We start from the raw sequence: 57,671 nt of genomic DNA, 5'->3' as shown, positions 1-57,671 counted from the left end.
CGCTGCCCTTCCTGGGCGACAGCTTCGAGGCGGTGCTGGAAAAGGGTGAAACTGCCATCAAGGCGGACCCCGCCAGCGGCAAACCGGCGTTCGCCTATTACGAAAGCTTTTATCCGCTCTCCCCGGCGAGCTGGCAGGGCCGCGAAGCGGAGGTGCTGGCGCTGACCGATAAGGCGCAGATCGCGGCGCTGCACGATCGCCAGCCCTACCGGCTAATGTCGTGGCGCGATGCGCCGCGCGACCTCTCCTACCGGCGCTTTTTCGAAATCACCGGCCTGGCGGGCGTGCGCGTGGAAGATCCGCAGGTCTTCGACGACAGCCACCGGCTGATTCTGGAGCTGGTGCATTCGGGCGCGGTCAGCGGGCTGCGCGTCGATCACGTCGACGGGCTGGCCGATCCCAGGGGCTATCTGGAGCAGCTGCGCCAGCATGCCGGCCCGGCGTGCTATATCACGGTGGAGAAAATCCTCGGCGAAGGCGAGCAGCTTCCGGCGGACTGGCCGGTTTCCGGCACCACCGGCTATGAATTTATCGCCGCGCTCTCCGACGCGCTGGTGGATGGGCGCCAGATCGCCGCGCTGCGCCAGGCCTACGATCAGACGGTGGGCGAGCCGGTCGATATGCGCGCCCAGCTGCGCGCCGCCAAGCTGCTGATGGCGGATAAGAATTTTGAAGGAGAATTTACCACCCTGCTGAAGCTGGCAGGCGCGATCGCCAGCGCCGCCGGGACGCCGCTGGCGGAGAAGGATCTGCGCGCCGCGCTGCGCGAGCTGCTGGTGGCGTTTCCGGTCTATCGCAGCTACGGCACCCCGGCCGGCATGCCGCCGGAGGGCGCGGCCCTGCTGCGACGCGTGGCTGACGCGGTGCGCCGCGACGCGCCCGGCCTTTCGCCTGCGGCGCTCGACCTGCTGCTGCACATTATGACCGGCGAACTCGACGACGCCGTCGCGCACGACGCCGCCACCTTCCGCACCCGCTTCCAGCAGCTGACCGGCCCGCTGATGGCGAAATCGGTCGAGGATACGCTCTTTTTCCGCCAGCACACGGCGCTGGCGCTTAATGAAGTGGGCGCGGAACCGCTGCCGCGCCCCTTCTCGCTGGCGCGCTTTCACGACGAAATGCAGCTGCGCCGCGAACGTCAGCCCGACGGCCTTACCGGCACCTCGACGCACGACACCAAGCGCGGCGAAGATGCGCGCGCGCGCCTCTATACCCTGACGGAGTCGCCGCAGCGCTGGGCGCAGCATGTGGCGCGCTGGCGCCAGATGAACCGCAGCGCGGTGGTTGCACTCGACGGCGGCCCCGCGCCGGAACCGGCGGTAGAGTGGATGCTCTATCAGGCGCTGGCGGGCGTCTGGCCCGCCTCTGGCGCGGCGGACGCCGCCCAGCTGGCGGCTATCGAACCGCGCTTTATCGCCTTCGTTGAAAAAGCGCTGCGCGAGGCCAAGCTGCGTACCAACTGGGCGGACGGCGACGAGGCCTACGAAAAGGCGGTGCTCGACTATGCGCGCCGTCTGCTCTCGCCGGATAACGCCGAGTTCCTCGCTGACTTCAGCCAGGGAGTGCTGCCCTTTATCGCCGCTGGCCTGATCAACTCCCTCAGCCAGACGGTGATTAAGCTTACCGCGCCCGGCGTGCCCGATATCTATCAGGGCAGCGAAGCGCTGAACTTCAGCCTGGTGGATCCCGATAACCGGCTGGAGCCTGACTTCGACGCGCTGCAGCGCATGCTGGGCGAGCGCGGCGATTTCTCCACGCCCGAAGGATGGCAAAGCGGCCAGCTCAAGCAGCAGACCATCGCCACCCTGCTGCCGCTGCGCCAGCAGTATCACGCCCTGTTCCGCCACGGCGACTATCTGCCGCTGGTGGTCAACGGTACGGAAGCCTCGCATGCGGTCGCCTTCGCCCGCGCCGATGCGCAGCAGGCGTTGATTGTGGTGGTGCCGCGCCTCGCGTTCGCCCGCCAGCGCTTCAGCGACGCGACGTCGATGACCCTGAAGGAGCCGCTGGCGCAGCGCCGTTACCGCAACGTTTTCACAGATGAAACCTGTGACCTGACCGACCGGCTCAGCCTTGAGGCACTCAACAGCGGCGCGCCGCTGGTGCTGATTAGCGTCTGACAGAATGAAAAACGATGTCATTCATCGCGTTTTTTGTGGATAGCATGTTACTGAATGGAGAGGGATAAATGTCTGAGGCTACAGAGTTTACTATTACATCAGGTTCGGGACAGCAGCTGGGGGCCAACTACGACGGCGAAGGCGTGAATTTTGCCATCTTTTCCGCCCACGCCGAGCGCATTGAGCTCTGTCTGTTCGATGAGAGCGGCAAGAATGAGATCGCGCGCCTCGAGCTGCCGGAGTTTACCCATGAGGTGTGGCACGGCTACGTGCCGGGCCTGAAGCCCGGCGCGCTTTATGGCTATCGCGTTTACGGCCCTTACGACCCGGAGAACGGCCATCGCTTTAACCCCAACAAGCTGCTCATCGATCCCTACGCGCGCGAGCTGGCGGGCGATATCGAGTGGAACGAGGCGCACTTCGCCTATGAGCTGCTGCATGAGGATAAAGATCTGACGTTCGACACGCGCGACAGCGCGCCTTTTATGCCCAAGTGTCGGGTCATCGATCCCAACGAGTTTGACTGGCAGGACGATAACCGTCCGAGCATTCCCTGGTCGAACACGGTGATCTACGAGACGCACGTAAAGGGGTTCACCCAGCTTAATCCAGCGCTGCCGGAGACGCTGCGCGGCACCTACGAAGGCATGGGGCATCAGGCCACGGTCGACTACATTAAAAGCCTGGGTATCACCTCGGTTGAGCTGCTGCCGGTACACTGGTTCCCGGACGATCAGCACCTGCTGGACCGGGGGCTGAAAAATTTCTGGGGCTACAACTCCATCGGCTTTTTCGCCCCCGCGCCGCGCTACTACGGCCCGCGCGGCATTCAGGGCTTCCGCGATATGGTGCGCGCCTTCCACGACGCCGGCGTCGAAGTGATCCTCGACGTGGTCTACAACCACACGGCGGAAGGCAACGAGCTTGGCCCGACGCTCTCCTTTAAGGGCATCGACAACTTCTCCTACTACCGCACCCTGCCCGATCAGCACCGCTACTACATCAACGATACCGGCACCGGCAACACGGTGAATACCTCTCATCCGCGCGTGCTGCAGATGGTGCTGGACTCCCTGCGCTACTGGGCGGAATCGATGCATATCGACGGGTTTCGTTTCGATCTCGGCACCATCCTCGGCCGCGAGCCGGAAGGCTTCGACCAGCGCGGCGGGTTCTTCGACGCCATTATGCAGGACCCGGTGCTGTCGAAGCTGAAGCTGATCGGCGAACCCTGGGATATCGGCCCCGGCGGCTATCAGGTCGGTGGCTTCCCGCCGGGCTGGGCGGAGTGGAACGATAAATACCGCGACACGGTGCGCGAATACTGGAAAGGCGACAACGTCTCCACCGACTTCGCCGCGCGCCTGCTCGGCTCCGGCGATCTCTACGATCAGCGCGGCCGTCGTCCCTGGGCAAGCGTCAACTTTATCACCGCCCATGACGGCTTTACGCTGAACGATCTGGTCTCCTACAACGAGAAGCACAACGACGACAACGGCGAGGATAACAACGACGGGCACAACGATAACCGCTCTTATAACTACGGCGCGGAGGGGGCGACCGAGGATGAAGGGATTAACGCGGTGCGCGAGCGCCAGAAGCGTAACTTCCTCGCCACCCTCTTCTTCTCCCACGGCACGCCGATGCTGCTGGCGGGCGATGAGTTCGGACGCAGCCAGCTGGGCAACAACAACGGCTACTGTCAGGACAGCGAGATCTCCTGGGTACACTGGGAGAACCTCCCTGCCAGCGCAGAGGCGCTGCGCGAGTTTACGCGCCACGTTATCCGCCTGCGCGCCGAGCAGCCGCTGCTGCGCCGCGAGAGCTGGCGTGACGGCATGGAGATCAAGTGGTTTAACGCCGGCGGCGGCTTCCAGCAGGAGGAGCAGTGGGAGGAAGGCTCGACGCTGGGCGTCTATATCGGCCGTCCTGATCTGCAAACCGAAGAGGGTATCTGGCACGACGTGCTGATGCTGATCAACCCGTTTGAGGGCACGGTGCCGTTCCGCATTCCGCAGTTTGGCGAAGGCGGCTGGGTGCTGGAGCTTACCACCTCCGACAACGACAACAAGGGGCTGGTGATTACCAAAGAGAAGGACTTTGAGCTGGAGGGGCGCAGTCTTGCGCTGTTCCGTCGGCCGTAACCCCGTGGTAGCCACCTGACCCCGCGTCCTGTGTAAACAGCGCCCCGATCCCCGGGCGCTGTTTTTTTAAGCTGGAGATAAAAAACCGCCTTTTTTAATGTGATCAACATCACATTTCCGCACAATGGGACAAATTGTACAAGTCATTTCACAGTTGTACAAAATGCGAAAAAATCTCTTTCTGAGATAGATGATTAGAAACCTCACTATTAGGAAACGATTACTCACCCCCTCCTCCACGCCTTAAGTTTCATCCATTATGCTACATTGCTAAATTGCTCTTCACCTTACATAGTTAAAACGCATTGAAACTCTTTTTTAATTATTATTTTATACAGAGAGGAATTGATATGACTCAGCGACGTGGTGGAGCAGGTAACTTTGCTGAAAATCCCGACAGAGCGCGTGAAGCGGAAAAAAAAGGCGGGCAGATGAGCAGCGGTAATTTTAAATATAACCGCGAGCGCGCGGTCGAGGCGGGACGCGTCGGCGGCAAACTCAGCCGCCGTACTGCGGTGGATAAAAGCGCCAGTTAAAAATAAAAGGCCGGGCGTTATCCTCCCGGCCTTTTATTTCCGGCTGACCGCACTCAGCCGCTATTTATTTTTTCTTACTCTCTTCTTTTATTCAGGTCGTCCATTTAATAAATAATTAGCCGCGCTCTGTCTGGCAGGCATGATTATTTTTCCGCACGCGCTCCGCAACCCGGTCCCGACCCTTATTACCCCCCAGCTGAGATGCCAGCACCCGGCGCAGCACCTGAACATAATCCATGACCAGACCCGGCGTCCACGTCATCCCCTCCGCCCGGCTGCGGATCAGGCTCAGCAGCCAGAAGTCAGGATCGAGCAGCGCCGCGTAGCCGCGCACGCCGCGCAGCCCCAGCAGGCCTTCGGTGGCGACGTCCAGCGCCTGCATTACGCTGGTGGAGCAGTTGCGCGACGTCAGGTTGTAGCGACAATCCTGGCCCTGGCTCGCCCAGTAGTTGATCAGCGCCTGCTGGTTATAGTGCGGCAGCGAGAGGCGCTTATCGGGCAGGCACCACTCTTTGATCTCCCGCTCAAGCGAGCGCTGGTGAAAGCCGGCAACGTCATTCTCTTCACGCGCGTGCAGCATCTGTAGCACGCCGCCCAGCGTGCCGGTTATATCCTCCACCGGATAGAGGCTGACGTAGAGCCTGTCGCCCATCGCCAGCGAGGTATGGCCGGTAGAAACCTGGCCGCGGTGATCGATAGCGGCGACCCAGCGATCAAACCAGGGACGACGACCGGCGACGCTGCCCGATCCCAGCGGCGTCCAGATATAGATGGTCAGCGGCTCGCTGGCGGGCGCGCCGTCGCAGGGAACGTGGCGGTAATCGAGCCCGTGCGGATTACGCACCCCTTTACGGGTAAACAGCGGCAGCGCCGCTACGCTGGTCTCCGGCGGCAAGGCGCGGATTTGCCAGGCGATCTGCAGCAGCGAGAGCGCCCAGCCCAGCAGCACCACGGCGAATCCAGCCGGGATCAGCACGCGATGGGGCAGCGGCCAGTCCGTAACGATCATCAGGCTGAGCAGCCATTCGCCGCCGCCGATCGCCAGCTTGCAGTGCCAGCGGCGACAGCGCATCAGCGCGCAGGCGATAATGCGAAAACCGCCGTCCAGCAAAAAGGCGAGCGCAAACAGCCAGGCGCCGCAGCTCCCTTTCTCGTGCGGCGCAGCCAGCAGCGCCGCGCCCAGCAGCAGCAGCGTCAGCGCTTTGCTCTGCGCCGCCCAGCCGCGCTCAAACCTGGCGCACGCACGCCAGGCCTGGATAAGTCCTTCGGCGAGGAGAAAAAGGCTCAGCAGGCAGAGCGGTACGGAGAGGGTGGCGTGATAAAAACTCTCCAGCACAATGGCCGCGCTGGCACCGAGGCACAGCGTGCCGGCCGCCAGCAGAGCTGGCCAGCTGGCGCGCAGCACTGGCGCGCCGATTAACAAAAAAAGCAGTCGCAGCAAAAAGGTAGGCTCCGGTCAAAACAATCAGCATCTGGTTTGACTGACAAAGTGCGCTACGGCACCAGGCGTTCCCTCTCTCCTGAGCAGGCGCCTGACCTGCCGTTATCAGCTGCTGCAGCCTACGTAATAAAGATTAGTTTTCGCTTAATTTCGCCGCGTTGCGCGCCGGTCCGCGATTGATCTGTTACCCGGCCCGGTAAAAAAAAGGCCTGAGCGGTATCCCGCGTCAGGCCGTTTTTTATCTGATGCCGCTTAGTTGCCGCGACAGGTCTTAGTTGCCGCGATAGGTAGAGTAGCCGTAAGGGCTGAGCAGCAGCGGGATATGGTAGTGCTGGCTGGTGTTCTCCAGGGTAAAGATCACCGGGATTTCCGGGAAGAAAGTCTTCTGCTTCACGCCAGCGTAGTAGTCGCCGGTTTTGAACACCACCTTATAGGTGCCCTGTTCCGCCTGCTTGCCCGCAGGATAGAGCGCGCTGATGCGGCCGTTGGCGTCGGTGACCCCCTCGGCGAGCTTAACCCAGCTGCCGTTGCGGTTTTGATCCAGCTCCACCGCCACGCCAGCGGTAGGAATACCGGTTTGCAAATTCAGCACGTGAACGCTGATCGGGTTTTTCATCGTGGCAGGTTCAGCCGCCGTGGCAGAGAAAGTGAATGCCACAAGCGCTGCGGCACCAAACGTTGAGAGAGATTTCATAAGTCATCCTTTTTTATGTTGACGTCCACAGGTTAGGCCAGCGCGCCGGCAGCGTAAAAATTATCGCTGCATATCTGAAATTTCTGAGCGCGCGCGTCCGCCATAGCGCTGCCCGTTCTGGTTAATAAAAGTAATTATTTAGCCTGCTTATTTCTCTCGCTGTCGCCTGTGACGCATTTGTTTTAACCCACGCACCGCACCGCCAGACTTTTATTTTTTTCCTGAGGCTTGCGATTGTGGTAATTTGGCAGCAAATACCTTTTCAAACTGAGCAATGACGACATCCCGGACATCCGCCGCGCCGGTCAGAGAGCGCGGCAGGCCCAGAGCCTTCGATACCGATACCGCCCTCGATAACGCAATGATTGTCTTCCGGCAAAAAGGCTTCCACGCCTCGTCGGTGGCCGATCTCAGCGAAGCGATGAACCTGACGGCAGGCAGTATCTATAAGGCTTTTAAAGACAAGCGTACCCTGTTCCTGCGCGTATTTGAGCGCTATATCAGCGTGCGCGGTGCCGACCTGCGCGCGCGTCTTCAGCCGCATACCACCGGCAGAGCGCGCATTGCCGAGCTGCTGCAGTTTTACCTCGACTCCGCGCGTGAAATCGAAGGTCGCCGCGGCTGCCTGGTGGTCGGCAGCACCGTCGAGCTGCAGAGCCTGGATACTGAACTCTCCGACCTGGTGCGTCAGGCGGTGCTGCGCAACCGCAACTTTTTAATCTCCCTGATTCGCGAAGGGCAAGAGGATGGATCGGTCTCTGCTGCGCTGGATGCGGAGACGGCAGCGGGCCTGCTGCTGTGCGTGGCGTTCGGCATGCGCGTGGTTGGCAAAGTTCAGGATGTGACTAATGGAGCAGAAACGATTAATATGCTGCTTGGCATTCTGGATTAATTCATTTGGCCTATTAGGAAATAATTATTTCCTAAATATATTGCGCGCCGCATCTTTTTTTCACACGGCCGATTTTCGATAAAGCAGTAAAAAAGTTAATGTACCAGAGATTACCTATTTGCTATCGCCTTCCAGGAGACAGAGTGAACCACAATGAAACTGCTGACAACCAGGAAGTTTATGCTCTGCTAGGCCGCGTGGTGGCGCAACTTCTGCAACCTGGCGAAGCGCTTCCGCTACAGGAAATTATTGGCGCGCTTTACCGCGCAGGCGCGCGGGCGCAGGATGAAGAGACCAGAGCCGCCTGCGAGCGCGCCATTCGCCTGCTGGCCAGTAAATTAAACTGACGCCAGGCCGTGCCCGCTCTCAGCTAACCCGTTGTTAATATTGCTATAGCGATAAAGCACAAAAAATAAACGCCCGCCAGTGCAGGTAATTCTGTACAAGCTTGCATAAGTTGTATAACTTTAAGCATCGCTTAGCTGATTACATTTTAACCATACGGATATTTAAGGGTTGCTTATGCGCCAGACTGGAAACAGGTCAACCGCAGCCAGTGATATTGCTCACTACTTCAATCAGGCCGTGCTGCCGTGCCAGCAGGAAACCTTAGGTGAAATTGTGGTCGAGATTCTGCGCGCCGGTAAACAGCTCAATCGGAAAATGCTCTGCACAAAGCTGCTTGCGCGTCTTGAGCTGGCATCCACTCCGGAAGAAGAGCAGCACTATCAAAAACTTATTGGCCTGCTATTTAAGCGTTAATGATAAATTGCAGGCTGCCATTGCGTTCGTCCCCCGCCCGCAGCATGATTCACAGTGGAACGTGTCAGGGAGAGCATGTTGACGGACACTGGCCACAGGCGAAGTTGCACACAGCCAGCGCGCCTTCCGTCTCTCTCCCGTTAACGGGCAACACTGTAATAAGAGATGCGGCTATGCAAAGAAGTAAGATTGAAAAACTCACTGATTACCTGATTGGCGAAGCGGTCACCGCGCTGCTTGAACAAAATGCCTCAATTTCAGGCGCCTCGCTGGCGAATCGCCTGAAAGCGATGGCGATGACGGAGCGCGACAGCGACAGGAAACAGGCGCTGGCGCTGGCGCTGGCGGAGATACGCCAGGAGTTCCCCTCGGCGCGCGCCGTCACCGAACCCCCGCGCGGCTATAGCGAACCGCTCCCCTCCAGCGTGAAGAAACACTGAGACATCAGGCCGCTCGCTTATTTGACGATCGGCAAATCTGAAAAGCGCGTGGTATAAGCTGGCGACAGCATCTCTCGCTTCATGGCCCAGCTCTTTTCGATGCCCTGCCCGGCAAACCAGAGCGTTCCCCTGCCCGCCTGATTAATTCTGTCGATCACCTGCATCAGCGCCTCGCTGTTGGCTCGCGGCCCGTAAGCGTCAAACAGCTGGAGCTGCGCCACGCCCTGGCTGAAAAAATCCCCCAGCATAACGCCCGCCTTCATATAGCGGTAGCCGTCCAGCCAGATGCGATCCAGCGCCTCTGTTGCAATGCGGACGATATCGCGGGTGTCGTTTGACGGCGTCAGCAGCTGCCCCATAGCCTGATTGCCATAGTAGGCTTCGTTTTCCGCGTGCGGGCTGGTCTTCAGGAATACCGCGATCTGCCGGCAATACTGGTTTTCCTGCCGCAGCTTTTCCGCTGCCCGCTCGGCGTACTGACAAACCGCCTGCCGCACGTCACCGTACTCGGTAAGGCGCGTGCCAAACGAACGTGAGCAGACGATTTGCTGTTTGGTCGGCACCATCTCCTCCAGGTCCAGACAGGCTTCGCCGCGCAGCTCGCGCACCGTGCGTTCCAGCACCACGTTGAAGTGCTTGCGTATGACCCAGGTAGAGCTGTCAGCCAGCTGCAGCGCGTTTTCGATGCCCATCTGCTGCAGCTTTTTCCCGATGCGCGCGCCGACGCCCCACACCTCTTCTACCGGCACCAGCGCCATCAGCTTACGCTGCCGCTCGGCGAGCGACAGGTCGACCACGCCTTGCGTAGCGCGATATTTTTTCGCCGCGTAGTTGGCCAGCTTCGCCAGCGTCTTGGTGGGCGCAATTCCAACGCCCACCTGCAGATGCAGCTCCCGCTTCACGCGCGCCTGCACTGCCCGGCCAAAGGCCTCCAGCGGCTGGCAAAAGCTGACGCCGCTCAGGTCGAGAAAGGCCTCATCGATGCTGTACATCTCCACCGCTGGTGCCATCTCCTCCAGCGTGGTCATGACCCGCAGGCTCATATCGGCATAGAGCGCATAGTTAGAGCTGAAAACCTGCACCCTGTGCTGGCGCAGCGCCTCTTTCAGCTTAAAAAAGGGGGCGCCCATGCTGATGCCGAGCGCTTTGGCCTCTGCGCTGCGGGCAATAACGCAGCCGTCGTTGTTAGAGAGCACCACGACGGGAACCCCCTGTAAATCGGGGCGAAAGACGGTTTCACAGCTGGCGTAAAAGCTGTTCACGTCCACCAGCGCGTACATATCAGTGCGTCGATTTAATGACGTAGGTGACGACGCCGAATACCTGCAGTCCTTCGGGCGTATTGATGGGGATGGGGCTGTGTTTGCTGTTGGCGGGCATCAGCAGCACCGAGGGGTGGATGCGAAGCTGCTTGATGGTAAATTCACCGTCAATGGCGGCGACGATAATATCGCCATGTTTTGCCGTCAGCGAGGAGTCGACGACAATCATATCCCCTTCGCAGATGCCCGCGTCGATCATTGAATCGCCGCTGACGCGGAGAAAGTAGGTTGCGCTGGGGTGCTGCACCATCAGATCATTCAGGTCGATACGTTTTTCGATGTAATCCTGCGCCGGCGACGGGAAACCACAGGGCACGCGCTCAATATAAAGCGGCAAAGGCAACAGGTCGCGGACTTCCGCGGGGCGATATAACTTCATGAGAAAGACTCCTTCTGCTGGATACTGTATATAAATACAGTAATATCAAACTCATGGTTTAGGCAAGGCGCAGCGACAGCAAAAATGTTGAAGCCACTGACGCCGAAGGGATTATTTTTTGTAAGCCTGGAGCCTGCGGCGCCGTCCTGAACAAAATATCGACTTAATTCAAACTGATATGGCGATAATATGCGCGACGCCTGCTCAACTCACGCGCAGCTTTATCTGCTGGCGACGCCGCGATGCCGTTGCCTGTTCCTCTGCCGTATCGCCTCCCCTCTCTTTCTGTCGTCCGGTCAAAATGGATTGAGTCGTTGTTGCAGATAAAAGAGAGGTACGCTATCGCCAGAGGTATTAATCCCCCCTTTCTTTACTGGAAAAGGCTAAAATCGCTATATTAATAGCAGCCATATAATAACATCACCTTGAAAGGTAGAAGCCAGATCGTTAGAGGCTAAAACAATTATTTATTTTTAAATCAATAGCGGCCTTTATTAACTGTGTTATGCTTAAAATTAATTCTGAGCCGAAGCCTCCACCAGAGATATTGCTCGACGAGTCCGTTTTATATCTGCTATGACTCCCCCCTGCTTTGCGGGGGTATTTTTTATTTTCTTTGCTCACCTCTGATGCTTTTTTATCTCTTTTTTCCACGACAGCGCGCGTCACCTCTGCTGCAGCTGCTGCTCAGCAGGAAAGCGTGGCCCATCCAGCACGCTCCAGTTATCTTGCTGTCAGAGGCGACTTGCGGAGCATTCTTAGTAATCGTTTTCAGAATTAAAAAAGCAATATATTTCAACCACTCCATTTCTACAGAAACCTAATGGTTAGACCTCTACATATATATATCGCCCTTCAGGCAGGCAATTATCCCAGGGGTTGGCTATATTTAAGCGGCTCGGTAATGAAATCCACGAACCTTACTGAGCGGCTGTTACTCCAACCCCTTGCCCCCTTTTGGGGGCTTTTTTTTGCTGGCGTAAGGCGCTGACGTCATCAGGCGTGCCGCTGTTCCTGCGGCAATAAAAAAGGCATCCCGGAGGATGCCTTAACAGGCGGATGCGCGGCTTTTACTCTCTCTTCTGCAAGAGAGCGGCAAAACCCTTAACGTTCGGAGATGTCGGCAAGAATCATAGCGCTTTTGCAAAAAATGCATGTCGCGCCATAAGGATTGCTATTGCACCGTTCGAACGCAGAGACAGGATGCTGTGCCCGGTCACCGGAAGCGTCTGGCTGCAAGGCTAATCTTAAAGCCCCACAACGTTTACGGCTGACGGCCCCTTTGGCCCCTGCTCAACAGAAAACTCAACGCGCTGACCTTCGTCAAGCGAGCGATAATCCGTGCCCTGAATAGCAGAAAAGTGGACGAAAACGTCTTTACCGCCATCTTCCGGAGAGATAAAACCAAAACCTTTCTCTGCGTTAAACCACTTCACGGTTCCGAAAATTTTATTCGACATAATATAAAACCTTTTTAGTTAGCCTTACGGCATAAGAGGCTGAATGGCAGAAATAAATCAGAACCTGAGGTAGACTCAAAAAGAAAGGCTTGTTGTGGCGCCCACTGAGATGAGAAATACAATATAAACTAACTCTGAAATTGTCTGCTAATCAGACTGACAGACGATTAACGCACGCGCGCCACAGATAAGCAAGCTAAAAGTCAATCTGTCTCCCCAGAGGATATTAGCGCACCGCGGGCTATTGGCTACGCAGAGAGGCAGCCTCGGCCGCCTCTTTCGCGCGTCATCTCGCCTGTGCCGCCGCTACTCCTGCTGCAGCAGCGCGCTCTTCATCGCCTGTTCGCTGCTGAGGCGTTTGCGTGCAAGACTATTGAATTTCGCCAGCCATACAGAATATTGGTCGACAAGCCTTTGCGCTTCCGCCTCATTTTCGGCGTAGCAGAGAAAGATGCGGCTTTTAGTATTGCTGTGTTCATCAATGGCATACACTTCAAAATCCGCGCCATACTGGCTGTATATAATGGCGGTAAAAGAGATTTTCTCCCAGGACTCTATTTTATTTTGAAACTGCTTATAGTTCACTTTATTCACCTGATAATAATTAATGCGCGCATCCGGGTATAAGCCGGGCCTGAGCATTATAATGCAGGGAGATAAAAGATAATTGTTCAAAAAAGTCATTTTCCGCTTACGCTTTCACAGGGCATGCATAGCCCAGGCTGTAAACGGAATAAAGCATCTTTCTTAAAGATATTTAGCGTTGTGCCGCTGCGTTGCGCCAGATGCAGCGGTATTTTTACCGTTTCGTTTTAAACGATCACAAGATAGACTTTTCTGCGTCAACAGAGGAGGGAGGCACCAGTCTGTCGCCAATTATTTCAAAGGCCATTTGTCGAAAATAAGTGGCAGTAATGGGAATTGCCGTTTGTGGCCGATACCAGCCGTATTGCGATAAATAGTACCAGACCTGCAAAGGCTCGCTGCCCGATCGCACCCAGTAGAAACCCTCTTTCATCAGTGACTCGCTCAGCTAACGCTGTTTTAAAGACACTCATGTATGTCTAATAGTGAGCAGCGTCTTGTAGCGACGCCGCAAAGGGTTTTCCTGCGCTCATGACAACGTACCCAGAAAGCAAAGAGTAGCACTCTTTATGCTGAATCACCTACGCTATTACAAATATATATTTATAACGCAGCGCTTATTTTGCTGTTAGCTGGCGCTCAGCCGTTACGCTTAACGTCATTTCCCCATAGAAATAATAAGGCCTTTTTGATCAGATAATGCGGATAAAAAAACCTCGCCAGATAGCGAGGTTTTTAAATGACCGGCAGTGCGCGCGATAATTAATCTTTAGATTGCAGCAGGAAGCGGTAAATAAGGCCGCCGATACAGCCGCCGACAACCGGCACCAGCCAGAAAAGCCAGAGCTGCTGCAGCGCCCAGGTTCCCTGGAAAAGCGCAACCGCCGTACTGCGCGCCGGATTGACCGAGGTATTGGTTACCGGAATGCTGATCAGGTGGATCAGGGTCAGCGCCAGACCGATCGCGACGGGTGCCAGGCCTGCCGGCGCTTTTTTGTCGGTTGCGCCATGAATAACGATCAGGAAGAACATGGTCAGCACCAGCTCGATAATAACGGCTGCCTGTAAGGAGTAGCCGCCCGGCGAATGCTCGCCAAAGCCGTTAGAGGCGAAGCCGCTGGCGGTCGCATCAAAGCCCGCTTTGCCGCTGGCGATAAGATAGAGAATGCCCGCTGCGGCGATACCGCCAGCAACCTGCGCGATAATATAAGGAACGACGCCTTTCACGCTAAAGCGACCGCCCGCCCACAGGCCCAGCGTCACGGCAGGATTGAAATGGCCGCCGGAGATATGCCCAACCGCACAGGCCATGGTCAGCACCGTCAGGCCGAAGGCGAGCGCCACCCCGACGAAGCCAATGCCTGATTGCGGAAAGGTGGCGGCGAACAGCGCGCTTCCGCAACCACCAAATACCAGCCAGAACGTGCCGAAAAATTCAGCCGCAGTTTTTTTTAACATCATATACCCCTGGTTTTTTACAACAATAATGGCGCGCGTTAACTACCCGCACGCCAGTCTGAACAAAACGGTTAATTTTTATTGGCCTTCGCGTTGAAATAACGCCTGCCGATGCTTATCACGCCTGTTTTTTGCCGGTCTGAAAATTGACAAAAAAATACCCTGAATAAACAGGGTAAATTTAAAAAAGCCAAAAACACAAAGATTACATTTTGATGAGGTTGTGTGATTCGGGTCACATAACAACGCTCGCCGCTAATTATAACTATTCCGCCGCTCTCTTTTATGATCTTCGTCAACTCTGACTGGCGCGGATTTTCGCCGCCCTTCTCTGCAGGGCGGCGTCGCCAGCGAGCCGATAACGCGATAGCAGGAAAGAGCGAAGAAAATTCACCCGACTGTCAGTAACAACGGCGTAAGTTATTTGCGGCGCTATCGCGGCTTAATTATTTATCTGCCGTTATGGCAGCTGTGCTCATCCGCCGCCACTCTTTCTATCGCAGCCTCTTCACGGTTAAACTTTATTCTTGCCCGCGAGATTATTTCCTGCCCGCTTTGCGTAAAAAGCGGCCGCGCTCAGGCGCGTGCAGAATAACGCGTGCGGCGGGATAATAAGCAGCCTGAAGCAGGCTCAGCGCAGCGGGCCTGACTTAATCACATTGCGTAAGGCAGAGTATTAATTAAGGTGCGACGCAGCAGCCTGCGCCTGGATTAGCGCGCGCTTCGCCGACGCAACCTTTACTTTTTTCTCCTCTACCTTGTGCATTTTTTCAGAAATCTTATCCAGCCGTCCGTCTGCCTGCGCCTCTTTCAGCTCCTGCCGCGCATCCTGCAGCTCGAACTCTGCCTTTTTCACCTTTCGCTGCTGCTCGCTGATAGCCTTATTAGCCCGCTGCGCCTGTCGTTCGTCGATGCAATAGGTTTTCACCTTATGCCGGGCGATATTAAGCCGGGAAAGTTCGGCACGGTTATTATATTTTTTGGCCTGCGCCATTTTTTTCTCCAGCGCAGTAATCTTATCGCTGCAGGAGCGGGTCGCAGCAAAAGAGAAGAGCGGCGCTGCAGCAAGAAAAAGTATAAGCACTTTCTTTTTCATATATAAGTTAACTCCTTGTTAAATTACCTGTCGCGGCGGGTCCGCCGTCACTATAACCTGGCCCACAGGGTAAAAAACAACCCTTATAAAAAGGAGAAAGCGCGCAGAATAAAAAAAATTAAACGATAACAGCGGCGATTATTCCTGCGGTACGCCGCAAATAAGGGTGCGCCTTTTCAGGCGGGCAGAGGCAAAGAAAGAAATCTTAATTAAACAGCAGGGAAACAAGCGCGGGAAAAGCACGGCGGGGAAAAACTCCGATCGCCGCAAGGGCGATCGGAGCGACAGGCGTATTACATATTTTCGATGATAGCGTCGCCAAACTCTGAACATTTCAGCAGTTTAGCGCCTTCCATCAGACGCTCGAAGTCATAGGTCACGGTCTTGTTAGCGATTGCGCCTTCAACACCTTTAACAATCAGGTCAGCCGCTTCGAACCACTGCAGGTGACGCAGCATCATTTCTGCAGAAAGGATAACGGAACCGGGGTTCACTTTATCCTGACCTGCATATTTCGGTGCGGTGCCGTGGGTCGCTTCGAACAGCGCGCACTCGTCGCCGATGTTCGCGCCCGGTGCGATACCGATACCGCCAACCTGCGCCGCCAGGGCGTCGGAGATGTAGTCACCGTTCAGGTTCATACAGGCGATAACGTCATACTCTGCCGGACGCAGCAGGATCTGCTGCAGGAACGCATCGGCGATGACATCTTTAACGATGATATCTTTGCCGGTGTTCGGGTTTTTAATCTTCATCCACGGGCCGCCATCTACCAGCTCAGCGCCAAACTCTTCTTTCGCCAGCTGATAGCCCCAGTCCTTGAACGCACCTTCGGTGAACTTCATGATGTTGCCTTTGTGCACCAGCGTCAGCGAGTCGCGGTCGTTCGTGATCGCATACTCAATCGCTGCGCGCACCAGGCGTTTGGTGCCCTCTTCCGAACACGGCTTCACGCCGATGCCGCAATCCTGCGGGAAGCGGATTTTCTTCACGCCCATTTCTTCGCGCAGGAACTTGATCACTTTGTCCGCTTCGGCAGAACCGGCTTTCCACTCGATACCGGCGTAGATATCTTCGGAGTTTTCACGGAAGATCACCATATCGGTATCTTCAGGACGTTTTACCGGGCTCGGGGTGCCTTTGTAGTAACGAACCGGACGCAGGCAAACATAGAGGTCGAGCTCCTGACGCAGCGCCACGTTCAGAGAACGGATGCCGCCGCCAACCGGCGTCGTCAGCGGGCCTTTAATGGCGACGCGGTACTCTTTGATCAGGTCGAGGGTTTCCTGCGGCAGCCAGACATCCTGGCCGTAGAGTTCTACCGATTTCTCGCCGGTGTAGATCTCCATCCAGGAGATTTTGCGCTCGCCGTTGTAGGCTTTCTTCACAGCGGCATCAACCACCTTCAGCATCACCGGAGAAACGTCAACGCCGATGCCGTCACCTTCGATGTAAGGAATGATCGGGTTATTTGGTACGTTGAGCTTGCCCTGATCCAGGGTGATTTTCTGACCTTCCGCCGGAACAACTACTTTGCTTTCCATTAACCTCTCCTGGGCGTTTTGTTAATAAATTGTAAGATGTGGGGTCATGATACTTGAATATTTACGCCGCGCCAATCGTCACTGTTTCGCGTTATAATGCGCCGATTGTCACCGACTGCAAAGCTCATGCGAAAAAGTTCTCAGCAAATTCACCAGCATAAACGCCCTGACCGCGCGCCGCGCGGCGCTCAGCGCAAACCGTCACGCCCGCGCGGACCGCGACGCGTCATATTATTTAACAAACCATTCGATGTTCTGCCACAGTTTAGCGACGAAGCCGGCCGCCAGACGCTGAAGGATTTTATCCCTGTTACCGATGTCTACGCCGCAGGGCGTCTGGACCGCGACAGCGAAGGCCTGATGGTGCTCACCAACGACGGCGCGCTGCAGGCGGCGCTGACGCAGCCCGGCAAGCGCACCGGCAAAATCTACTATGTTCAGGTTGAGGGCGAGCCGCAGGAGGCGGATCTCGCGGCGCTGCGCAGTGGCGTTAATCTGAAAGATGGCCCTACGCTGCCGGCAGGCGTGGAAAAGGTCGACGAGCCGGCCTGGCTGTGGCCGCGCCAGCCGCCGATCCGTGAACGTAAAGCGATCCCTACCAGCTGGCTGAAAATTACGCTCTACGAGGGCCGTAACCGCCAGGTGCGCCGCATGACGGCGCATATCGGCTATCCAACGCTGCGCCTGATCCGCTATGCGATGGGCGACTATTGGCTCGACGCCTTAGCGCCAGGCGAGTGGCGCGAAATAACCGATTCGGCGTAAGCAGCGCCGCGTTTTTCGATAACGTCAGGTTAACAATCCCGGAGGATCGATGTTTAAACCTCATGTCACCGTCGCCTGTATCGTGCAGGCCGAGGGCGAACTGTTAGTGGTGGAGGAGCGGGTAAAAGGCCGCGCCACCTGGAACCAGCCCGCCGGTCATCTGGAAGCGGACGAAACCCTGCTGGAGGCGGCGCGGCGCGAGCTGCATGAAGAGACCGGCCTTGACTGCGCGCTCGACTATTTTCTCGGCGTCCAGCAGTGGATCGCGCCGGACAATACGCCTTTTGTGCGTTTTCTGTTTGGCGTCGACCTGGCGGAAAAGCGCCCTACCGCGCCGCAGGACAGCGATATCGATTGCTGCTGGTGGCGCACGCCTGAGCAGATTATCGCCGCAGATAACCTGCGTTCGCCGCTGGTCGCCGAAAGCGTCCGGCTGTGGCAACAGGGCGCACGCTATCCGCTGCATCTGATCGCGCCGTTCCAGTGGCCGTTTCACGAGGGTGCGCGCCACGCCGACGCGTGATAGACTATGCCGCCTGTTTTTTTATCGTAATCAAGAGTGCGTCATGTCTGACAACAGCCAGAAAAAAGTGATCGTCGGTATGTCCGGCGGCGTCGATTCTTCCGTATCCGCCTGGCTACTGCAGCAGCAGGGCTATCAGGTAGAAGGCCTGTTCATGAAGAACTGGGAGGAAGACGACGGCGAGGAGTATTGCACTGCCGCGGACGATCTGGCGGACGCGCAGGCGGTGTGCGATAAACTCGGCATCAAGCTGCATAAAATCAACTTTGCCGCAGAGTACTGGGACAACGTCTTCGAACACTTCCTCGAAGAGTACAAAGCGGGCCGCACCCCCAATCCCGATATTCTCTGCAACAAAGAGATCAAATTTAAAGCCTTCCTGGAGTTCGCGGCGGAGGATCTCGGCGCGGACTACATCGCTACCGGTCACTACGTGCGCCGCGCGGACGTCGACGGCAAAAGCCAGCTGCTGCGCGGCCTCGACGGCAACAAAGATCAGAGCTACTTCCTCTATACGCTGAGCCACGAGCAGATCGCCCAGAGCCTCTTCCCGGTAGGCGAACTGGAGAAGCCGGAAGTGCGCCGCATCGCCGAGCAGCTCGATCTCGTCACCGCGAAGAAAAAAGACTCCACCGGCATCTGCTTTATCGGCGAACGCAAGTTCCGCGACTTCCTTGGCCGCTATCTGCCGGCCCAGCCGGGCGTGATTGAAACCGTGGATGGCCAGGTGGTCGGCGAGCACCAGGGCCTGATGTATCACACCCTGGGCCAGCGCAAAGGGCTGGGCATCGGCGGGCTGAAAGAGAGCAGCGACGATCCCTGGTACGTGGTGGACAAAGACGTGGCGCGCAACCGCCTGATCGTGGCGCAGGGTGCCGACCATCCGCGCCTGATGTCGGTGGGCCTGGTGGCCCAGCAGCTGCACTGGGTCGATCGCCAGCCAGTCGTCGCTCCGCTGCGCTGTACGGTGAAAACGCGCTATCGCCAGACCGATATTCCGTGTGAAATCGTGCCGCGCGGCGAAGACCGCATTGAGGTGCGCTTCGACGCGCCGGTTGCGGCGGTGACGCCGGGCCAGTCCGCCGTGTTCTATCTCGGCGACGTCTGCCTCGGCGGCGGCATTATCGAAGAGCGCCTGCCGCTGATCGCAGACTAAGTCGGCATGGCTGACGCGTAGACAGGAGTAACCGTGGCTAAAAATTATTATGAGATCACGCTGGCGCTGGCGGGCATCTGCCAGGCGGCGCATCTGGTACAGCAGCTGGCGCATCAGGGCCAGTGCCAGCCGGAGGCGCTCAACGTCTCGCTGCGCAGCGTAATTGACCTGAACCCCGGCTCGACGCTGGCGGTGTTCGGCAATGATGAAGCCAATCTGCGCCTCGGACTGGAAACGCTGATGGCGGTGCTTAACAGCAGCAGCCGCCAGGGCATGGGCGCTGAGCTGACGCGCTATACGCTGAGCCTGATGGTGCTGGAGCGCAAGCTGAGCGGCAATAAAAGCGCGCTCGACACGCTGGCGCAGCGCATCAGCCAGCTCGATCGCCAGCTGGCGCACTACGAACTCGGTTCGGAAACCATTACCAGCGCCATGGCGGCAATCTATGTCGACGTGGTCAGCCCGCTCGGGCCGCGCATTCAGGTTACCGGCTCGCCCGCGGTGCTGCAGAATCCACTGCTGCAGAGCCGCGTGCGCGCCACGCTGCTGGCGGGCATCCGCGCCGCCGTGCTGTGGCAGCAGGTGGGCGGCGGCCGCTTTCAGCTAATGCTGTCGCGCCAGCGCCTGCTGCGCGAAGCAAAAACCATTTTATCCCGGCTCTCTCCGGCTTATTAAGCCGGCGAAGTCTATTCTGTTAAACGATTCAGGAGTTGCACTGATGGAATTATCCTCTCTGACCGCCGTCTCACCCGTCGATGGTCGTTACGGCGATAAAGTCAGCCCGCTGCGCGCTATCTTCAGCGAATTCGGTTTGCTGAAGTTCCGCGTTGAGGTTGAAGTACGCTGGTTACAGAAACTGGCGTCTACCGCAGAGATCAAGGAAGTTCCTGCATTTGACGCCGACGCAAACGCTTTCCTCGACGCAATCGTCGCTAATTTCAGCGAAGAGGATGCGGCGCGCATCAAAACCATCGAGCGCACCACCAACCACGACGTAAAAGCGGTCGAATATTTCCTCAAAGAGAAAGTGGAGAGCGTACCGGCGCTGCACGCGGTATCGGAATTTATCCACTTCGCCTGCACCTCCGAAGATATCAACAACCTGTCACACGCGCTGATGCTGGAAAGCGCACGCCGCGACGTGATCCTGCCCTACTGGCAGCAGCTTATCGACGCGGTTAAGGGCCTGGCGCACGAATATCGCGATATCCCCCTGCTGTCGCGCACCCACGGCCAGCCAGCTACGCCTTCAACCATGGGCAAAGAGATGGCCAACGTCGCCTACCGTATGGAGCGTCAGCAGCGCCAGCTGAGCAAAATCGAGATTCTGGGCAAGATCAACGGCGCGGTCGGCAACTACAACGCCCATATCGCCGCCTATCCGGAAGTGGACTGGCACCAGCTGAGCGAGCAGTTCGTCACCTCGCTGGGCATTACCTGGAACCCCTACACCACCCAGATCGAGCCGCACGACTATATCGCCGAGCTGTTTGACTGCATTGCGCGCTTCAACACTATCCTGATCGACTTCGATCGCGATATCTGGGGCTATGTGGCGCTCAACCACTTCAAACAGAAAACCATCGCGGGCGAAATCGGCTCTTCCACCATGCCGCACAAGGTCAACCCGATCGATTTCGAAAACTCCGAAGGTAACCTGGGCCTGGCGAACGCGGTGATGCAGCACCTGGCGAGCAAGCTGCCGGTGTCGCGCTGGCAGCGTGACCTCACCGACTCAACGGTGCTGCGCAACCTCGGCGTGGGCGTCGGCTATGCGCTGATCGCCTATCAGGCGACGCTGAAGGGCATTTCCAAGCTGGAAGTGAACCGCGAGCGTCTGCTGGACGAGCTGGATCATAACTGGGAAGTGCTGGCGGAGCCGATCCAGACCGTGATGCGCCGCTACGGCATCGAGAAACCGTATGAGAAGCTGAAAGAGCTGACGCGCGGCAAGCGCGTCGACGCGGCGGGAATGCAGGCCTTTATCGACAGCCTCGCGCTGCCGGAAGAGGAAAAAGTGCGCCTGAAACAGATGACGCCAGCTAACTATCTCGGCCGCGCCGTTCAGATGGTCGACGATCTGAAATAAGCGTGGACGCAGGCGGGCCGGTCCCGCCTGCGTTGTGCTGTTGTTTAGATGTTTTTGCGTATACTTTACCTTTACTTAAATGCTCCGAGAGTAAGGAAAAGGCATGCGTGTTTTAGTTGTGGAAGATAATGCTCTGCTGCGCCATCATCTTGCAGTTCAACTGCGTGAAATGGGCCATCAGGTAGACGCCGCAGAGGACGCAAAGGAAGCCGACTATTTTTTACAGGAGCATCTGCCCGATATTGCGCTGGTCGACCTGGGGCTGCCGGATGAAGACGGCATGTCGCTGATCCGCCGCTGGCGCGGTCAGTCGGTGCGGCAGCCGATTCTGGTGCTCACCGCGCGCGAAGGCTGGCAGGCCAAAGTCGAAGCGCTGGAAGCGGGCGCCGACGACTACGTCACCAAACCTTTCCATATTGAAGAAGTGGCCGCGCGCCTGCAGGCGCTGATGCGTCGCAACAGCGGACACGCCTCGCAAATTATCGCCATGGCGCCGTTTCAGGTTGACCTCTCGCGCCGCGAGCTGACCATCCACGACCAGCCGGTCAAGCTGACCGCCTTTGAATACACCATTGTCGAAACGCTGATCCGCAACGCGGGCAGAGTGGTGAGCAAAGACTCCCTGATGCTGCAGCTCTACCCCGACGCCGAACTGCGCGAAAGTCATACCATCGACGTGCTGATGGGCCGCCTGCGCAAAAAAATTCAGGCGCTGCACGCGGATGAGGTGATCACCACCGTACGCGGTCAGGGATACCGCTTCGATCTCTGATGAGCTGGCTGCAACGTTATCGTCCCCTCTCGCTGCGCGCCCGCTTTTTGCTGGCCTGTTCGGCTATTGTGCTGTTTCTCTCGCTCTCCTACGGCATGGTGGCGGTGATCGGCTACGTGGTCAGCTTCGACAAGAACACCTATCGCGTGATGCGCGGCGAAAGCAATCTCTTCTTTACGCTGGCGCAGTGGCAAAATAATCGCCTGACCATCGCGCAGCCGGAGCGCATGACGCTCAACTTCCCGACGCTGGTGTTTATCTATGATGAACAGGGCAAGCTGCTGTGGCAGCAGCGCGACGTGCCGGAGATCCGCACCAAAATCCGCCACGAGTGGCTGCTGAAGCCCGACTTTTACGAAATCGACACCAGCAATCGCACCAGCGCCGTGGCGATAGGCAACGATCTGTCGGCGCAGAAGCGGCTGCACGCTATCGATAACGACAACAACGATACGTTCACCCACTCCGTTGCGGTCAACCGCTATGACGCCACCACCAATCTGCCCGCGCTGACCATCGTGGTGGTGGACTCGATACCGCAGGAGCTGCAGCACTCGGACGTGGTCTGGTCATGGTTCAGCTACGTGCTGGCCGCCAACCTTATTCTGGTGATCCCGCTGCTCTGGCTGGCGGCGCACTGGAGCCTGCGCCCGATTGGCCATCTCGCCACCCAGATACGTGAACTGGAAACCAGCCAGCGTGAAAATCTCGACGATGCGCCGCCGCAGGAGTTGCGCAGCCTGGTGCGCAACCTCAATCTGCTGCTGAGCAACGAGCGCCAGCGCTATACGCGCTACCGCACCACCCTCTCCGATCTGACGCACAGCCTGAAAACGCCGCTGGCGGTGCTGCAAAGCACGCTGCGCTCGCTGCGCAACGGCAAGGATCTGACCATCGAGCAGGCCGAGCCGGTGATGCTGGAGCAGATCAGCCGTATCTCGCAGCAGATCGGCTACTACCTGCACCGCGCCAGCATGCAGGCGGATCACAACCCGCTGCTGCGCGACCTTCATCCGGTATCGGCGCTGCTCGACAGCCTCTGCTCGGCGCTTAACAAGGTTTATCAGCACAAAGGCGTCGAGATTACGCTGGACGTTTCGCCGGAGGTGATCTTTATCGGCGACAAAAACGACTTTATGGAGGTGCTGGGCAACGTGCTGGACAACGCCTGCAAATATTGCCTGGAGTTTATCGAGGTAAGCGCGCGTCAGACCGATCAGGCGCTGCATCTGTTTATCGACGACGACGGCCCCGGCATTCCCGAAAGCAAGCGCAACCTCGTCTTTGTGCGCGGCCAGCGCGCCGATACGCTGCGTCCCGGCCAGGGGCTGGGGCTGGCGGTCGCGCTCGATATTCTGGAGCAGTATGAGGGCCAGATTATCGCTACATCCAGCCCGCTGGGCGGCGCGCGAATGGAAGTGATCTTCCGGCGTCAGGAAGTCGAACATCGCCGCGAGTAGAAAGGTGCGCGGGCTGTTATACTTGGCTGCATTTACAGCCCTGCATGGAACCACTCTATGGACTATCAGCTCGATCTTAACTGGCCCGACTTTATTCAGCGCTACTGGCAAAAACGTCCGGTGCTGCTTAAGCGCGGTTTTAAAAACTTTATTGACCCCATTTCTCCTGACGAGCTGGCCGGACTGGCGATGGAAAACGAGGTGGACAGCCGTCTGGTCAGCCATAACGACGGCAAGTGGCAGGTGAGCCACGGTCCTTTCGAGAGCTACGATCATCTGGGCGAAAACAACTGGTCGCTGCTGGTGCAGGCGGTGAACCACTGGCATGAACCCTCGGCGGCGCTGATGCGCCCGTTCCGCTTTTTGCCCGACTGGCGCATCGACGATCTGATGATCTCTTTCGCCGTGCCGGGCGGCGGCGTTGGCCCGCACTTCGATCAGTACGACGTGTTTATTATTCAGGGCACCGGCCGTCGTCGCTGGCGCGTCGGCGAGAAAGTGCCGATGAAGCAGCACTGCCCCCATCCCGACCTGCTGCAGGTCGAGCCGTTCGACGCCATTATCGATGAAGAGATGGAGCCGGGTGATATTCTCTATATCCCGCCGGGATTCCCGCACGAAGGCTATTCGCTGGAGAACGCCATCAACTACTCTGTCGGCTTCCGCGCGCCGAACGGCCGCGAGCTGATCAGCGGCTTCGCCGACTATGTGCTGGCGCGCGAGCTGGGCAGCTACCGCTACAGCGATCCTGAGGTGCCGACGCGCGACTGCCCGTCACAGATCCTGCCGCAGGAGATCGAAGGTATTCGCCAGGTGATGCTCGACGTCATCGACCAGCCGGAGCATTTCGCCAGCTGGTTCGGGGAGTTTATCTCCCAGTCGCGTCACGAACTGGATGTGGCACCGCCGGAGCCGCCCTATCAGCCCGATGAGATCTACGATGCCCTGCAGCAGGGCGATACGCTGTCGCGCCTGGGCGGCCTGCGCGTGCTGACCATCGGCGATGCGGTGTTTGTCAACGGCGAGCGCGTCGAGTGTTCACAGCCAGAGGTGCTGAAGGCGCTGGCGCGCCGTCAGACGCTGAGCCTGGAGGATTTCGGCGACGCGCTGGACGATCCGTCGCTGCTGGCGCAGCTTGCCGCGCTGGTTAACGCCGGCTACTGGTATTTCGGCGACGCTGAGTAACACCACCAGACGACTCAAAGGCTAAAACGCGCGTGGCGTGGGGCGAAGTGCAACGCGTCCCGCGCCAGGGATAAAAACGCCGGGCGGTTTCAAACAACGCAGCGCGCTGGCCCGGTAACGGGCGCACCTCAGGGATGAGGTGCGTCGCTACGCGGGACGAGTGAGCAGGGATGCGTTTAGCGACTTTGCGATCGCACCACGCCACCCCCATAAGCGCTGCGCCTCCTGATGGAGAGGTTTTTACCCTTTTTTCTCCGCCGCCAGCTCTGCCAGCCGGACAATCACATCCACCGCCTGCGCCATAATATTGAGCGAGGCGAACTCGTGCTTGCCGTGGTAGTTATAGCCGCCGGTAAAGATATTCGGGCACGGCAGCCCCTTCCAGGAAAGCGCAGAACCGTCGGTGCCGCCGCGAATCGGCTTCACCTTCGGCTCAATGCCGCAGTCGCGCATCGCCTGCAGCGCCAGTTCGATAATATGCGGATGCGGCTCAACCTTCTCGCGCATATTGCGATAGCTGTTGCTGATCTCCACCGTGACGGAGCAGTCTTTATGCAGCCCGGCGTTAATGCGCTCGGCAATCGCCGTCAGCACCTGCTTGCGCTGTTCAAACGCTTCTGTATCGAAATCGCGAATAATATATTGCAGCTCGGCGTGCTCTACCGTGCCTTTTATCTGGTGCAGATGATAAAAGCCTTCGTAGCCGTCGGTGAACTGCGGACGCTCTTTTGCCGGTACTTCGGCATGAAACGCCGTCGCCACGTCCAGCGCGTTCACCATCACCCCTTTCGCCGAGCCGGGATGCACATTATTGCCGACGATCTTCACCACCGCTGAAGCGGCGTTGAAGTTCTCATATTCAAACTCGCCGAGATCGCTGCCGTCGATGGTGTAGGCCCAGTCGGCGGCGAAGCCCTCTACGTCGAAATGGGAGGTGCCGCGGCCAATCTCCTCATCTGGCGTAAAGGCGACGCGAATGGCGCCGTGCGGAATATCGCTGCTGGCGAGGCGCGCCATTGCGGTCATGATCTCGGCGATGCCCGCCTTATCGTCGGCGCCGAGCAGCGTCTTGCCGTCGGTGGTGATCAGGGTATGGCCGATTAGCTTATGCAGGATCGGGAACATCACCGGCGACAGCACCTCTTCGCCCATACCGAGCGCGATATCGCCGCCGCGGTAGTTCTCAATAATCTGCGGCTTCACATTCCTGGCGGTAAAATCGGGCGAGGTATCCATATGCGAGATAAAACCGATCACCGGCGTCGGCCAGTCGACGTTGGCGGGCAGCGTGCCCATCACGCAGCAGTGATCGCTGAGCGTGACGTCGATAAAACCGAGCGCAATCAGCTCTTCCTGCAGCTTGCGCGCCAGCGTCCACTGCCCTTCGCTGCTGGGCACCTGACGCGCCTGGGGTTTTGCCTGCGTCTCTATCGCCACGTAACTTAAAAAACGTTCAAGTAACTGATCCATATGCCATCCTTCAAAAGAAGCCGACTATCATTATCAACAGCCGAGTCCGACGCATGTTGCGTCATATCATTATCTGACAGGTTAACCTGCGCTGCGCGTTTGCAGAAGGATCTTTTAACCCGGCTGTAAACATCGTTATTCAGGGTAGCGGATAACGGCCTGATCGTCTCTTTTCTCCAGCAAAACATGGCATTGCCCTCTTTTTGAGGTATCATCGCGCCCTCTCGCTGGCTGGCCGACGCAAACGGCTATGCTTAAACCTGTTCGACCCTATTACCGACTGAGTGACTAAAATGACGCAAACACGCGCGCAGCAGGCGCTGGTTACGCTTTCTGGCATCAGTAAAGCTTTTGATGGCAAGTCAATTATCAGCGACTTCAACCTGACCATCGATCACGGCGAATTTATTACCCTGCTCGGTCCGTCGGGCTGCGGCAAAACCACTATTCTGCGGCTGATCGCCGGGCTGGAAGCGGTCGACAGCGGTCGGGTGATGCTGGATGACAGCGACATCACCGGTACCCCCGCCGAGCATCGCCACGTCAATACGGTGTTTCAGAGCTACGCCCTCTTCCCGCATATGTCGGTGTTTGAAAATGTCGCCTTCGGCCTGCGCATGCAGAAAACGCCCAATGCGGAGATCGCCGCGCGCGTCAGCGAGGCGCTGGCGATGGTGCAGCTGGAGCGTTTCGCCGATCGCCGCCCGCATCAGCTCTCTGGCGGCCAGCAGCAGCGCGTCGCCATTGCGCGCGCGGTGGTGAACCGCCCGAAGGTGCTGCTGCTTGATGAGTCGCTCTCGGCGCTCGACTATAAGCTGCGCAAGCAGATGCAGAACGAGCTGAAGGCGCTGCAGCGCAAGCTCGGCATTACCTTTGTTTTCGTGACGCACGATCAGGAAGAGGCGCTTACCATGTCCGACCGCATCGTGGTGATGCGCGACGGCAAGATCGAGCAGGACGGCACGCCGCGCGAAATCTACGAAGAGCCGAAGAATCTCTTTGTGGCGCGCTTTATCGGCGAAATTAACGTCTTTGACGCCGACGTCCTCGACGCCCGCGACGCGCCGCGCGTGCGCGCCCGCGTGGAGGGCCGTGAATGCGATATTCACTGCGCCTTCCCGGTCAGCGCTGGCGATCGCCTGCATGTGTTGCTGCGCCCGGAAGATCTGCGCGTCGACGAGGTGCATAGCGACCAGGCGGTAGAAGGCCTGATCGGCTACGTGCGCGAGCGTAACTACAAAGGCATGACGCTGGAATCGACCGTCGAGCTGGAGAATGGCAAGCTGGTGACGGTCAGTGAATTCTTCAACGAGGATGACCCCGACTTCGATCACTCCCTGAATCAAAAGATGGCGGTGAACTGGGTGCCGAGCTGGGAGGTGGTACTGCCCTATGAAGCTGATGCGTAACCGTTTTCAGAAAGGGGTAACGGCGCTGATCGTCGGCTGGCTGGCGCTGTTCGTGCTGCTGCCCAACCTGATGATCGTCGTCACCAGCTTTCTGACGCGCGACGACGCGCACTTCGTGCGTATGGCGTTCACCCTCAGCAACTATGCGCGGCTGCTCGATCCGCTTTATGGCGACGTGCTGCTGCACTCGCTCAATATGGCGCTTATCGCCACGCTCTGCTGCCTGCTGCTGGGTTATCCCTTCGCCTGGTGCCTGACGAAACTGCCGGCGCGCCTGCGGCCGCTGATGCTGTTTCTGCTGATTGTACCCTTCTGGACCAACTCGCTGATCCGCATCTACGGGCTGAAAATCTTCCTCAGCCCGCGCGGCTGGCTAAACGACTTTCTGCTGTGGCTGGGGGTCATCGAGACGCCGTTTCGCATTATGTATACGCCGCAGGCGGTGATCCTCGGTCTGGTCTATATTCTGCTGCCCTTTATGGTGCTGCCGCTCTACTCCAGCCTGGAGAAGCTGGATCGCGCCTGTCTGGAGGCGGCGCGCGATCTCGGCGCCAGCAAAGCGCAGACCTTTTTCCGCATTATTTTGCCGCTGACCATGCCGGGCATCGTCGCGGGCTGTTTGCTGGTGCTGATCCCGGCGATGGGGCTGTTCTACGTGGCGGACCTGATGGGCGGCGCGAAGAACCTGCTGATCGGTAACGTTATCAAGAGCCAGTTTTTGAATATCCGCGACTGGCCGTTCGGCGCGGCGACCAGCATCGTAATGACGCTGCTGATGGGCCTGATGCTGCTGTTTTACTGGCGCGCCGCGCGCCTGCTGAATAAAAAGGTGGACCTGGAATGATCGCGCGCCTGCTACGCGGCGGCTTTATGGCCGCGATTTACGCCTGGTTCTATATCCCTGTCGCCATCCTGATGGTTAACTCGTTCAACGCCTCGCGCTTCGGCATCAACTGGCAGGGGTTCAGCACCCGCTGGTACAGCCTGCTGATGAATAACGACAGCCTGATCCAGGCGGCGCAGCATTCGCTGATCATGGGCGTGATCTCCGCCAGCTGCGCGACGCTAATCGGCTCGCTCACCGCCGTGGCGCTCTACCGCTACCGCTTTCGCGGCAAACCCTTTGTCAGCGGCATGCTGTTCGTGGTGATGATGTCGCCCGATATCGTGATGGCGATCTCCCTGCTGGTGCTGTTTATGCTGCTCGGCATCTCGCTCGGCTTCTGGTCGCTGCTCTTTTCGCATATCACTTTCTGTCTGCCCTTTGTGGTGATTACCGTCTATTCGCGGCTAAAGGGCTTTGACGTGCGCATGCTGGAAGCGGCGAAAGATCTGGGCGCCAGCGAAACCACCATCCTGCGTAAAATTATTCTGCCGCTGGCGATGCCGGCGGTAGCGGCGGGCTGGCTGCTGAGCTTTACCCTGTCGATGGATGACGTGGTGGTCTCCTCCTTTGTGACCGGGCCGACGTTTGAGATCCTGCCGCTGAAGATCTATTCAATGGTGAAAGTCGGCGTCTCGCCGGAGGTGAACGCGCTGGCGACAATTCTGCTGCTGCTGTCGCTGCTGCTGGTCGGCGTCAGCCAGCTGTTGCTCCGTGATAAAACCAAATAGAGGATAAATAATGAAGAGATGGTCTCACTGGCTGGCGGCTGGGGCGCTGGCGCTGGGCATGCAGAGCGCGCAGGCTGACGACGCCAGTACGCTCTACTTCTATAACTGGACCGAATATGTGCCGCCGGGGCTGCTGGAGCAGTTCACTAAAGAGACCGGCATTAAGGTGATCTACTCCACCTACGAGTCCAACGAGAGCATGTATGCCAGGCTGAAGACCTGGAAAGATGGCGCCTACGATCTGGTGGTGCCTTCCACCTATTTCGTGGCGAAGATGCGCAACGAGGGCATGCTGCAGAAGATCGACAAGGCGCAGCTGAGCAACTTTAAAAATCTCGATCCCAATCTGCTGAATAAGCCGTTCGATCCCGGTAACGACTATTCGATCCCCTATATCTGGGGCGCAACGGCGATCGGCGTTAATACCGACGCGCTGGACGCGAAGTCTGTGCAGAGCTGGGCCGATCTGTGGAAGCCGGAGTATAAGCAGAGTCTGCTGCTTACCGACGATGCGCGCGAGGTGTTCCAGATGGCGCTGCGCAAGCTGGGGCTTTCCGGCAATACCCGCGATCCAGAAGAGATTAACGCCGCTTATGAAGAGCTAAAGAAGCTGATGCCCAACGTGCTCGCCTTTAACTCCGACAACCCAGGCAATCCGTTTATGGAAGGCGAAGTGAATCTCGGCATGATCTGGAACGGCTCCGCCTACGTGGCGCGCCAGGCGGGCACGCCGCTGGAGGTGGTCTGGCCGAAAGAGGGCGGCATTTTCTGGATGGATAATCTGGCGATTCCGGCCAACGCGAAAAACAAGGCGGGCGCGCTGAAGCTGATTAACTTCCTGCTGCGTCCCGATGTGGCGGCGAAAGTGGCGGAAACCATCGGCTACCCGACGCCGAACCTGGCCGCGAAGGCGCTGCTGCCGAAGGCGGTGGCGAGCGATCCGTCGCTCTATCCCCCCGCCGAGGTGATCAACAAGGGCGAATGGCAGGATGATGTCGGCGACGCCAGCGTGCAGTATGAGACGCTGTTCCAGAAGCTAAAGGCGGGACGGTAACAAAAAGGCGGGGAACAGGAATTGTCGCTTAACAGCCACGCCAGAGTTTACCCGCGGGTGACAGGGACCGAAGAGTAAAGCGTCCCGCGACAAGGATGTCGCGGGCAGGGATGCCGCTTTTTGCGTCCTGGCGATCGGCCCTGTCACCCGCGTCAGGTGCCCATCCTGTAGCGATTGTTTTTGATTTTTACTTATACAAACTCCGCAAGAAACCATCCACAAAGCGCGGCACTTCCTCGCTCGCCAGCCCGTAGTGACGCTCGGCGAACTCGTTGCCCACCAGGCTCGGCTCCAGATTCAGCTCCACGGTATGGGCGCCCTGCAGTTTCGCCTCATGCACAAAGCCCGCCGCCGGATAAACATGGCCGGAAGTGCCGATGGCGATAAAGAGATCCGCCTGCTCCAGCGCCTGATAAATCTCCTCCATGCCGACAGGCATCTCGCCAAACCACACCACATGCGGACGCAGCGGCGCGGGAAACTGACAGCAGGTGCAGCGATCGTCGGTGGTCAGATCCCCGTTCCAGGCGATCACCTGGCCGCTGCTGGTGCAGCGCACCTTCAGCAGTTCGCCGTGCATATGCAGCACGCGGCTGTTGCCCGCGCGCTCGTGCAGATTGTCGATATTCTGCGTCACCAGCAAAAAGTTATCGCCCAGCACCTGCTCCAGCTCGGCCAGCGCCCTGTGCGCGGCGTTGGGCTGGATCTCGCTGGCGTGCAGGGCGCGGCGGCGCGCGTTGTAAAAACGCTGCACCAGCTCAGGATCGCGGCGGTAGCCTTCCGGCGTCGCCACATCCTCCACGCGATGCTCTTCCCAGAGGCCGTCGGCGGCGCGGAAGGTCTGAATGCCCGACTCAGCTGAAATACCCGCGCCGGTCAGCACCACCACGAACGGCTGCGGATGGGCCGCCAGCTCCGCCTGACGATCGCGCTCAAAAATACGCTGGCGAAAACGCTGATGCACCTTGCGGCGGGTCTTCTTATAGCGGGCGAGCCGCAAGCGTCGACGCGGTGTGCGCATAAAAACTCCTTGTGGGCGACGTCGGGTCGCCGCCAGAAAATCTCAAGTGTAGCGGCCGCGTATGACAGCGCAATGCCGCCGTTTTCGCCGGATTACTGACCGCTCAGCACCCGCGCCGGATCGATGCGGCTGGCACGCCGCGCCGGATACCAGCTTGCCAGCAGGCTAAGCACAATCGCCGTCAGCAGCACCGAGCCAACGTCGAGCCAGTGCAGCTCAGAGGGCAGAAAATCGATAAAGTAGATATCGCCCGCCAGCAAATGATGGCCGGTCAGCGATTCCAGCCCGCGCACCAGCGTGGTGAGATTCAGCGCCACCAAAACGCCGATCACCACGCCGCTGACGCTGCCGAGCAGCCCGGCCAGCAGGCCGTACCAGATAAAGATGGCGCGGATCAGCCCGTCTTTAGCGCCCAGGGTGCGCAGCACCGCAATATCGCTGCTCTTGTCCTTCACCGCCATCACCAGCGTCGAGACGATATTAAAACAGGCTACGCCAATCACCAGCACCATCGCCAGATACATAATGGCGCGGATCATCTGAATATCGCGATACATATAGCCGAAGGTGCCGATCCAGCTGCGGATATAGACGTCACTGTGAGTCGCCTCGCCCGCGTCACGCACCAGCTTCACCGCCTGGAAGGGGTCCTGCATCTTCAGGGCGATGCCCGTGACACTGTCACCCATATCGAGATAGCTTTGGGCATCCGCCAGCGGCACCAGCGCCAGACTGTGGTCCAGCATGCCGCTCAGCTGCAGGATGCCGCTCACCTGCAGGCGAATACGCTTCGGCTGCAGCAGTTTCGTGCCGCCATCATTGTTGGGGATCAGGATGGTAATCCAGCTGCCCTGCTTTACGTTCAGGGTGCGGGCGATGCCGCCGCCTAAAATAATCTGCTGTTTGCCCGCGGCGAAGGTTTTCCAGCCGTCCCCCTCCACAAACTGCGGCAGCGCGCTGAGGCGCGGCTCCTGCGCCGGATCGACCCCTTTCACCTGCAGCGCCTGCAGCTTCGCGCCGCTCTCGATCAGGCCGGTAAAGTTAACGTAGGGCGCGGCGGCGGCGATGCCGGGCACCTGCTCCACGGGGGCTATCAGCGCCTGCCAGTTGCGGAACGGCTGATTGACCGCCTCGATCTCACCGTGCGGCACCACCGCCAGAATACGGTTGTTCAGCTCGCGCTCGAAGCCGTTCATGGCGCTCAGGCCGATGATCAGCACCGCCACGCCCAGCGCGATGCCGAGGGTAGAGATAATCGAGATCAGCGACACCATGCCGCCGCCGCGGCGGCCGCGGCTAAAACGCAGCCCTAACAACAGGGATAACGACGAACCCATCAGAGCGCTCCTGCTAAGGTCACCTGCTCGCTTAGCTGACCGTCGCGCATCTCCATCTGGCGCGACAGGCGCTTCGCCAGATGCAGATCGTGCGTCACCACCAGAAAGGCGGTGCCCTGACGGACATTCAGCTCGCCCAGCAGTTCAAAAATGGCGTCGGCGTTGCGCGCGTCGAGGTTGCCTGTTGGCTCATCCGCCATCACCAGACGCGGGCGGTTCACCAGCGCGCGGGCGATAGAGACGCGCTGGCGCTCGCCGCCCGACAGCTCCGACGGTCGGTGATGCGCCCGCTTCTCCAGGCCTACCGCCGCCAGCATCTCGCGCGCGCGCTGCTGCGCCTCCGCCTTGCCGGTTTTGCCGATCAGCAGCGGCATCGCCACGTTTTCCAGCGCGTTAAAGTCGGGCAGCAGATGATGGAACTGGTAGATAAAGCCCAGCTCGCGGTTGCGCAGCGAGGCTTTGGCAGAGGATGACATGGCGTTCAGCGACTGGCCGTCAAATACCACATCGCCAGAGGTGGGCGCGTCCAGCCCGCCCAGCAGATGCAGCAGCGTACTTTTGCCGGAGCCGGAGCTGCCGACAATCGCCACCAGCTCACCGGGCTGCAGGCTAAAGGTGACGTTGCGCAGCACGTCAGTCTGCACGCTGCCTTCCTGATAGCGTTTGCACAGCTCGCGGCACTGCAACAAAGGGGTGTTACTCATAACGTAAAGCCTCAGCGGGTTGAACGGCGGCGGCGCGCCAGGAGGGATAGAGCGTCGACAGCAGCGCGACAGCCATCGCCGTTACGGCGATAGTGATCACCTGCCAGAGATTGATGTCGACCGGCAGCGCCGCGCCATCTAAAAACAGGCCGATAACCGGCATCAGATTATTGAGCTGGCTGGCCAGCAGCACGCCCAGCAGGGTGCCGAGCAGCGCGCCGATAATCCCGGCGCTGGCGCCCTGCACCATAAACACCGCGACAATCTGACGGCGCGTCAGCCCCTGCGTTTGCAGGATCGCCACCTCGCCCTGCTTCTCCATAATCAGCAGGCCGAGCGAGGTAATGATATTAAAGGCGGCGACGGCGACGATCAGGCTCAGCAGCAGCCCCATCATATTCTTCTCCATGCGCACCGCCTGGAACAGGTCGCCTTTGCGCTCGCGCCAGTCTTTCCATACCAGACCGGCCGGCAGCGGCTGCTGGCTTAGCGCATCCACCGCCAGCGGCTTATCCAGCCAGAGACGCCAGCCGGTGACGTTGCCCGCCGGATAGCGCATCAGGCGCGAGGCGTCCTGCTGGTTGACCAGGATCTGGTAGCCATCCACCTCGCTGTTGGCCGCATAGGTGCCCGCCACGGTAAACAGACGCTGGCTCGGCACGCGGCCCATCGGGGTAAACTGGCTGACCGACGGCACCATCAGGCGCAGCTCGTCGCCGCGCTTCACGCCAAGCTGCGTCGCCAGCTGTTCGCCAAGGATGACATTGTACTGGCCCGACTGCAGCACGCTTTGCGGCGTGTTGACCAGATAAGGCGTCAGGGGATCTTTTTCGTCGGGCTGAATGCCGAGCATCACGCCAACCGACACGTTATGCGCGCTCTGCAGTACCACGTCAGCGGTGGTGAGCGGCGCCATGCGGCTGACGCCCGCCAGCTTAAGGCTCGCGGCGGGCTGCAGCTGCGGGTTGATGCTGCCTTTGTCGCTGGTGACCAGCGCCTGCGGCATCAGCCCGAGAATATTGCCCTCCAGCTCGCGTTCAAAGCCGTTCATCACCGACAGTACGGTGACCAGGGCCAGCACACCGAGCGTAATGCCGATAGTGGAGAGCCAGGAAACGAAGCGACCAAAGCGATCCGATGCTCGCCCGCGCATATAGCGCAGGCCGATAAATAGCGCGACAGGTTGATACATGTATTCCGTCTTGGCAGTTGCCTGAAAGTAGACCAGTGATGATAAAGGAGGCGTCTGGTTTATGAAACCTCTAACCCTCTGAGTACGCGGCAAAGTGTGGCCGATTTTCGCTAAAAAGATATGCTGCTGGCCTCAACTGTACGTTTAATCGCCTGCCGTCCGGGTAGGCTACACTATAAGGTGAAGTCAGCAACGTGCTCCCTGGGCGCTGGAGTAAACACCATGTTCAAATATCCCAAAGGCAGTATTGTGAAACACAAATCGGGAGAGATAAAAGGCGAGATTGTTAACGTTTTTGAACAGGGAGACGCACCCACCGGCTATTACGTCAAGTGGGACGACGGCAACCACAGCTACCACCTGGAAATGGAGCTGAGCTGGGCGAATATCGATCGTCCGCGCATGCACTATACCCAACCATCCGCTAAATAACCGGCCACCGCGCAAAGGAAAAACCGCCGCAGCAGGTGATCGCCAGGGCGTAATGTGGAATCATGACGCCCTGGAAAAAATGGAGAGAACCACAAGATCCCATGTCCGAACAGATTCGCTATGCCCTGCCCGTAAAATCTGGCGATCGCCGCCAGCTTGGTGAGCTAATCGGTGCCGCGCACGCGGTGGAGTGCGCCAGCATTACCGAGCGCCACGCCGGTCCGGTGCTGATGATCACCCCCGATATGCAAACCGCGCTGCGCCTGCTGGACGAAATCCGCCAGTTTACCGATCTCCCCGTCAGCCATCTCGCCGACTGGGAAACGCTGCCCTATGACAGCTTCTCACCGCATCAGGACATTATTTCGGCGCGTCTGTCGACGCTTTACCAGCTGCCAACCATGACGCGCGGCATGCTGATTATGCCGGTAAACACCCTGATGCAGCGCGTCTGTCCCCATACTTTTTTGCACGGCCACGCGCTGGTGATGAAGCAGGGACAGAAACTCTCGCGCGATCGCCTGCGCGATCAGCTGGAACAGGCGGGCTATCGCCACGTCGATCAGGTGATGGAGCACGGCGAGTACGCCACGCGCGGCGCGCTGCTCGATCTCTTTCCCATGGGCAGCGATCAGCCCTACCGCATCGACTTTTTCGACGATGAGATCGACAGCCTGCGGCTGTTCGACGTTGACAGCCAGCGCACGCTGGAAGCGGTGCCGGCGATTAACCTGCTGCCGGCCCATGAGTTTCCGACCGACAAAGCGGCGATCGAGCTATTCCGCACCCGCTGGCGCGAGCAGTTCGACGTGCGCCGCGAGCCGGAGCATATCTACCAGCAGGTGAGCAAAGGCACCCTGCCCGCCGGCATCGAATACTGGCAGCCGCTCTTCTTCGAGCAGGCGCTGCCGACGCTGTTCAGCTATCTGCCCGACAATACGCTGGTGGTGAACTGCGGCGATCTTAACGGCAGCGCAGAGCGCTTCTGGCAGGACGTCGAGGCGCGCTATGAGAATCGCCGCGTCGACCCGATGCGCCCGCTGCTGACGCCAGCCACGCTCTGGCTGCGGCCCGACGCGCTGCTGGGCGAGCTGAACCGCTGGCCGCGCATGCAGATGACCAATGAATCGCTGCCGGAGAAAGCGGGCAATACCAATCTTGGCTACCGGCCGCTGCCGGATATCGCCGTGCAGGCGCAGGCCAAAGCGCCGCTCGATCCGCTGCGCCAGTTCCTCGACGACTTCAGCGGCCAGGTCACCTTTTCGGTGGAGAGCGAAGGCCGCCGCGAAAGCCTGCAGGAGCTGCTGGCGCGCATTAAGCTGCGTCCGCAGACGGTGCGGCGCTTCGATGAGGCACAGAGCGAACGCTATACCCTGATGATCGGTGCCAGCGAGCGCGGCTTTGTCGATACGCTGCGCGACCGCGCCCTGATCTGCGAAAGCGATCTGCTGGGCGAACGCGTCAGCCGTCGCCGCCAGGATACGCGCCGCACCATCAACCCGGATATTCTGATCCGCAACCTGGCCGAGCTGACGCCCGGTCAGCCGGTGGTGCATCTGGAGCACGGCGTTGGCCGCTATATCGGCCTGACCACGCTGGAGGCGGGCGGCATTATGGCGGAGTATCTGATGCTCTCCTACGCCAACGACGCCAAACTCTATGTGCCGGTCTCGTCGCTGCATCTGATCAGCCGCTACGCCGGCGGCGCGGATGAAAACGCGCCGCTGCACAAGCTGGGCAGCGACGCCTGGTCGCGCGCGCGGCAGAAAGCGGCGGAGAAGGTGCGCGACGTTGCCGCCGAGCTGCTGGATATTTACGCCCAGCGCGCGGCGAAAGCGGGCTACGCCTTTAAGCACGACCGCGAGCAGTATCAGCTCTTCTGCGAAAGCTTCCCGTTTGAAACCACGGCGGATCAGGCGCAGGCGATCAACGCGGTGCTGAGCGATATGTGTCAGCCGCTGGCGATGGATCGACTGGTGTGCGGCGACGTTGGCTTCGGCAAGACCGAAGTGGCGATGCGCGCCGCCTTCCTGGCGGTCGAGAACCATAAACAGGTGGCGGTGCTGGTGCCGACCACGCTGCTGGCGCAGCAGCACTACGACAACTTCCGCGATCGCTTCGCCAACTGGCCGGTGCGCATTGAGATGCTGTCGCGCTTCCGCAGCGCCAAAGAGCAGACGCAGGTGCTGCAGGCGGCGAGCGAGGGCAAGATCGATATTCTGATCGGTACCCATAAGCTGCTGATGAGCGATCTAAAGTGGCACGACTTAGGGCTGCTGATCGTCGATGAAGAGCACCGCTTCGGCGTGCGCCACAAAGAGCGCATCAAGGCGATGCGCGCCGACGTCGATATTCTGACGCTTACCGCGACGCCGATCCCGCGCACCCTGAATATGGCGATGAGCGGCATGCGCGATCTGTCGATTATCGCCACGCCGCCCGCGCGCCGCCTGGCGGTGAAGACCTTTGTGCGCGAGTATGACGCGCTGGTGGTGCGTGAGGCGATCCTGCGTGAAGTGCTGCGCGGCGGCCAGGTCTACTACCTCTATAACGACGTTGAGAATATTGAGAAGGCGGCGCAGCGGCTGACGGAGCTGGTGCCGGAGGCGCGTATCGCCATCGGCCACGGCCAGATGCGCGAGCGCGACCTTGAGCGGGTGATGAATGACTTCCATCATCAGCGCTTCAACGTGCTGGTCTGCACCACCATTATCGAGACCGGCATCGATATCCCGACCGCCAACACCATTATTATTGAGCGCGCCGACCATTTCGGCCTGGCGCAGCTGCATCAGCTGCGCGGCCGCGTCGGACGTTCGCACCATCAGGCGTACGCCTGGCTGCTGACGCCGCCGCCTAAAGCGATGACCAGCGACGCGCAGAAGCGTCTGGAGGCGATCGCCTCGCTGGAGGATCTGGGCGCGGGCTTTGCGCTGGCAACGCACGATCTGGAGATCCGCGGCGCAGGCGAGCTGCTGGGCGAAGAGCAGAGCGGCCAGATGGAGACGCTGGGCTTCTCGCTCTATATGGAGCTGCTGGAGAACGCGGTTGAGGCGCTGAAGGCGGGCCGCGAGCCGTCGCTGGAGGATCTCACCAGCAATCAGACCGAGATTGAGCTGCGCATGCCCGCTCTGCTGCCGGAGGAGTTTATCCCCGACGTCAATACCCGCCTTTCGCTCTATAAGCGCATCGCCAGCGCCGACAGCGAAGAGGAGCTGCAGGAGCTGAAGGTTGAGATGATCGATCGCTTCGGCATCCTGCCGGACGCGGCGCGCAATCTGCTGGATATCGCTGCGCTGCGGCTGGTGGCGCGCAGCCTCGGCATCCGCAAGATCGAGGTCAGCGATAAAGGCGGCTTCTTTGATTTTGCGCCGCAGAACAGCGTCGATCCCGGCTGGCTGATTAGCCTGCTGCAGAAGGATCCGCAGCAGTGGAAGCTTGATGGCCCGACCCGACTGCGCTTTACGCGCGATCTGACCGAGCGCAAGCTGCGCATGGAGTGGGTGCAGAGCTTTATGGCACAGCTGCGCGAAAACCGCGTTTAGTGACATAGTCACGTCTCCCGCCAGCGGGAGACGTGGCTTGATTTACTTCAGCGCCATCGCGTCGCGCAGCGTAAAGAAGAGATCGGTCTGATCGGTCAGACCCACCACATTCGCCGCCCAGGGGCCGTAGGCCGCGACGCGCAGCTGGGTGCCGGTATGGCCCTGCGAATCGGTATCGGAGTTGCCGTAGCTGATGGTCATCACCGCGCCATCTTTGGTGTTCAACGCCTGCGTCAGGCCGGGCGCTTTGGTCTCATTGGCGATGATCTGGCTGCTGTGCGCATGATCCGCCGTCACCACCACCAGCGTATTCCCCTCTTCGCGCGCAAACGCGAGCGCCTGCTGCACCGCTTCGTCGAGATCCACCGTTTCGCCAATCTGGCCGCACGGATTCGCCGCGTGATCCTCTTTATCAATCGACGCGCCCTCTACCTGCAGGAAAAAGCCGTTCGGGTTGGCCTTGAGCAGATCTATCGCTTTGGCGGTCATCTGCGACAGCGTCGGGGTAGTGGCCGGACGATCTTTATTGACCTCGCAGGTTACCGCTGGCTGGTCGATATTGCCGTGATAGCTCGCCTTCGGCCCTTTCCAGCGCACCGGCATATTGCCGTCGGCAAACAGGCCGAGCAGCGGTTTGTCCTTACTGGCCGCCGTAACGGCGTTCAGCCCCTGCCAGTCGCTTACCAGCTGGAACCCCAGCGCCTGCGCCTGGTCGCGCAGGGTTTTGCCCTGATAGTCGCCCGCTTTTGCCACCTCGTTAAAGGATTTCGCGCCGCCGCCCAGTACCACGTCGGCACGGGTTTTCAGGATCTGTTCGCTGATGGAGCCTTTTCCGCCCTGCTCCAGCGCATTGCTGGCGCACAGCTCGCTGGTTTTCTCCGGGCCGTAGCATTTGCGGCTGGTGACGTGCGCCATCAGCGCGGCGGGCGTGGCATCCTGCAGCTCCGCGGTTGAGACGTTGCCGGTCGCTTTGCCTGCCGCTTTGGCGATCTCCAGCAGGGTTTGCTGATCTTTGCCGTTGACGTCGACGCCGATTGCGCCGTTATAGCTTTTGGTGCCGGTAGCCCACGCGGTGGCGGACGCGGCAGAATCAGTCACGTAATCCGGCTTGTGGCTCTTTTTGTCGAGCGAGTAGTGGGTGTACTGGCCGGTAAGCGGCAGCGCGTCCAGTCCTTTAAAAAAGCCGCCTGCCCCTTCCGCCAGGTTGCGCGCGGCGGTGATTTCCGAGTCGCCCATGCCGTCGCCGATCAGCAGGATGACATTTTTCGCCGTGCTGTTGCGCAGCGACGCTTTCAGCGCCGCGGTCTGATCGCCGGTCAGGCGGCGTGCGCCGCCGTGCAGGGTAATATCACCGGTCGCGGCGCGGATATAGGCGGCGTCCGCCGGCGCGCTGTTGTTTTCGGCGTGTGCGGAGAGGCTGACCAGCGAAGCGAGCAGTGAGAAGGTGAAAGTGCGCATCTGTTTCATCTTGTATTCCCTTATAAGTAAAATTTACCAGAAGTATCAGGCGTTAAGTCTGTGATGCTTTGGTGACATTTTTGTGGCTGTGGGATTTCTTTTTGATGACAATCTGGCCGGAATGCGCAGGGATAAAACGATTCGAACAGAGCTTAAGCGGATAGAAAAAAAGAGAAAAATAGTGCTTGACCCTTTTGGGCCGACTCCCTATAGTAGCGCCCCGTTGACCCAGCAAGGTCAGCGGAAAAAATGTGGTGAGGTGTCCGAGTGGCTGAAGGAGCACGCCTGGAAAGTGTGTATACGGCAACGTATCGGGGGTTCGAATCCCCCTCTCACCGCCACAAATTCAAGAAAATGCCTGAACTGACGTTCAGGCGTTTTTTTTACATATTCTTCGATGAGAGGGGTATGAGAACCCCCGCCGGGGTTCGACAGCGGGCGAAGCACGCTGGACAGCGGAGCCTGCGACGCTGCCCGCAGGGCGAGCGCAGCGAGTCAATCCCCCTCTCACCGCCACAAATCCAGGAAAATGCCTGAACTGACGTTCAGGCATTTTTTTACCTGTCCATTAATAAGAGGGCTGGCGAACCAGTCTGCCACGCTCGAAAGAGCTACCGATGAGTACCTGCAGCGCAAGGCCGAGCTGGAGAGCGCATAAGAAGATCGACGGGATGGTTAATCTGTACCGGCAGAAGCGTGTTGGGTACGAGAAACAGGCACTGGCTGAAACGATGATGGCGTGTTAAAAAAACGCTCAACGGCTCCGCTTAAGACGCACATCATCCATTAATCAGACCAGGAGAAGTGAAGTGAAAATAATCACAACCGCAACCGCAAGCCTGTTAATGCTTATGAGCAGCGCTCACGCTGAAGGGCTGACGACCTCAGCGGATGGCAAAAAACTGACCGTCACCTTCGGTCAGCCCACCATTAAGCAGGTGCTGCACTACCGTAAAATGTACGACAAAAAACCGTTCCCCGATGCCGAGATCTACTATTACGATAACGGCGTTTATAAAATCATTTCACAGGGTGAAGACCACTATGGTGTTTACTCCATGCAGGGCAAGTTTGAAGATGAAACCTTCACCGTCCGTTTCATTTCACTCCCTTCAGGCGACTGGGGTAATAAAACGGCCTTTCATCAGTTAACCTTCGTTCGGGGAGAAAAGCAGAACGTGTTTATTCAGAACGCGATTGTTGATACTGGCGAAGCCATTGCCCAACAGAACGGCACTTATACCCAGGAAAAAAATACCGTAACAAACCCCATTTCCACCAAATGGAAAGATAATTAATCCTCATCTGACTCTCTGCCTGTCAACGCATATCACTAACCGAGACAGGCAGCGCTTTGCTGAGGGTTTATAACCACAGTGGGCCGTGAAAAGATCGCTTTATCGGTCGCCAGCCCTCACACCGCCCTGCACCTTCAGGAAAATGCCTGAACGCAGGTTCAGGCATTTCTCTTTTATATACCCCGCTATGCCGCTTAACGGGCCGCCACTGGCGCACACGGGATCCGCTCAGTTAACTCTGCGCCAGAAAGCGTGAGTCGGTGCCCATAAAAAAACCCGGCTTGCGCCGGGTTTTGCTTGCTACACAGACTCACTCAAATCAATCAACCATACGCGTGAAGCGTTCGCTGACACAGCGCCGAGCGCACGCAGTCATCTTTGCCGAAGCGAACAATGCCCACCATCTCGTCCTCTTCGAATCGCGCCAGCGCGTCCGCAAGACCGGAAGGCACCCCAGCGGGCAAGTCGCACTGGGTAATATCGCCGTTAACGATCACCGTGACGTTTTCGCCAAGGCGCGTCAGGAACATCTTCATCTGGGCTGCGGTTACGTTTTGCGCCTCATCGAGGATCACCACCGCGTTTTCAAAGGTACGGCCGCGCATATAGGCGAAAGGCGCGATTTCCACCTTGCCGATTTCGGGTCGCAGACAGTACTGCATAAAGGAAGCGCCAAGACGTTTAACCAGAACGTCGTAGACCGGCCGGAAGTACGGGGCGAATTTTTCTGAGATATCCCCTGGCAGGAACCCCAGATCTTCATCGGCCTGTAGCACCGGACGCGTAACGATAATCCTGTCGATATCCTTATGTATCAGGGCCTCTGCCGCTTTTGCGGCGCTGATCCAGGTTTTACCGCATCCAGCTTCGCCGGTTGCAAAGATCAGCTGTTTCGATTCTATGGCCTGGAGATAGTGCGCCTGAGCGTCGTTTCTGGCGGCGATCGGCGAACGGTCGCGCACGTCGCGCGCCATACCGATAGCATCCAGCCCACCCATCTGCACCAGCGAAGTGACCGATTCTTCTTCGCGCTGACGATGACTGCGAGAGTCACCACGAAGCACCCTTCTGGCTTCACGACGCGCTTTGATCACTGCTTTCTGTCTTCCCATAGTCGCACCTTACAGTTGGTTTCATTTCCCGCGTTGGGCGCTTGCCCGCCACGATTAACTGAACGCTTTAGAGGTTTGATTGGCTTCCTTTAGAGCCATGACGTACCGTTGATAAAGATGTGTCGCCGCACCGAGGCGCAAACGCACACCGGTAAAGTTTGAGGTGAAACAGTAATCTGTTAAAGAAGGGGTGGCTGTCGAAGGCGCGCAAGCCCTCGCTGAAGAGTGTGGAACCTGAAGTAAAACCGTCTGTCCTGTAAAGGACCTTCCCATGCGCGACTCCAGTCTGCGATACAACACGCTTATCCATTAAACTGCACTAATTTTAACAGATTTGGCAACATTAATTTTACGCGCCAGCCCGGAATTCAGAAATAACAGCCGACGACGGGCGGGAAAAAAAAGAGTTTGTTATAGCGATCAAGGCATTAGATTTTCAGGCGGGAAAAAAATATTTTGCGCTGCGCGCAGAAGCTGCGCCGCCGCGACGGCGGCGCAGGTGACATCAGGCTTCCAGCAGCGGCTGCGCCAGATAGTGCTTAGCGTCGGGAACGCCCGGCAAAACAAAGAAGTAGCCGCCGCCAATGGGACGCACATACTCCTCCAGCGCTTCGCCGTTAAGCCGCTTCTGTACCGTGATAAAGCCCTTTTCCAGGTCATGCTGATAGCAGACGAACAGCAGCCCCATATCCAGCTGCCCTGATGCGGTCGTGCCCGCCGAATAGCTGTAGCCACGGCGCAGCATCAGGCTGCTCTCCGTCTCGCGCGTGCGCGGGTTAGCGAGGCGAATATGGGCGTCGAGCGCAATAACCTCGCCGTGGGGATCTTTCGTATAGTCCGGCACGTCGTGCTCATGCTGCATGCCCAGCGGCGCACCGCTCAGCTTGTCGCGGCCGAAGATGGCCTGCTGTTCGCCCAGCGGCGTGCGGTCCCACATCTCAACGCGGAAGCGGATTATCCGCGCCGCCTGATAGCAGCCGCTGTGGGTCCACGCCGGCTCGTCTTGATCGGCCGTGACCCACAGCAGCTTGTCCATCAGCGGCTTATCCTGCGTATCGGGATTGGCCGTGCCGTCCTTAAAGCCCAGCAGGTTGATGGGCGTCTCTTTGCCCTGGCTGCGCGCGGCGTGATCGGCGATAAAGCCTTCGCGCCGCCAGCGTACGCCCAGCAGGTCAGGCGTATATTTCACAATATCGCGCAGCGCGTGGATCACCGTGTCCTGGGTATTGGCGCAGATCTGCAGCAGCAGATCGCCGTGGCACTGGGCGGCATCCAGCGAATCGTTGGGGAAGCGCGTCATGCTTTGCAGCTTTTTCGGCTTCAGCGCCTGCAAGCCAAAACGCTCATCAAACAGCGACGCGCCCACCGAAACCGTGATGGTGAGGTTGTCCGGCGCGATCTCCGCCCCCAGAATGCCTGAATCCATCGGCGGCAGCCTGGGATTGGTCACCGCCGGCGCCGGGCCGCCGCTGGTCAAAAAGGCGATGCGCGCGGTGAGCAGTTGAAACAGCCGCACCAGATCGGCTTTATCGCTGGCCAGCACGTCGAAGGCGACCAGCATCATCGACGCCTGCTGCGGCGTGGTGATACCCGCCTGATGCTGCCCATAAAAGGGTTGCACCTGACGTCGCGCGTCGGGCGCAACCGTACCGGGAGAGAAGCTCTCGGCCGCCGCGTGAAACGGACAGCCGCCGCTCAGGGCGGCCGCGCCGCCAAACAGCCCCAGCCCTTTTAACAGGCGCCGCCGCGCGGGCTGCGCCTCATCCTTTTGACGACTCATATCAATCGAGACCCAGGGTACCGCGCAGTAAAGAGAGATCTTCCGCCAGCGCGGTAATCGGTCCTTTCAGCGCATTGCGATCCGCGCTGGTGAGCTTCTCATAGGAGGCGAAGCCCGCCCCCTCGCGGTACTTGCTCAGAATAGCGTCAACTTTTTTAAAGTTGCCGTCGACTTTCGCCAGCAGCTGCGGATTCGCCTGCTGCAGCTGGGGACGCAGCAGATCGACAATCTTTTGCGCGCCGTCGATATTCGCCTGGAAATCCCACAGGTCGGTGCGGCTGTAGCGATCCTCTTCGCCGGAGATCTTGCTGGAGGCGACCTCTTCAATCAGGCCAGCCGCGCCGCCGACCACTTTTACCGGCGGGAAAGCCAGCTCGCTGATGCGGGTCTGCAAATCCTGCACGTCGCGGTTGAGCTGGGTGGCATAGCCCTCCATGCCTTTGGTGCTGTTATCGCTGAACAGCGCTTTCTCCAGGCGGTGGAAGCCGGTGAACTTCGGATCTTCCGCTTTCTTCTCATAGTCATCTTCGCGCGCGTCGATGCTGCCGTCGAGATCGGAGAAAAGCTCGGCGATAGGCTCGATACGCTCGTAGTGCTGGCGGGTCGGCGCATAGAGCGCGCGCGCTTTCTCGATATCGCCCGCCTTCACCGCATGGGTAAAGGCTTCGGTGCTCGCCGCCAGCTGCGCCACTTCCTGCGTCACGTAGGCTTTATAGGCGGTGATGGGACCGGCCAGCGCCAGCACGTCAGGTTTGTCCCCTTTCGCGGCTGGTGCCCCCTCGCCCTGCACGATCAGTTTGCCCTTCGGATTGCTCAGCAGGCCGCAGGTCATCTCATACTCGCCCGCCTCCAGGTTGGCGGTGAGCTTCTGGCTGAAGCCCGGCGCGATATTCTCACGCTCTTCCACCACCAGCACGCCTTTCAAAATCTCCCACTCCAGCGCTTTCTGACTGTTGTTCTTGATCAGAAACTGGGTTTTGCCTGGCTTGACCGTCAGCTGCATCGGTTCGCACTGGGTATCCGTCACGCTGACGGCGACCTGCGGAATATCAGCAGCCGCAGCGGTTCCCGTCAGCGCCAGCAGCGAGGCCAGCAGGGTTTTGCGGCGAAAGCGAATCATCATAGAGTTATCCCTGTTTAGTCGAGAGTTGGCGCGCCGGACGTGCCGGCAGTAAAAACAGCAGCAGCGCCGGAATAAGATAGAGAAAATAGGCCGCCACTTCGCTGACGCTCGGCGTCTCCTGATAGCCAAGTACGCCCTCAAGCAGCGTGCCCGCCAGCGAATGGGTGGAGAGCACGTTGCTCAGGTCGAAGGCGACGCCTTGAAAATGGTTCCACAGGCCCGCTTCATGGAATGCGCGGATTGCGCCCGCCGCCAGCCCGGCAGCGACAAAGAGAATAAACAGGCTGCTCCAGCGGAAAAAGTGCGCCATATTCAGCCGTACGCCGCCCCAGTAGAGCAGCACGCCCAGCACCACCGCCGTGGCCAGACCGAGCAGCGCCCCCACCGGCGGCGCATAGCCGACATCCTGGGTGAAGGCCGCCAGCAGAAAGAACACCGACTCCAGCCCTTCGCGCGCCACGGCGAGAAACACCATCAGCACCAGCGCCAGCCCGCCGCGCCCGCTCTGACTCAGCGCCTGATCTACCGCCTGCTCAAGCTGCGCGCGCATATTGCGCGCCACCTTACGCATCCAGAACACCATTGAGGTAAGGATCGCCACGGCCACCACGGCCACGATGCCCTCAAACAGCTCCTGCTGTTTCTGCGGGAATTCGCCGGTGGTCTGATTGATGATAATGCCGAGCGCCAGGCAGAGGGCCGCCGCGATAAATACGCCCGCCCACAGCGCGGGAAACCAGCGGGTGCGGCCGGTGCGCTTAAGATAGCTGGCGATCAGGCTGACGATCAGCGCCGCTTCCAGGCCTTCGCGCAGCATGATAAGAAAGGGAACAAACATCGCCGACCTCTTGAATGTTAAGCAGCGTCAATCGCAGGTAAAGTTAGGTAAAATGCGAACGATACCGATTATCATTATCGCGGTGGAAAAAACAAGTAATGCTGCGAAATTATTTACGGCCCTGCAGAGATAAAAAAAGCCCGCGCCTCTTCAGGTCGCGGGCTTGTATGTTGTAATGAATTACTTCGTCTGGTACTCCGCTTCGGCCGCCTCAAAGCGCTGCTGCGCGGCGGCAGACGGCTCACGGCCCATCAGGCTGAAGAGCACAATGGCGATGCTGGAGAAGGCAAAGCCCGGAATAATTTCATACAGGCCCAGCCAGCCATACTGTTTCCAGATCAGCACCGTCGCCGCACCGATCACCATGCCAGCCAGCGCGCCGTTGCGCGTCATGCGCTTCCAGCAGACGCCGAACAGCACCACCGGACCAAAGGCGGCACCGAAACCGGCCCAGGCGTAGCTCACCAGCCCCAGCACGCGGTTATCCGGGTTAGAGGCGAGCGCGATAGCAACCAGCGCCACCAGCAGCACCATCGCGCGACCAAACCAGACCAGCTCTTTCTGGCTGGCGTTTTTGCGCAGGAAGCCTTTATAGAGATCCTCAGTCAGCGCGCTGGAGCAGACCAGCAGCTGGCAGCTAAGGGTCGACATCACCGCCGCCAGAATGGCCGAGAGCAGAATGCCGGCGATCCACGGGTTAAACAGAATGCGCGCCAGCTCGATAAAGACGCGCTCGCCGTTGCCGCTGACGTTCGCCGCCAGCTCCGGGTGATTCTGGAAGTAGGCGATGCCGAAGAAGCCGACCGCCACCGCGCCCGCCAGGCAGAGCACCATCCAGGCCATACCGATGCGGCGTGCGGTGCGGATTGAGCGATGCGAATCCGCCGCCATAAAGCGCGCCAGGATGTGCGGCTGGCCGAAGTAGCCGAGGCCCCAGCCCAGCAGCGAAATCACCGCAACAAAGTTGAGCCCCTTCAGCATATTGATGTTTTCAATGCTCTTCGCCTCGATCACCGCCAGCGAGTCGTCCAGCCCGCCTACCGCGACAATCACGATAATCGGCGTCAGCACCAGTGCGAAAATCATCAGGCTCGCCTGCACGGTATCGGTCCAGCTAACCGCCAGGAAGCCGCCCACCAGGGTATAAAGAATGGTCGCAGCGGCGCCGGCCCACAGCGCGGTTTCATAGCTCATGCCGAAGGTGCTTTCAAACAGGCGCGCGCCCGCCACCACGCCGGAGGCGCAGTAGATGGTGAAGAAAATCAGGATCACCAGCGCAGAGATAACGCGCAGCAGTTTGCTTTTATCCTCAAAGCGGCTGGTGAAAAAATCGGGCAGCGTCAGGGCGTTGTCATGGTGTTCGGTCTGCACGCGCAGACGTCCCGCCACGATCTTCCAGTTCAGCCAGGCGCCGATGGTCAGGCCGATAGCGATCCAGCTTTCCGAGATGCCGGAGAGAAAAATGGCGCCCGGCAGCCCCATCAGCAGCCAGCCGCTCATGTCGGATGCGCCCGCAGAGAGCGCGGTCACCACGCTGCCCAGACTGCGGCCGCCCAGAATGTAATCGTCGAAGTTTTTGGTTGAACGATAGGCCACGAAGCCTATCAGCACCATCCCAAGGATATAAATTACAAAAGTCACCAGCATCGGTGTGCTTACACTCATTCATCTCTCCACTTTATAGTTGATTTCCCGAGAGAAACCGTACGCTGTGGCCTTGTCGGAACGGGACAACGCTACAGGTTTTGTCCAGCTTCAGGCGCCTGACCTTTCCCAAGGCGCGGTATCCTGCCGGAAAGGTGCGATACGCACAATGGATTTAACACAGGCATTACAGCGATTTCACCTGTTAATGGCTAAATTTTGTTAACAGGTTGCACTCGCTCACAGTTCCATAGTTGCACCTCTTTAAACCTTCTTTAATGCAGTAAGTTAGCGCCATGCAATTTTGGCGAGATTCTTGCAGCAAGTTCCGTGCCGCCTTTTAAAGCGTTAGCAAATTAATCATTAAAAAGGCTGTTAAGCAGGTCACACTTAACACGGTTGCACAAAGTTGCAACATCAGAGATAGTGCTGGCCACGTAGTATGAGCGTAAAGAGAGGAGCTGACAGGTCATGGGTACCACAACGATGGGGGTGAAGCTGGATGAAGCCACCCGCGAACGGATTAAACTGGCGGCACAGAAGGTTGACCGCACGCCGCACTGGCTGATCAAGCAGGCCATTTTCAACTATCTCGGTCAGCTGGAGAGCGGCGACGCCTTGCCAGAGATCCCCATGACGGCAGGCGCGCAGGCGGAGCAAGATGAGAGCGTGCCGGACGAGACGCACCAGCCGTTCCTCGACTTCGCTGAACATATTCTGCCGCAGTCGGTCACGCGCGCCGCCATTACCGCCGCCTGGCGTCGACCAGAGACCGACGCGGTGCCGATGCTGCTGGAGCAGGCGCGTCTGCCGGCGGCGCTGGCAGAGAAGACGCACCAGCTCGCCTATAGCCTCGCGGACAAGCTGAGGCACCAGAAAGGTGCAACCGGACGAGCCGGAATGGTGCAAAGCCTGCTGCAGGAGTTCTCCCTCTCCTCACAGGAGGGCGTGGCGCTGATGTGCCTGGCGGAAGCGCTGCTGCGTATTCCCGATAAGCCGACGCGCGACGCGCTGATCCGCGACAAGATCAGCAACGGCAACTGGCAGTCGCACCTGGGCCGCAGCCCCTCGCTGTTCGTGAACGCCGCCACCTGGGGTCTGCTGTTTACCGGACGCCTGGTCTCGACCCACAACGAAGCCAACCTGTCGCGCTCGCTGAACCGTATTATCGGCAAGAGCGGCGAGCCGCTGGTGCGCAAAGGGGTGGATATGGCGATGCGCCTGATGGGCGAACAGTTCGTCACCGGCGAAACCATCGCCGAGGCGCTGGCGAACGCGCGCAAGCTGGAAGAGAAAGGCTTCCGCTACTCCTACGATATGCTGGGCGAAGCGGCGCTGACCGCCAGCGACGCCAAAGCCTACCTGGTCTCCTACCAGCAGGCGATCCACGCTATCGGCAAAGCCTCCAACGGACGCGGCATTTATGAAGGGCCGGGCATCTCTATTAAGCTCTCCGCCCTGCACCCGCGCTACAGCCGCGCGCAGTACGACCGCGTGATGGAGGAGCTCTACCCTATTCTGAAATCCCTGACGCTGCTGGCGTGCTCTTACGACATCGGCATCAATATCGACGCCGAAGAGGCGGACCGTCTCGAGCTGTCCCTCGACCTGCTGGAGAAGCTCTGCTTCGAGCCGGAGCTGGAGGGCTGGAACGGCATCGGCTTCGTTATCCAGGCCTATATGAAACGCTGCCCGTTCGTGATCGACTCGCTGATCGATCTGGCGCAGCGCAGCCGTCGCCGCCTGATGATCCGCCTGGTGAAAGGCGCCTACTGGGACAGCGAAATCAAACGCGCCCAGGTGGAAGGTCTCGAAGGCTATCCGGTCTATACCCGCAAGGTCTACACCGATATCTCCTATATCGCCTGCGCGCGCAAGCTGCTGGCGGTGCCCAACCTGATCTATCCGCAGTTCGCCACGCACAACGCCCATACCCTGGCGGCGATCTATCAGCTGGCGGGCAATAACTACTATCCGGGTCAGTATGAGTTCCAGTGCCTGCACGGCATGGGCGAACCGCTCTATGAGCAGGTGGTCGGTAAAGTGGCGGACGGCAAGCTGAACCGTCCGTGCCGCATCTATGCGCCGGTCGGCACCCATGAAACCCTGCTCGCCTACCTGGTGCGTCGCCTGCTGGAAAACGGCGCCAATACCTCTTTCGTTAACCGTATCGCCGACACGTCGCTGCCGATTGACGAGCTGGTGGCCGATCCGGTGGCGGCGGTTGAAAAGCTGGGCGCGAGCGAAGGCGCAATTGGCCTGCCGCATCCGAAAATTCCGCTGCCGCGCGATCTCTACGGCGCAGGACGCAGCAACGCGGCGGGCATTGATATGGCCAACGAACATCGTCTGGCCTCGCTCTCCAGCGCCCTGCTGAGCAGCGCCGCGCAGCCCTGGCTGGCGCAGCCGATTATCGACGGCGAGCTGGGCGACGGCGAAACCCGCGCGGTGATCAACCCGGCCGCGCCGGGCGATATCGTCGGCCAGGTGCGCGAAGCAAGCGAAGCTGAAGTATCGCTGGCGCTGGATGCGGCAGTGAACGCCGGTCCTATCTGGTTCGCCACGCCGCCGGACGAGCGCGCGGCGATCCTCGATCGCGCTGCGCAGCATATGGAAGATGGGATGCAGCAGCTGATTGGCATTCTGGTGCGCGAAGCGGGCAAAACCTACAACAACGCCATCGCCGAAGTGCGCGAGGCGGTCGACTTCCTGCGCTACTACGCTGGCATGGTGCGTAACGATTTCGACAATGAAACGCACCGTCCCCTTGGCCCGGTGGTCTGTATCAGCCCGTGGAACTTCCCGCTGGCGATCTTTACCGGTCAGATCGCGGCCGCGCTGGCGGCGGGCAATAGCGTGCTGGCCAAGCCTGCGGAGCAGACGCCGCTGATCGCCGCGCAGGCGGTGCGCATCCTGCTGGATGCCGGCGTGCCGGCGGGCGTGCTGCAGCTGCTGCCGGGCGACGGCGAGACCGTCGGCGCGCAGCTGACGCGCGACCCGCGCGTGCGCGGCGTGATGTTTACCGGCTCCACCGCCGTGGCGACCCTGCTGCAGCGCAACCTGGCTGGCCGCCTCGATCCGCAGGGGCGTCCAACGCCGCTGATCGCCGAAACCGGCGGTCTGAACGCGATGATCGTCGACTCTTCCGCGCTGACCGAACAGGTGGTGGTCGATATTCTCGCCTCAGCCTTCGACAGCGCCGGACAGCGCTGCTCGGCGCTGCGTCTGCTCTGCATCCAGGAGGACGTGGCGGATCACACCCTGAAGATGCTGCGCGGCGCGATGACCGAATGCCGCATGGGCAACCCGGAGCGTCTCTCTACCGATATCGGTCCGGTGATCGACGCCGAGGCGAAGGCCAACATCGAGCGTCATATCCAGGCGATGCGCAATAAAGGCAATACCGTCTACCAGGCGGCGCAGGAGCACCCGCAGGATCGCGCAGAGTGGCAAAGCGGCACCTTTATCAAGCCGACGCTGATCGAGATCGATCAGGTCAGCGATCTCGACAAGGAGATCTTCGGCCCGGTGCTGCACGTGGTGCGCTTCGCGCGCAACGCGCTGCCGCAGCTGATCGATCAGATCAACGCTGGCGGCTACGGCCTGACGCTGGGCGTGCATACCCGCATCGATGAAACCATCGCGCAGGTCACCGCCAGTGCCAAAGTCGGCAACCTCTACGTTAACCGCAATATGGTGGGCGCAGTGGTCGGCGTGCAGCCGTTCGGCGGCGAAGGGCTGTCCGGCACCGGTCCGAAAGCGGGCGGTCCGCTCTATCTCTATCGTCTGCTGGCCAGCCGTCCGGAAACGGCGCTGAGCACCACCTTTGAGCGCCAGGACGCCGAGCGTCCGGCGGACGGCACGCTGCGCGAGGCGCTGCTGGAGCCGCATAAAGCCTTTACCGCCTGGGCGCAGCAGGACAAGCCCGAGCTGGCCGCCGTCTGCCAGCGCTACGCCACGCTGGCGCAGGCGGGCACCGTGCGGCTGCTGACCGGCCCGACCGGCGAGCGCAACACCTTCTCGCTGCTGCCGCGTGAACGCGTGCTCTGCCTCGCCGATAACGAGCAGGACGCGCTGGTGCAGCTGGCGGCGGTGACCAGCGTCGGTAGCCAGGCGCTGTGGCCGGACGATGAGCTGCATCGCAAGCTGCGCCAGGGGCTGCCGCAGGCGGTACAGGCGCGCATCGCGCTGGAGAAGGATCTCTTCGCCACGCACTTCGACGCGGTGATCTACCACGGCGACGCCGATCAGCTGCGCACCCTGTGCGAGCAGATTGCGGCGCGCGACGGCGCGATTGTGTCGGTGCAGGGCTTTGCTCGCGGCGAGACCCAGCTGCTGCTGGAACGTTTGCTGATTGAGCGTTCCCTGAGCGTCAATACCGCGGCGGCCGGCGGCAACGCCAGCCTGATGACCATCGGTTAATACCTCTCGCCAGCGGATAAGGCGCTGCGAGAAGCAAAGCGTCCGGCGTCAGCAACAAACACGCCGGGCGCGTTTTTAACAGACGCAACGCGCTGGCCTCTTCAGGGGCGCCCGCGCCACGCGGGGAGAGATGGCGTTTTTGCCGCTTTCTTATCGGGCCCTCTTATCCGCCTCAGCACAGTGGCAAAAAAAAAGGCACATCCTTAAGATGTGCCTTTTTACTATGCGTGTGCTGTGTGGGAGTCTTTGCCCGTTAAGCCTGATTGTTGTTCAGGATAAGCTGGCCGTTACGGTCCAGCGGGATGCGGGTGCCAGGGTCGTTTTCCATACGGATTTTGCCCTGCTGGCTGCCTATTTTATAGGTCACGTCATAACCCAGCATCTTTTCTTGTTTATCGTATACCGTTTTGCAGCGCTGCTCTGATGTCGTATAGGTATCGCGATCCTGCAAACCGCCCTGCACCTGGTTGCCGGCATAGCCACCCGCCAGCGCGCCTGCGACCGTTGCCACATCGCGACCCCGTCCGCCGCCGAACTGATGGCCCAGCACGCCGCCCGCCACCGCGCCCAGCACCGAACCGGCGATGCGGTTCTCATCCTGTACCGCGCGACGATGGGTCAGCGTAACGTTGCGACACTCCTGACGCGGCTGCCTGATGCTCTCTTTGATTGGCGTCGCCGAAAGCACCTGCGCATACTGCGGACCACGATCAAATACATCCATGCTGGCAACGGCGGCCACGCCCAAAGCAGCTGCAACGCCGATACCGATACCCGCTAACATTGATTTATTCACAGGATTGTCCTCCTGAAGTTGTTACCGTGCATGCGTGCCGCGACGATGTCCCCTGTCGCTATGGCACAGAACGGCGTGCACGACCCGCCGTATCGTTGCAGGAAGTTTTGCAGATGGCCCGAAATTGCAACATCAGATTAATGGAGGAAAACGCACCGGAAGCGGATCAGGACCACCTTTTCGGAGAGTTCTGAGCAGGGTGTAGCCCGAGGGTTTTAATTAATTTCTGTTATGTGTCAGAAGCTTAACAAGCCTCTGTCACAAGGAAAGGCGGCTTGCGCCGCCTGGGAATCATTAGTGCAGCTTGAGGCGCGGGCGAATAACGCGGTTAAGGCTGCCCACCAGCATCATCAGGCCGGTCTTGAAGTAGCCGTGGAGCGCAATCTGATGCATGCGATAGAGAGAGATGTAGACGAAACGCGCGATGCGCCCTTCTACCATCATCGATCCGCGCATCAGGTTGCCCATCAGGCTGCCGACGGTACTGAAGCGCGACAGCGACACCAGCGAGCCGTGATCTTTATAGACGTAGGCTTTCAGCGGCTTGCCGCTACGCTGGGCGAGGATATTCTCCATGGCGCGCGACGCCATCTGGTGCGCCGACTGGGCGCGCGGCGGCACGAAGCCGCCCGACGGCAGCGCGCAGGAGGCGCAGTCGCCGATAGCGTAGATATCGTCATCCAGGGTGGTCTGCAGCGTCTCTTTCACCACCAGCTGGTTGATGCGGTTGGTCTCCAGCCCGCCAATCTCTTTCAGGAAGTCCGGCGCTTTAATGCCCGCCGCCCAAACCATCAGATCCGCCTCGATAAATTCGCCGCCTTTGGTGTGCAGGCCGTTTTTATCGGCGCTGGTCACCATGGTTTGCGTCAGCACGCGCACGCCCAGCTTGGTCAGTTCACTGTGGGCCGCGGCAGAGATGCGCGGCGGCAGCGCAGGCAGAATACGCTCGCCCGCCTCCACCAGCGTGACGTTAAGCGCCTCGCTGCTCAGCCCTTTATAGCCGTAGCTGTGCAGCTGTTTAACCGCGTTATGCAGCTCGGCCGACAGCTCAACGCCGGTCGCCCCGCCGCCGACGATGGCGATATTAACCTTCTCCAGACGGCCCTCGCTGGCGGAGAACTTCAGGAACTGGTTGAGCATTTCATTGTGGAAACGCCGCGCCTGATGCGGGTTATCGAGGAAGATGCAGTGATCTTTGACACCCGGCGTGCCGAAATCGTTTGAGGTGCTGCCGAGCGCCATCACCAGGGTGTCGTAGGCCAGCTCGCGCTGCGGCACCAGCACTTCGCCGTTGTCGTCGCGCATCTCCGCCAGCTCGATGGTTTTGCGCTCGCGGTTGATATTGGTCAGCGAGCCGAGCTGGAACTGAAAGCCGTGGTTGCGCGCGTGCGCCAGGTAGCTCAGGGCGTCGATGCCCTCGTCCATCGATCCGGTCGCCACTTCGTGCAGCAGCGGCTTCCACAGGTGGCTATGGTTACGATCCACCAGAATAATCTCGGCCTTTTTCTTACGGCCCAGCTTGTGACCGAGCTGCGTAGCCATCTCCAGCCCGCCCGCGCCGCCACCGACAATAACGATTTTTTTCATGGATGTAGTCAACAAGACCCCCTCAAAATGTGAACCAATAGTTAATTAATGGTTAAATTAAACCTTAAGAAACATAGGGTTGGCGAAGTTAAAATCGCTGCTGAAGGCAGGATAGCATGGGCAGGGAAGATGGTCATACCAAAATTGATTTACATCAATTAGTGGGCAGATATCTCAGATTATTACGCAAAAAATATGGGCGGCCGCTCGCCGCCCGCACGCTTAACCTAATGTTTTAAAAGCGTTAATGCGCTGAAGATGCGGCGAGATATTCCTGAACTTATGGCCTTCATGCTCATCCCAGACAATTTCATAGAAGGGATGCAGCGTATCTGCGCTGCGCTGGCTCTCCAGCACCTCGTCGCGACGCGACAGAAATACCAGGCAGCGGTCGCGGTTCTTGTCGCGAAAGTCACTGACGCACTTGGTGGCGATGTCGAGATACTCTTCCGGGCGGTCAATTTTTCCCTCCATATTTTCAAAGGGAAAGAGGTTGGGATTGAAAATAGCCTGACGAATGCCGCAGAGAAAGCCGATGCGCTCTGCCCAGTAGCCGCCCAAGCCGACGCCGCAAATCAGCGGCTGGGCGCTGCCGCCGCCCTGCGTCAGCAGCTTGTCGGTCTCTTTCAGCAGGAACTGCATATCATGTTTGGGATGGCGGGTGCTGTAGCTAATCATCCTGACGTCAGGATCGATAAACTGCAGCTGCAGCACCTTTTCATGGTTGCCCGGACTGTTGGAATCGAAACCGTGCAGATAAATAATCATGACACTCCTCAGCGTTGTGCGCGCCGGGAGCAGAGACTACTTCCCTGACGCTTTGTGTTCCAGCCAGCGCGCCTGCAGGTTGCTCAGCTGCTGCGCGTTCTGCTTCCAGCGCGTGCTCTGCTGCAGGTTCTGGCGGGTGAAGGTTCCCCGATGGTACAGCCGCGGCACGCGCTCGGCGCCGATCGCGATCAAATTATCCAGCACGCTGATCGCCCCTTCGCGATGGTTGCAGACCAGGATCATGTCGCATCCGGCCGACAGCGACTGCTGCGCGCGCTCGGCATAGCTGCCCATAATCGCGGCACCTTCCATCGACAGATCGTCAGAGAAGATGACGCCGTCAAAGCCCAGCTCTTGACGCAGTACCTTCTTCAGCCAGTAAGGCGAACCGCTGGCGGGCAGTGGATCGACTTCAGTATAGATAACGTGCGCCGGCATGACCGCATCCAGCGCGCCTTCGTCGAACAGTGCCTGGAAAATCGCCATATCGTGACGACGCAGGGTTTCCAGATCGCGCGGATCGCGCGGCGTCTCTTTGTGCGAGTCGGCGCTGACCGCGCCGTGCCCCGGGAAGTGCTTGCCGGTGGTTTTCATGCCGGCTTCATGCATGCCGGCGATAAAGCGGCGCGCCATCGCCAGCGCAATTTGCGGATCCTCATGGAACGAGCGATCGCCGATCGCCGCGCTGATATGGCCCAGATCCAGCACCGGCGCGAAGCTGATGTCGATATCCATGGCGATCATCTCCGCCGCCATCTGCCAGCCCGCCTGCTGCGCCAGCTCGCCGCCGGTTTCCGCATCGTGCAGCGCCGCGAAAGACTGCATCGCGGGCAAGGTGGTGAAGCCGTCGCGGAAGCGCTGCACGCGTCCGCCCTCCTGATCGACCGCCACCACCAGCCGCGTGCGCGACGCGCTGCGGATCTGGCGCACCAGCTCGGCAAGCTGCGCCGGATCGTGGTAGTTGCGCGCAAAGAGGATCACGCCGCCGACCGTGGGATGCTGCAGCATCTCGCGCTCTTCGGCATCCAGTTCAAAACTTTCGACATCCAGCATCAGCGGGCCGGGAAGTTGTGTCGTCATAATCTGTTCCTGGCGCGGCGTTCTCGCCGCGCGTATTAAATGTATTGCCAGCTCTGCCGCGCCAGCTGGCGCAGTTCCGCATCCTCGCTCTGCTCGGCGCGCAGCTGATACCAGCTCGCCATCAGCAGTCGCAGCCAGGGCTGCCAGCGCGTCACCTGCCGCGCCAGCGTCGCGGGCGGCAGATGTGCCGCCCGGGCATAGGCGGCCAGCCAGCGATCCGCATGGGCGGGATCGGCGGCGCACAGCGCAGCCAGCTCTAACGCCACGTCGCCATCGGCGGCGTACTCCCAGTCGATCAGGTGCAGCCCTTCCCCGTCTGCAATCAGGTTGCCGGCGTGGACATCCATATGCAGCGGCGCCAGCCGCAGCGGCGCGGGTTCGCCCACGCGCGCCAGCCGACGCAGGGCGCGCTGCCAGCCAGGGTGCCGCTGGCGGCACAGCTGCCAGTAGCGCCACAGCAGCGGCAGCAGCAGCAGGCGATAGCCGGTAGGCGGCTGCTGATGCAGCCGCAGCAGCAGGGTCACCACCTCGTCACGCCGCTGCTGAAACGCCTGCGGCGAGAGCGGCTCACCCGCGCGCCACGGCAGCAGCAATAGCTGCGCGTCGCCTGGCAGCGGGCGCGGCGTCAGGCCGCTGGGATGCAGTTTACGCAGCAGGCGGGCTTCGCGCTGGCGATCGACAAAGGGGATCGCCGGCTGTGGCGCAGGGCGCGCAATAAACGCGCCCCGCTCGCTTTCCAGTTTGCTGCTGTGGCCGGTCAGCCCCTGCAGCGGCGTCAGCCTGCCCGCCGCGACGCCCGGCAGTCGTGCTTCGATACGCGCCAGCAGCAAGGGATCAATTCTGGGCGACACCTTTGCCTGACCAGACGATTTCGCCGGTCTGCACCAGCATCAGCTGCATTTGCAGCGTCGGGGTCTTCACATCGCCCTGCGCCGTGCTGTAGAGCACATACTGCGCGTTGAGCGTGCGGGCCAGGCCAATCGCCTTGCTGCGCGAGTTCAGGCTATCGTCCGGCGACAGGCCCAGCGTCTGCTTGGCCTGCGCCAGCTGATCGTTGGTTACCAGCGTAAACTTGCCGTTGTTGGCCAGCGCGTTCTGAATCGCATCGGTGGCTTTTTCGCCCTGCAGCGCGCCGTTGGTGCTGTTTTTAATGCGATCCACCAT

At 59.4% G+C, this 57,671-nt stretch carries 49 protein-coding genes, 1 tRNA gene and 1 other RNA gene (2 of these 51 only partly in view); 25 read left to right on the top strand and 26 right to left on the bottom strand.

Going from position 1 to position 57,671, the window contains the following annotated elements; genetic code table 11:
- The 3 genes from treY to MHZ97_RS03270 all read left to right on the top strand — a co-directional run.
- Nucleotides 1–2,120, top strand: partial view of a malto-oligosyltrehalose synthase gene (gene treY / locus MHZ97_RS03280; protein WP_239311948.1) — the 3' portion only. Its footprint begins 379 nt before the window's first position; 2,120 of the gene's 2,499 nt are visible here — the last part of the coding sequence; its start codon lies off the left edge, out of view; it ends in the stop codon at nt 2,118–2,120.
- Nucleotides 2,121–2,188: 68 nt separating this feature from the next.
- On the top strand, nt 2,189–4,264 hold the full coding sequence (gene glgX, locus MHZ97_RS03275) for a glycogen debranching protein GlgX (RefSeq protein WP_103795527.1): 2,076 nt from the start codon (nt 2,189–2,191) through the stop codon (nt 4,262–4,264).
- Between the two features lie 350 nt (nt 4,265–4,614).
- The gene (locus MHZ97_RS03270; RefSeq protein WP_239311951.1) at nt 4,615–4,800 is read left to right on the top strand and encodes a general stress protein; all 186 of its coding nucleotides are present in this window, start codon (nt 4,615–4,617) and stop codon (nt 4,798–4,800) included.
- 115 nt (nt 4,801–4,915) lie between these two features.
- Here the strand turns inward: MHZ97_RS03270 and MHZ97_RS03265 are convergent, their stop codons facing one another.
- The gene (locus tag MHZ97_RS03265; protein ID WP_239311953.1) at nt 4,916–6,241 is read right to left on the bottom strand and encodes a hypothetical protein; all 1,326 of its coding nucleotides are present in this window, start codon (nt 6,239–6,241) and stop codon (nt 4,916–4,918) included.
- A gap of 271 nt (nt 6,242–6,512) precedes the next feature.
- Entirely contained in the window at nt 6,513–6,935 is a 423-nt protein-coding gene (gene uraH / locus MHZ97_RS03260; protein WP_103795524.1) for a hydroxyisourate hydrolase, read from the bottom strand.
- A gap of 274 nt (nt 6,936–7,209) precedes the next feature.
- On the opposite strand from uraH, the gene MHZ97_RS03255 reads away from it, so the two are divergent.
- The 4 genes from MHZ97_RS03255 to MHZ97_RS03240 all read left to right on the top strand — a co-directional run bounded on the left by MHZ97_RS03255 (nt 7,210) and on the right by MHZ97_RS03240 (nt 9,029).
- Nucleotides 7,210–7,827 (top strand): TetR/AcrR family transcriptional regulator, encoded by a 618-nt coding sequence (locus MHZ97_RS03255; protein ID WP_103795523.1) that lies wholly within the window; start codon nt 7,210–7,212, stop codon nt 7,825–7,827.
- A gap of 143 nt (nt 7,828–7,970) precedes the next feature.
- A complete protein-coding gene (locus MHZ97_RS03250; protein ID WP_239311956.1) occupies nt 7,971–8,174 on the top strand; it encodes a hypothetical protein in 204 nt (67 codons plus the stop codon).
- A 175-nt stretch (nt 8,175–8,349) separates the two neighbouring features.
- On the top strand, nt 8,350–8,589 hold the full coding sequence (ycgZ, locus tag MHZ97_RS03245) for a regulatory protein YcgZ (RefSeq protein WP_239311960.1): 240 nt from the start codon (nt 8,350–8,352) through the stop codon (nt 8,587–8,589).
- A gap of 173 nt (nt 8,590–8,762) precedes the next feature.
- Entirely contained in the window at nt 8,763–9,029 is a 267-nt protein-coding gene (locus MHZ97_RS03240) for a hypothetical protein (RefSeq protein ID WP_239311963.1), read from the top strand.
- Nucleotides 9,030–9,046: 17 nt separating this feature from the next.
- On the opposite strand, the gene umuC is transcribed toward MHZ97_RS03240, so the two are convergent.
- The 7 genes from umuC to icd all read right to left on the bottom strand — a co-directional run bounded on the left by umuC (nt 9,047) and on the right by icd (nt 16,873).
- Entirely contained in the window at nt 9,047–10,309 is a 1,263-nt protein-coding gene (gene umuC, locus MHZ97_RS03235; RefSeq protein ID WP_239311964.1) for a translesion error-prone DNA polymerase V subunit UmuC, read from the bottom strand.
- Nucleotide 10,310: 1 nt separating this feature from the next.
- The gene (gene umuD, locus MHZ97_RS03230; protein ID WP_103795518.1) at nt 10,311–10,730 is read right to left on the bottom strand and encodes a translesion error-prone DNA polymerase V autoproteolytic subunit; all 420 of its coding nucleotides are present in this window, start codon (nt 10,728–10,730) and stop codon (nt 10,311–10,313) included.
- Nucleotides 10,731–11,977: 1,247 nt separating this feature from the next.
- The gene (locus MHZ97_RS03225) at nt 11,978–12,190 is read right to left on the bottom strand and encodes a cold-shock protein (protein ID WP_103795517.1); all 213 of its coding nucleotides are present in this window, start codon (nt 12,188–12,190) and stop codon (nt 11,978–11,980) included.
- Nucleotides 12,191–12,496: 306 nt separating this feature from the next.
- A complete protein-coding gene (locus MHZ97_RS03220) occupies nt 12,497–12,874 on the bottom strand; it encodes a hypothetical protein (RefSeq protein ID WP_239323683.1) in 378 nt (125 codons plus the stop codon).
- 663 nt (nt 12,875–13,537) lie between these two features.
- Nucleotides 13,538–14,233: an aquaporin Z gene (gene aqpZ, locus MHZ97_RS03215; protein WP_239311967.1), complete on the bottom strand. Its 696-nt coding sequence runs from the start codon at nt 14,231–14,233 to the stop codon at nt 13,538–13,540.
- 676 nt (nt 14,234–14,909) lie between these two features.
- Nucleotides 14,910–15,329 carry a DUF1090 family protein gene (locus MHZ97_RS03210; RefSeq protein ID WP_239311969.1) on the bottom strand — a complete coding sequence of 140 codons (420 nt, stop codon included), beginning with the start codon at nt 15,327–15,329 and terminating at the stop codon, nt 14,910–14,912.
- Between the two features lie 293 nt (nt 15,330–15,622).
- Nucleotides 15,623–16,873, bottom strand: a complete 1,251-nt coding sequence (gene icd, locus MHZ97_RS03205; RefSeq protein ID WP_096072959.1) for an NADP-dependent isocitrate dehydrogenase — start codon at nt 16,871–16,873, stop codon at nt 15,623–15,625.
- A 96-nt stretch (nt 16,874–16,969) separates the two neighbouring features.
- Between icd and rluE the strand changes: the two genes are divergently transcribed.
- The 8 genes from rluE to MHZ97_RS03165 all read left to right on the top strand — a co-directional run bounded on the left by rluE (nt 16,970) and on the right by MHZ97_RS03165 (nt 24,823).
- Nucleotides 16,970–17,638, top strand: a complete 669-nt coding sequence (rluE, locus tag MHZ97_RS03200) for a 23S rRNA pseudouridine(2457) synthase RluE (protein ID WP_239311970.1) — start codon at nt 16,970–16,972, stop codon at nt 17,636–17,638.
- Between the two features lie 49 nt (nt 17,639–17,687).
- Complete coding sequence (locus tag MHZ97_RS03195; protein WP_239311972.1) at nt 17,688–18,161, top strand: NUDIX domain-containing protein; 474 nt, start codon at nt 17,688–17,690, stop codon at nt 18,159–18,161.
- 43 nt (nt 18,162–18,204) lie between these two features.
- Entirely contained in the window at nt 18,205–19,317 is a 1,113-nt protein-coding gene (mnmA, locus tag MHZ97_RS03190) for a tRNA 2-thiouridine(34) synthase MnmA (protein ID WP_103795511.1), read from the top strand.
- A 33-nt stretch (nt 19,318–19,350) separates the two neighbouring features.
- Complete coding sequence (gene hflD / locus MHZ97_RS03185) at nt 19,351–19,992, top strand: high frequency lysogenization protein HflD (protein WP_103795510.1); 642 nt, start codon at nt 19,351–19,353, stop codon at nt 19,990–19,992.
- 43 nt (nt 19,993–20,035) lie between these two features.
- The gene (gene purB / locus MHZ97_RS03180; protein WP_103795509.1) at nt 20,036–21,406 is read left to right on the top strand and encodes an adenylosuccinate lyase; all 1,371 of its coding nucleotides are present in this window, start codon (nt 20,036–20,038) and stop codon (nt 21,404–21,406) included.
- Nucleotides 21,407–21,509: 103 nt separating this feature from the next.
- Entirely contained in the window at nt 21,510–22,178 is a 669-nt protein-coding gene (gene phoP / locus MHZ97_RS03175; RefSeq protein ID WP_103795508.1) for a two-component system response regulator PhoP, read from the top strand.
- On the top strand, nt 22,178–23,638 hold the full coding sequence (gene phoQ / locus MHZ97_RS03170; RefSeq protein WP_103795507.1) for a two-component system sensor histidine kinase PhoQ: 1,461 nt from the start codon (nt 22,178–22,180) through the stop codon (nt 23,636–23,638). The genes phoP and phoQ overlap by 1 nt, the downstream gene beginning before the upstream one ends.
- 57 nt (nt 23,639–23,695) lie before the next feature.
- The gene (locus tag MHZ97_RS03165; protein ID WP_103795506.1) at nt 23,696–24,823 is read left to right on the top strand and encodes a cupin domain-containing protein; all 1,128 of its coding nucleotides are present in this window, start codon (nt 23,696–23,698) and stop codon (nt 24,821–24,823) included.
- Nucleotides 24,824–25,063: 240 nt separating this feature from the next.
- Here the strand turns inward: MHZ97_RS03165 and pepT are convergent, their stop codons facing one another.
- Nucleotides 25,064–26,293: a peptidase T gene (gene pepT / locus MHZ97_RS03160; protein WP_103795505.1), complete on the bottom strand. Its 1,230-nt coding sequence runs from the start codon at nt 26,291–26,293 to the stop codon at nt 25,064–25,066.
- 293 nt (nt 26,294–26,586) lie between these two features.
- On the opposite strand from pepT, the gene potA reads away from it, so the two are divergent.
- Genes potA through potD form a run of 4 tightly spaced genes read left to right on the top strand, consistent with a single transcriptional unit; the run spans nt 26,587 to nt 30,370 of the window.
- Nucleotides 26,587–27,702, top strand: coding sequence for a spermidine/putrescine ABC transporter ATP-binding protein PotA (potA, locus tag MHZ97_RS03155; RefSeq protein ID WP_239311978.1), 1,116 nt, complete (start codon nt 26,587–26,589; stop codon nt 27,700–27,702).
- Nucleotides 27,686–28,546, top strand: a complete 861-nt coding sequence (potB, locus tag MHZ97_RS03150; RefSeq protein WP_374044236.1) for a spermidine/putrescine ABC transporter permease PotB — start codon at nt 27,686–27,688, stop codon at nt 28,544–28,546. The genes potA and potB overlap by 17 nt, the downstream gene beginning before the upstream one ends.
- Nucleotides 28,543–29,316 carry a spermidine/putrescine ABC transporter permease PotC gene (potC, locus tag MHZ97_RS03145; protein ID WP_103795501.1) on the top strand — a complete coding sequence of 258 codons (774 nt, stop codon included), beginning with the start codon at nt 28,543–28,545 and terminating at the stop codon, nt 29,314–29,316. Before potB ends, potC begins: the two co-directional genes overlap by 4 nt.
- 10 nt (nt 29,317–29,326) lie before the next feature.
- Entirely contained in the window at nt 29,327–30,370 is a 1,044-nt protein-coding gene (gene potD, locus MHZ97_RS03140; RefSeq protein WP_103795500.1) for a spermidine/putrescine ABC transporter substrate-binding protein PotD, read from the top strand.
- A 187-nt stretch (nt 30,371–30,557) separates the two neighbouring features.
- Here the strand turns inward: potD and cobB are convergent, their stop codons facing one another.
- The 4 genes from cobB to lolC all read right to left on the bottom strand — a co-directional run bounded on the left by cobB (nt 30,558) and on the right by lolC (nt 34,624).
- Nucleotides 30,558–31,391 carry a Sir2 family NAD+-dependent deacetylase gene (cobB, locus tag MHZ97_RS03135; RefSeq protein ID WP_103795496.1) on the bottom strand — a complete coding sequence of 278 codons (834 nt, stop codon included), beginning with the start codon at nt 31,389–31,391 and terminating at the stop codon, nt 30,558–30,560.
- 92 nt (nt 31,392–31,483) lie between these two features.
- Nucleotides 31,484–32,728 carry a lipoprotein-releasing ABC transporter permease subunit LolE gene (lolE, locus tag MHZ97_RS03130; RefSeq protein WP_103795495.1) on the bottom strand — a complete coding sequence of 415 codons (1,245 nt, stop codon included), beginning with the start codon at nt 32,726–32,728 and terminating at the stop codon, nt 31,484–31,486.
- Nucleotides 32,728–33,432: a lipoprotein-releasing ABC transporter ATP-binding protein LolD gene (lolD, locus tag MHZ97_RS03125; RefSeq protein ID WP_103795494.1), complete on the bottom strand. Its 705-nt coding sequence runs from the start codon at nt 33,430–33,432 to the stop codon at nt 32,728–32,730. The genes lolE and lolD overlap by 1 nt, the downstream gene beginning before the upstream one ends.
- Entirely contained in the window at nt 33,425–34,624 is a 1,200-nt protein-coding gene (lolC, locus tag MHZ97_RS03120) for a lipoprotein-releasing ABC transporter permease subunit LolC (RefSeq protein ID WP_239311979.1), read from the bottom strand. Before lolC ends, lolD begins: the two co-directional genes overlap by 8 nt.
- Nucleotides 34,625–34,846: 222 nt before the next feature.
- Here lolC and MHZ97_RS03115 point away from each other — a divergent pair, with 222 nt between their 5' ends.
- Together MHZ97_RS03115 and mfd are read left to right on the top strand one after the other, a co-directional pair.
- Entirely contained in the window at nt 34,847–35,056 is a 210-nt protein-coding gene (locus tag MHZ97_RS03115) for a hypothetical protein (RefSeq protein WP_103795492.1), read from the top strand.
- Nucleotides 35,057–35,157: 101 nt separating this feature from the next.
- A complete protein-coding gene (gene mfd, locus MHZ97_RS03110) occupies nt 35,158–38,601 on the top strand; it encodes a transcription-repair coupling factor (RefSeq protein WP_239311984.1) in 3,444 nt (1,147 codons plus the stop codon).
- Between the two features lie 42 nt (nt 38,602–38,643).
- Here the strand turns inward: mfd and phoA are convergent, their stop codons facing one another.
- Nucleotides 38,644–40,068: an alkaline phosphatase gene (gene phoA, locus MHZ97_RS03105; protein WP_239311989.1), complete on the bottom strand. Its 1,425-nt coding sequence runs from the start codon at nt 40,066–40,068 to the stop codon at nt 38,644–38,646.
- Between the two features lie 244 nt (nt 40,069–40,312).
- On the opposite strand from phoA, the gene MHZ97_RS03100 reads away from it, so the two are divergent.
- The 3 genes from MHZ97_RS03100 to MHZ97_RS03090 all read left to right on the top strand — a co-directional run bounded on the left by MHZ97_RS03100 (nt 40,313) and on the right by MHZ97_RS03090 (nt 41,357).
- Nucleotides 40,313–40,400 (top strand) — tRNA-Ser (locus MHZ97_RS03100).
- A gap of 46 nt (nt 40,401–40,446) precedes the next feature.
- A non-coding RNA gene (locus MHZ97_RS03095) (RtT sRNA) lies at nt 40,447–40,575 on the top strand.
- Between the two features lie 293 nt (nt 40,576–40,868).
- The gene (locus tag MHZ97_RS03090) at nt 40,869–41,357 is read left to right on the top strand and encodes a hypothetical protein (RefSeq protein WP_103795489.1); all 489 of its coding nucleotides are present in this window, start codon (nt 40,869–40,871) and stop codon (nt 41,355–41,357) included.
- A gap of 323 nt (nt 41,358–41,680) precedes the next feature.
- Here MHZ97_RS03090 and phoH read toward each other — a convergent pair whose 3' ends face one another.
- The 5 genes from phoH to putP all read right to left on the bottom strand — a co-directional run bounded on the left by phoH (nt 41,681) and on the right by putP (nt 47,875).
- Nucleotides 41,681–42,469, bottom strand: a complete 789-nt coding sequence (gene phoH, locus MHZ97_RS03085; RefSeq protein ID WP_103795488.1) for a phosphate starvation-inducible protein PhoH — start codon at nt 42,467–42,469, stop codon at nt 41,681–41,683.
- Between the two features lie 505 nt (nt 42,470–42,974).
- Complete coding sequence (efeB, locus tag MHZ97_RS03080) at nt 42,975–44,249, bottom strand: iron uptake transporter deferrochelatase/peroxidase subunit (RefSeq protein WP_239311992.1); 1,275 nt, start codon at nt 44,247–44,249, stop codon at nt 42,975–42,977.
- A 1-nt stretch (nt 44,250) separates the two neighbouring features.
- Nucleotides 44,251–45,372 (bottom strand): iron uptake system protein EfeO, encoded by a 1,122-nt coding sequence (gene efeO / locus MHZ97_RS03075; RefSeq protein ID WP_103795486.1) that lies wholly within the window; start codon nt 45,370–45,372, stop codon nt 44,251–44,253.
- A gap of 4 nt (nt 45,373–45,376) precedes the next feature.
- Entirely contained in the window at nt 45,377–46,210 is an 834-nt protein-coding gene (gene efeU, locus MHZ97_RS03070) for an iron uptake transporter permease EfeU (RefSeq protein ID WP_239311997.1), read from the bottom strand.
- 180 nt (nt 46,211–46,390) lie between these two features.
- Nucleotides 46,391–47,875 carry a sodium/proline symporter PutP gene (putP, locus tag MHZ97_RS03065; protein WP_103795484.1) on the bottom strand — a complete coding sequence of 495 codons (1,485 nt, stop codon included), beginning with the start codon at nt 47,873–47,875 and terminating at the stop codon, nt 46,391–46,393.
- A 450-nt stretch (nt 47,876–48,325) separates the two neighbouring features.
- Here putP and putA point away from each other — a divergent pair, with 450 nt between their 5' ends.
- Nucleotides 48,326–52,276, top strand: a complete 3,951-nt coding sequence (gene putA / locus MHZ97_RS03060) for a trifunctional transcriptional regulator/proline dehydrogenase/L-glutamate gamma-semialdehyde dehydrogenase (RefSeq protein WP_239312000.1) — start codon at nt 48,326–48,328, stop codon at nt 52,274–52,276.
- 253 nt (nt 52,277–52,529) lie between these two features.
- Here putA and MHZ97_RS03055 read toward each other — a convergent pair whose 3' ends face one another.
- The 6 genes from MHZ97_RS03055 to lpoB all read right to left on the bottom strand — a co-directional run.
- Complete coding sequence (locus tag MHZ97_RS03055) at nt 52,530–53,072, bottom strand: glycine zipper 2TM domain-containing protein (protein ID WP_103795482.1); 543 nt, start codon at nt 53,070–53,072, stop codon at nt 52,530–52,532.
- A gap of 294 nt (nt 53,073–53,366) precedes the next feature.
- Complete coding sequence (locus MHZ97_RS03050; protein ID WP_103795481.1) at nt 53,367–54,671, bottom strand: NAD(P)/FAD-dependent oxidoreductase; 1,305 nt, start codon at nt 54,669–54,671, stop codon at nt 53,367–53,369.
- Nucleotides 54,672–54,881: 210 nt separating this feature from the next.
- Entirely contained in the window at nt 54,882–55,427 is a 546-nt protein-coding gene (gene ycfP, locus MHZ97_RS03045) for an alpha/beta hydrolase YcfP (RefSeq protein WP_239312003.1), read from the bottom strand.
- A 36-nt stretch (nt 55,428–55,463) separates the two neighbouring features.
- On the bottom strand, nt 55,464–56,507 hold the full coding sequence (nagZ, locus tag MHZ97_RS03040) for a beta-N-acetylhexosaminidase (RefSeq protein ID WP_103795479.1): 1,044 nt from the start codon (nt 56,505–56,507) through the stop codon (nt 55,464–55,466).
- A gap of 35 nt (nt 56,508–56,542) precedes the next feature.
- Nucleotides 56,543–57,358 (bottom strand): thiamine kinase, encoded by an 816-nt coding sequence (gene thiK / locus MHZ97_RS03035; protein ID WP_374044219.1) that lies wholly within the window; start codon nt 57,356–57,358, stop codon nt 56,543–56,545.
- Nucleotides 57,342–57,671, bottom strand: partial view of a penicillin-binding protein activator LpoB gene (lpoB, locus tag MHZ97_RS03030; protein WP_103795477.1) — the 3' portion only. The gene runs 276 nt beyond the window's last position; the window shows 330 of its 606 coding nt (coding positions 277–606); its start codon lies off the right edge, out of view; its stop codon occupies nt 57,342–57,344. The genes thiK and lpoB overlap by 17 nt, the downstream gene beginning before the upstream one ends.

The sequence above is a fragment of the Pantoea sp. ACRSC genome (genome assembly GCF_022346785.1).
Lineage (GTDB): Bacteria > Pseudomonadota > Gammaproteobacteria > Enterobacterales > Enterobacteriaceae > Pantoea > Pantoea alvi.
Note: the sequence above shows the minus strand (reverse complement) of the source record. Positions and strands in the feature narration are given on the sequence as shown.

Excerpts from the sequence above, each read along its gene's own strand:
- glgX (WP_103795527.1), top strand. The coding sequence starts at position 2,189 with ATGTCTGAGGCTACAGAGTTTACTATTACATCAGGTTCGGGACAGCAG.
- MHZ97_RS03270 (WP_239311951.1), top strand. The coding sequence starts at position 4,615 with ATGACTCAGCGACGTGGTGGAGCAGGTAACTTTGCTGAAAATCCCGAC.
- uraH (WP_103795524.1), bottom strand. The coding sequence starts at position 6,935 with ATGAAATCTCTCTCAACGTTTGGTGCCGCAGCGCTTGTGGCATTCACT.
- MHZ97_RS03255 (WP_103795523.1), top strand. The coding sequence starts at position 7,210 with ATGACGACATCCCGGACATCCGCCGCGCCGGTCAGAGAGCGCGGCAGG.
- ycgZ (WP_239311960.1), top strand. The coding sequence starts at position 8,350 with ATGCGCCAGACTGGAAACAGGTCAACCGCAGCCAGTGATATTGCTCAC.
- MHZ97_RS03240 (WP_239311963.1), top strand. The coding sequence starts at position 8,763 with ATGCAAAGAAGTAAGATTGAAAAACTCACTGATTACCTGATTGGCGAA.
- umuC (WP_239311964.1), bottom strand. The coding sequence starts at position 10,309 with ATGTACGCGCTGGTGGACGTGAACAGCTTTTACGCCAGCTGTGAAACC.
- umuD (WP_103795518.1), bottom strand. The coding sequence starts at position 10,730 with ATGAAGTTATATCGCCCCGCGGAAGTCCGCGACCTGTTGCCTTTGCCG.
- MHZ97_RS03225 (WP_103795517.1), bottom strand. The coding sequence starts at position 12,190 with ATGTCGAATAAAATTTTCGGAACCGTGAAGTGGTTTAACGCAGAGAAA.
- MHZ97_RS03220 (WP_239323683.1), bottom strand. The coding sequence starts at position 12,874 with ATGACTTTTTTGAACAATTATCTTTTATCTCCCTGCATTATAATGCTC.
- aqpZ (WP_239311967.1), bottom strand. The coding sequence starts at position 14,233 with ATGTTAAAAAAAACTGCGGCTGAATTTTTCGGCACGTTCTGGCTGGTA.
- MHZ97_RS03210 (WP_239311969.1), bottom strand. The coding sequence starts at position 15,329 with ATGAAAAAGAAAGTGCTTATACTTTTTCTTGCTGCAGCGCCGCTCTTC.
- icd (WP_096072959.1), bottom strand. The coding sequence starts at position 16,873 with ATGGAAAGCAAAGTAGTTGTTCCGGCGGAAGGTCAGAAAATCACCCTG.
- rluE (WP_239311970.1), top strand. The coding sequence starts at position 16,970 with ATGCGCCGATTGTCACCGACTGCAAAGCTCATGCGAAAAAGTTCTCAG.
- MHZ97_RS03195 (WP_239311972.1), top strand. The coding sequence starts at position 17,688 with ATGTTTAAACCTCATGTCACCGTCGCCTGTATCGTGCAGGCCGAGGGC.
- mnmA (WP_103795511.1), top strand. The coding sequence starts at position 18,205 with ATGTCTGACAACAGCCAGAAAAAAGTGATCGTCGGTATGTCCGGCGGC.
- purB (WP_103795509.1), top strand. The coding sequence starts at position 20,036 with ATGGAATTATCCTCTCTGACCGCCGTCTCACCCGTCGATGGTCGTTAC.
- phoP (WP_103795508.1), top strand. The coding sequence starts at position 21,510 with ATGCGTGTTTTAGTTGTGGAAGATAATGCTCTGCTGCGCCATCATCTT.
- phoQ (WP_103795507.1), top strand. The coding sequence starts at position 22,178 with ATGAGCTGGCTGCAACGTTATCGTCCCCTCTCGCTGCGCGCCCGCTTT.
- MHZ97_RS03165 (WP_103795506.1), top strand. The coding sequence starts at position 23,696 with ATGGACTATCAGCTCGATCTTAACTGGCCCGACTTTATTCAGCGCTAC.
- pepT (WP_103795505.1), bottom strand. The coding sequence starts at position 26,293 with ATGGATCAGTTACTTGAACGTTTTTTAAGTTACGTGGCGATAGAGACG.
- potA (WP_239311978.1), top strand. The coding sequence starts at position 26,587 with ATGACGCAAACACGCGCGCAGCAGGCGCTGGTTACGCTTTCTGGCATC.
- potB (WP_374044236.1), top strand. The coding sequence starts at position 27,686 with ATGAAGCTGATGCGTAACCGTTTTCAGAAAGGGGTAACGGCGCTGATC.
- potC (WP_103795501.1), top strand. The coding sequence starts at position 28,543 with ATGATCGCGCGCCTGCTACGCGGCGGCTTTATGGCCGCGATTTACGCC.
- potD (WP_103795500.1), top strand. The coding sequence starts at position 29,327 with ATGAAGAGATGGTCTCACTGGCTGGCGGCTGGGGCGCTGGCGCTGGGC.
- cobB (WP_103795496.1), bottom strand. The coding sequence starts at position 31,391 with ATGCGCACACCGCGTCGACGCTTGCGGCTCGCCCGCTATAAGAAGACC.
- lolE (WP_103795495.1), bottom strand. The coding sequence starts at position 32,728 with ATGGGTTCGTCGTTATCCCTGTTGTTAGGGCTGCGTTTTAGCCGCGGC.
- lolD (WP_103795494.1), bottom strand. The coding sequence starts at position 33,432 with ATGAGTAACACCCCTTTGTTGCAGTGCCGCGAGCTGTGCAAACGCTAT.
- lolC (WP_239311979.1), bottom strand. The coding sequence starts at position 34,624 with ATGTATCAACCTGTCGCGCTATTTATCGGCCTGCGCTATATGCGCGGG.
- MHZ97_RS03115 (WP_103795492.1), top strand. The coding sequence starts at position 34,847 with ATGTTCAAATATCCCAAAGGCAGTATTGTGAAACACAAATCGGGAGAG.
- mfd (WP_239311984.1), top strand. The coding sequence starts at position 35,158 with ATGTCCGAACAGATTCGCTATGCCCTGCCCGTAAAATCTGGCGATCGC.
- phoA (WP_239311989.1), bottom strand. The coding sequence starts at position 40,068 with ATGAAACAGATGCGCACTTTCACCTTCTCACTGCTCGCTTCGCTGGTC.
- phoH (WP_103795488.1), bottom strand. The coding sequence starts at position 42,469 with ATGGGAAGACAGAAAGCAGTGATCAAAGCGCGTCGTGAAGCCAGAAGG.
- efeB (WP_239311992.1), bottom strand. The coding sequence starts at position 44,249 with ATGAGTCGTCAAAAGGATGAGGCGCAGCCCGCGCGGCGGCGCCTGTTA.
- efeO (WP_103795486.1), bottom strand. The coding sequence starts at position 45,372 with ATGATGATTCGCTTTCGCCGCAAAACCCTGCTGGCCTCGCTGCTGGCG.
- efeU (WP_239311997.1), bottom strand. The coding sequence starts at position 46,210 with ATGTTTGTTCCCTTTCTTATCATGCTGCGCGAAGGCCTGGAAGCGGCG.
- putP (WP_103795484.1), bottom strand. The coding sequence starts at position 47,875 with ATGAGTGTAAGCACACCGATGCTGGTGACTTTTGTAATTTATATCCTT.
- putA (WP_239312000.1), top strand. The coding sequence starts at position 48,326 with ATGGGTACCACAACGATGGGGGTGAAGCTGGATGAAGCCACCCGCGAA.
- ycfP (WP_239312003.1), bottom strand. The coding sequence starts at position 55,427 with ATGATTATTTATCTGCACGGTTTCGATTCCAACAGTCCGGGCAACCAT.
- nagZ (WP_103795479.1), bottom strand. The coding sequence starts at position 56,507 with ATGACGACACAACTTCCCGGCCCGCTGATGCTGGATGTCGAAAGTTTT.